This is a genomic window from Curvibacter lanceolatus ATCC 14669, assembly GCF_000381265.1.
Lineage (GTDB): Bacteria > Pseudomonadota > Gammaproteobacteria > Burkholderiales > Burkholderiaceae_C > Curvibacter > Curvibacter lanceolatus.
In genome coordinates, this window is record NZ_KB906266.1 from 56581 (window position 1) to 112273 (window position 55693).

At 65.8% G+C, this 55693-nt stretch carries 53 protein-coding genes and 1 riboswitch (1 of these 54 cut by a window edge); of the genes, 18 read left to right on the forward strand and 35 right to left on the reverse strand.

Features of this window, described 5'->3' with window-relative positions:
• From F624_RS32710 to F624_RS35915, 5 genes are all read left to right on the forward strand, one after another.
• Window positions 1–129: the 3' portion of a sugar kinase gene (locus F624_RS32710; protein ID WP_019576438.1), read on the forward strand. Its footprint begins 726 nt before the window's first position; only the last 129 of its 855 coding nucleotides appear in the window; its start codon lies beyond the left edge, outside the window; the stop codon is at window positions 127–129.
• Window positions 130–232: 103 nt separating this feature from the next.
• A riboswitch (S-adenosyl-L-homocysteine riboswitch) is annotated at window positions 233–311 on the forward strand.
• 64 nt (window positions 312–375) lie between these two features.
• Window positions 376–1809 (forward strand): adenosylhomocysteinase, encoded by a 1434-nt coding sequence (gene ahcY / locus F624_RS0121590; RefSeq protein ID WP_031255800.1) that lies wholly within the window; start codon window positions 376–378, stop codon window positions 1807–1809.
• Window positions 1810–1951: 142 nt separating this feature from the next.
• Window positions 1952–2740, forward strand: coding sequence for a TlyA family RNA methyltransferase (locus F624_RS0121595; RefSeq protein ID WP_031255802.1), 789 nt, complete (start codon window positions 1952–1954; stop codon window positions 2738–2740).
• Window positions 2737–3624: a methylenetetrahydrofolate reductase [NAD(P)H] gene (metF, locus tag F624_RS0121600; RefSeq protein ID WP_019576441.1), complete on the forward strand. Its 888-nt coding sequence runs from the start codon at window positions 2737–2739 to the stop codon at window positions 3622–3624. The genes F624_RS0121595 and metF overlap by 4 nt, the downstream gene beginning before the upstream one ends.
• Window positions 3602–4150, forward strand: coding sequence for a septal ring lytic transglycosylase RlpA family protein (locus tag F624_RS35915; protein WP_019576442.1), 549 nt, complete (start codon window positions 3602–3604; stop codon window positions 4148–4150). The genes metF and F624_RS35915 overlap by 23 nt, the downstream gene beginning before the upstream one ends.
• Before the next feature lie 34 nt (window positions 4151–4184).
• Here the strand turns inward: F624_RS35915 and F624_RS0121610 are convergent, their stop codons facing one another.
• Window positions 4185–5111 (reverse strand): 23S rRNA (adenine(2030)-N(6))-methyltransferase RlmJ, encoded by a 927-nt coding sequence (locus F624_RS0121610; protein WP_019576443.1) that lies wholly within the window; start codon window positions 5109–5111, stop codon window positions 4185–4187.
• Between the two features lie 242 nt (window positions 5112–5353).
• Here F624_RS0121610 and F624_RS0121615 point away from each other — a divergent pair, with 242 nt between their 5' ends.
• Window positions 5354–7156 carry a serine/threonine protein kinase gene (locus tag F624_RS0121615; protein ID WP_019576444.1) on the forward strand — a complete coding sequence of 601 codons (1803 nt, stop codon included), beginning with the start codon at window positions 5354–5356 and terminating at the stop codon, window positions 7154–7156.
• A 346-nt stretch (window positions 7157–7502) separates the two neighbouring features.
• Window positions 7503–8531, forward strand: coding sequence for a porin (locus tag F624_RS0121625; protein WP_031255807.1), 1029 nt, complete (start codon window positions 7503–7505; stop codon window positions 8529–8531).
• A gap of 56 nt (window positions 8532–8587) precedes the next feature.
• Here the strand turns inward: F624_RS0121625 and F624_RS0121630 are convergent, their stop codons facing one another.
• The 16 genes from F624_RS0121630 to gspG all read right to left on the reverse strand — a co-directional run bounded on the left by F624_RS0121630 (window position 8588) and on the right by gspG (window position 23203).
• Complete coding sequence (locus F624_RS0121630) at window positions 8588–10372, reverse strand: ABC transporter ATP-binding protein/permease (protein WP_019576447.1); 1785 nt, start codon at window positions 10370–10372, stop codon at window positions 8588–8590.
• A 48-nt stretch (window positions 10373–10420) separates the two neighbouring features.
• Window positions 10421–10810 carry an EF-hand domain-containing protein gene (locus F624_RS0121635; protein ID WP_245573695.1) on the reverse strand — a complete coding sequence of 130 codons (390 nt, stop codon included), beginning with the start codon at window positions 10808–10810 and terminating at the stop codon, window positions 10421–10423.
• Between the two features lie 132 nt (window positions 10811–10942).
• Window positions 10943–11851 carry a 5'-nucleotidase gene (locus F624_RS0121640; protein WP_031255809.1) on the reverse strand — a complete coding sequence of 303 codons (909 nt, stop codon included), beginning with the start codon at window positions 11849–11851 and terminating at the stop codon, window positions 10943–10945.
• 9 nt (window positions 11852–11860) lie between these two features.
• Entirely contained in the window at window positions 11861–13087 is a 1227-nt protein-coding gene (gene gspF, locus F624_RS0121645; protein WP_019576450.1) for a type II secretion system inner membrane protein GspF, read from the reverse strand.
• 21 nt (window positions 13088–13108) lie between these two features.
• Window positions 13109–13510 carry a type II toxin-antitoxin system death-on-curing family toxin gene (locus tag F624_RS0121650; RefSeq protein WP_019576451.1) on the reverse strand — a complete coding sequence of 134 codons (402 nt, stop codon included), beginning with the start codon at window positions 13508–13510 and terminating at the stop codon, window positions 13109–13111.
• Window positions 13507–13731 carry an AbrB/MazE/SpoVT family DNA-binding domain-containing protein gene (locus F624_RS0121655; protein ID WP_031255811.1) on the reverse strand — a complete coding sequence of 75 codons (225 nt, stop codon included), beginning with the start codon at window positions 13729–13731 and terminating at the stop codon, window positions 13507–13509. The genes F624_RS0121650 and F624_RS0121655 overlap by 4 nt, the downstream gene beginning before the upstream one ends.
• 55 nt (window positions 13732–13786) lie before the next feature.
• Window positions 13787–15175 carry a GspE/PulE family protein gene (locus tag F624_RS0121660; protein WP_019576453.1) on the reverse strand — a complete coding sequence of 463 codons (1389 nt, stop codon included), beginning with the start codon at window positions 15173–15175 and terminating at the stop codon, window positions 13787–13789.
• Between the two features lie 8 nt (window positions 15176–15183).
• The gene (gene gspD, locus F624_RS0121665) at window positions 15184–17418 is read right to left on the reverse strand and encodes a type II secretion system secretin GspD (RefSeq protein WP_157443556.1); all 2235 of its coding nucleotides are present in this window, start codon (window positions 17416–17418) and stop codon (window positions 15184–15186) included.
• Between the two features lies 1 nt (window position 17419).
• Window positions 17420–18259, reverse strand: coding sequence for a type II secretion system protein N (gene gspN, locus F624_RS0121670; protein WP_019576454.1), 840 nt, complete (start codon window positions 18257–18259; stop codon window positions 17420–17422).
• 21 nt (window positions 18260–18280) lie between these two features.
• Window positions 18281–18844 (reverse strand): type II secretion system protein GspM, encoded by a 564-nt coding sequence (gene gspM, locus F624_RS0121675; protein ID WP_019576455.1) that lies wholly within the window; start codon window positions 18842–18844, stop codon window positions 18281–18283.
• The gene (gene gspL, locus F624_RS0121680; RefSeq protein WP_019576456.1) at window positions 18841–20088 is read right to left on the reverse strand and encodes a type II secretion system protein GspL; all 1248 of its coding nucleotides are present in this window, start codon (window positions 20086–20088) and stop codon (window positions 18841–18843) included. Before gspL ends, gspM begins: the two co-directional genes overlap by 4 nt.
• 75 nt (window positions 20089–20163) lie before the next feature.
• The gene (gene gspK, locus F624_RS0121685; protein WP_019576457.1) at window positions 20164–21156 is read right to left on the reverse strand and encodes a type II secretion system minor pseudopilin GspK; all 993 of its coding nucleotides are present in this window, start codon (window positions 21154–21156) and stop codon (window positions 20164–20166) included.
• Entirely contained in the window at window positions 21153–21896 is a 744-nt protein-coding gene (locus F624_RS0121690; RefSeq protein WP_019576458.1) for a PulJ/GspJ family protein, read from the reverse strand. Before F624_RS0121690 ends, gspK begins: the two co-directional genes overlap by 4 nt.
• Before the next feature lies 1 nt (window position 21897).
• Window positions 21898–22275: a type II secretion system minor pseudopilin GspI gene (gspI, locus tag F624_RS0121695; RefSeq protein WP_019576459.1), complete on the reverse strand. Its 378-nt coding sequence runs from the start codon at window positions 22273–22275 to the stop codon at window positions 21898–21900.
• On the reverse strand, window positions 22272–22718 hold the full coding sequence (locus F624_RS0121700) for a prepilin-type N-terminal cleavage/methylation domain-containing protein (protein ID WP_019576460.1): 447 nt from the start codon (window positions 22716–22718) through the stop codon (window positions 22272–22274). Before F624_RS0121700 ends, gspI begins: the two co-directional genes overlap by 4 nt.
• Window positions 22719–22762: 44 nt before the next feature.
• Window positions 22763–23203: a type II secretion system major pseudopilin GspG gene (gene gspG, locus F624_RS0121705; RefSeq protein WP_019576461.1), complete on the reverse strand. Its 441-nt coding sequence runs from the start codon at window positions 23201–23203 to the stop codon at window positions 22763–22765.
• A gap of 81 nt (window positions 23204–23284) precedes the next feature.
• Between gspG and F624_RS0121710 the strand changes: the two genes are divergently transcribed.
• On the forward strand, window positions 23285–23749 hold the full coding sequence (locus F624_RS0121710; RefSeq protein WP_019576462.1) for a type II secretion system protein N: 465 nt from the start codon (window positions 23285–23287) through the stop codon (window positions 23747–23749).
• Here F624_RS0121710 and F624_RS0121715 read toward each other — a convergent pair.
• From F624_RS0121715 to ilvA, 3 genes are read right to left on the reverse strand one after another with little or no spacing between them, the layout of a single operon-like run.
• Window positions 23736–24335 (reverse strand): histidine phosphatase family protein, encoded by a 600-nt coding sequence (locus F624_RS0121715; protein WP_019576463.1) that lies wholly within the window; start codon window positions 24333–24335, stop codon window positions 23736–23738. The two genes, F624_RS0121710 and F624_RS0121715, sit on opposite strands and share 14 nt — an antisense overlap.
• A complete protein-coding gene (locus F624_RS0121720; RefSeq protein WP_019576464.1) occupies window positions 24332–25147 on the reverse strand; it encodes an adenosylcobinamide-GDP ribazoletransferase in 816 nt (271 codons plus the stop codon). Before F624_RS0121720 ends, F624_RS0121715 begins: the two co-directional genes overlap by 4 nt.
• A gap of 22 nt (window positions 25148–25169) precedes the next feature.
• Window positions 25170–26729 (reverse strand): threonine ammonia-lyase, biosynthetic, encoded by a 1560-nt coding sequence (gene ilvA / locus F624_RS0121725; RefSeq protein ID WP_019576465.1) that lies wholly within the window; start codon window positions 26727–26729, stop codon window positions 25170–25172.
• Between the two features lie 306 nt (window positions 26730–27035).
• Here ilvA and F624_RS0121730 point away from each other — a divergent pair, with 306 nt between their 5' ends.
• Window positions 27036–27485, forward strand: coding sequence for an OsmC family protein (locus F624_RS0121730; RefSeq protein WP_019576466.1), 450 nt, complete (start codon window positions 27036–27038; stop codon window positions 27483–27485).
• A gap of 19 nt (window positions 27486–27504) precedes the next feature.
• Here the strand turns inward: F624_RS0121730 and coq7 are convergent, their stop codons facing one another.
• The gene (coq7, locus tag F624_RS0121735; protein ID WP_019576467.1) at window positions 27505–28122 is read right to left on the reverse strand and encodes a 2-polyprenyl-3-methyl-6-methoxy-1,4-benzoquinone monooxygenase; all 618 of its coding nucleotides are present in this window, start codon (window positions 28120–28122) and stop codon (window positions 27505–27507) included.
• A gap of 315 nt (window positions 28123–28437) precedes the next feature.
• Here coq7 and F624_RS0121740 point away from each other — a divergent pair, with 315 nt between their 5' ends.
• Entirely contained in the window at window positions 28438–29589 is a 1152-nt protein-coding gene (locus F624_RS0121740; protein ID WP_019576468.1) for a porin, read from the forward strand.
• 289 nt (window positions 29590–29878) lie between these two features.
• Here the strand turns inward: F624_RS0121740 and F624_RS0121745 are convergent, their stop codons facing one another.
• From F624_RS0121745 to zwf, 9 genes are all read right to left on the reverse strand, one after another.
• On the reverse strand, window positions 29879–30907 hold the full coding sequence (locus F624_RS0121745) for an ABC transporter ATP-binding protein (RefSeq protein WP_019576469.1): 1029 nt from the start codon (window positions 30905–30907) through the stop codon (window positions 29879–29881).
• The gene (locus F624_RS0121750) at window positions 30904–31887 is read right to left on the reverse strand and encodes an ABC transporter ATP-binding protein (protein WP_031255821.1); all 984 of its coding nucleotides are present in this window, start codon (window positions 31885–31887) and stop codon (window positions 30904–30906) included. Before F624_RS0121750 ends, F624_RS0121745 begins: the two co-directional genes overlap by 4 nt.
• A 22-nt stretch (window positions 31888–31909) precedes the next feature.
• Window positions 31910–32821, reverse strand: a complete 912-nt coding sequence (locus tag F624_RS0121755; protein WP_019576471.1) for an ABC transporter permease — start codon at window positions 32819–32821, stop codon at window positions 31910–31912.
• 69 nt (window positions 32822–32890) lie between these two features.
• Window positions 32891–34471 (reverse strand): ABC transporter substrate-binding protein, encoded by a 1581-nt coding sequence (locus tag F624_RS0121760; protein WP_019576472.1) that lies wholly within the window; start codon window positions 34469–34471, stop codon window positions 32891–32893.
• 64 nt (window positions 34472–34535) lie between these two features.
• Window positions 34536–35768 (reverse strand): M20 aminoacylase family protein, encoded by a 1233-nt coding sequence (locus F624_RS0121765; protein WP_019576473.1) that lies wholly within the window; start codon window positions 35766–35768, stop codon window positions 34536–34538.
• On the reverse strand, window positions 35768–36748 hold the full coding sequence (locus F624_RS0121770; protein WP_019576474.1) for an ABC transporter permease: 981 nt from the start codon (window positions 36746–36748) through the stop codon (window positions 35768–35770). Before F624_RS0121770 ends, F624_RS0121765 begins: the two co-directional genes overlap by 1 nt.
• Window positions 36749–36914: 166 nt before the next feature.
• On the reverse strand, window positions 36915–37682 hold the full coding sequence (locus tag F624_RS0121775; RefSeq protein ID WP_245573696.1) for a DUF3047 domain-containing protein: 768 nt from the start codon (window positions 37680–37682) through the stop codon (window positions 36915–36917).
• Window positions 37683–37863: 181 nt separating this feature from the next.
• Window positions 37864–38709, reverse strand: coding sequence for a MurR/RpiR family transcriptional regulator (locus F624_RS0121780; protein WP_019576476.1), 846 nt, complete (start codon window positions 38707–38709; stop codon window positions 37864–37866).
• Window positions 38710–38840: 131 nt separating this feature from the next.
• Window positions 38841–40346, reverse strand: coding sequence for a glucose-6-phosphate dehydrogenase (gene zwf / locus F624_RS0121785; RefSeq protein WP_019576477.1), 1506 nt, complete (start codon window positions 40344–40346; stop codon window positions 38841–38843).
• 158 nt (window positions 40347–40504) lie between these two features.
• On the opposite strand from zwf, the gene tal reads away from it, so the two are divergent.
• Window positions 40505–41452: a transaldolase gene (tal, locus tag F624_RS0121790; protein WP_019576478.1), complete on the forward strand. Its 948-nt coding sequence runs from the start codon at window positions 40505–40507 to the stop codon at window positions 41450–41452.
• Between the two features lie 83 nt (window positions 41453–41535).
• On the forward strand, window positions 41536–43122 hold the full coding sequence (gene pgi, locus F624_RS0121795) for a glucose-6-phosphate isomerase (protein ID WP_019576479.1): 1587 nt from the start codon (window positions 41536–41538) through the stop codon (window positions 43120–43122).
• Window positions 43123–43125: 3 nt separating this feature from the next.
• On the opposite strand, the gene F624_RS0121800 is transcribed toward pgi, so the two are convergent.
• Together F624_RS0121800 and F624_RS0121805 are read right to left on the reverse strand one after the other, a co-directional pair.
• A complete protein-coding gene (locus tag F624_RS0121800) occupies window positions 43126–44553 on the reverse strand; it encodes a sensor histidine kinase (RefSeq protein ID WP_031255823.1) in 1428 nt (475 codons plus the stop codon).
• A gap of 13 nt (window positions 44554–44566) precedes the next feature.
• Window positions 44567–45289, reverse strand: a complete 723-nt coding sequence (locus tag F624_RS0121805) for a response regulator transcription factor (RefSeq protein WP_019576481.1) — start codon at window positions 45287–45289, stop codon at window positions 44567–44569.
• Between the two features lie 212 nt (window positions 45290–45501).
• Between F624_RS0121805 and F624_RS0121810 the strand changes: the two genes are divergently transcribed.
• The 6 genes from F624_RS0121810 (at window position 45502) to gloA2 (ending at window position 51565) form a co-directional block, all read left to right on the forward strand.
• Window positions 45502–46752: an ABC transporter substrate-binding protein gene (locus F624_RS0121810; protein WP_019576482.1), complete on the forward strand. Its 1251-nt coding sequence runs from the start codon at window positions 45502–45504 to the stop codon at window positions 46750–46752.
• Window positions 46753–46891: 139 nt separating this feature from the next.
• On the forward strand, window positions 46892–48172 hold the full coding sequence (locus F624_RS0121815) for a carbohydrate porin (protein WP_019576483.1): 1281 nt from the start codon (window positions 46892–46894) through the stop codon (window positions 48170–48172).
• A 148-nt stretch (window positions 48173–48320) separates the two neighbouring features.
• On the forward strand, window positions 48321–49199 hold the full coding sequence (locus F624_RS0121820; protein ID WP_019576484.1) for a carbohydrate ABC transporter permease: 879 nt from the start codon (window positions 48321–48323) through the stop codon (window positions 49197–49199).
• Entirely contained in the window at window positions 49189–50046 is an 858-nt protein-coding gene (locus F624_RS0121825; protein WP_019576485.1) for a carbohydrate ABC transporter permease, read from the forward strand. The genes F624_RS0121820 and F624_RS0121825 overlap by 11 nt, the downstream gene beginning before the upstream one ends.
• Before the next feature lie 12 nt (window positions 50047–50058).
• Window positions 50059–51132: an ABC transporter ATP-binding protein gene (locus F624_RS0121830; protein WP_019576486.1), complete on the forward strand. Its 1074-nt coding sequence runs from the start codon at window positions 50059–50061 to the stop codon at window positions 51130–51132.
• A 1-nt stretch (window position 51133) separates the two neighbouring features.
• On the forward strand, window positions 51134–51565 hold the full coding sequence (gene gloA2, locus F624_RS0121835) for an SMU1112c/YaeR family gloxylase I-like metalloprotein (protein WP_019576487.1): 432 nt from the start codon (window positions 51134–51136) through the stop codon (window positions 51563–51565).
• A 118-nt stretch (window positions 51566–51683) separates the two neighbouring features.
• Here the strand turns inward: gloA2 and groL are convergent, their stop codons facing one another.
• From groL to F624_RS0121850, 3 genes are all read right to left on the reverse strand, one after another.
• Complete coding sequence (gene groL, locus F624_RS0121840) at window positions 51684–53324, reverse strand: chaperonin GroEL (RefSeq protein WP_019576488.1); 1641 nt, start codon at window positions 53322–53324, stop codon at window positions 51684–51686.
• A 48-nt stretch (window positions 53325–53372) separates the two neighbouring features.
• Window positions 53373–53663, reverse strand: a complete 291-nt coding sequence (locus tag F624_RS0121845; protein WP_019576489.1) for a co-chaperone GroES — start codon at window positions 53661–53663, stop codon at window positions 53373–53375.
• Between the two features lie 563 nt (window positions 53664–54226).
• Window positions 54227–55207, reverse strand: a complete 981-nt coding sequence (locus F624_RS0121850) for a hypothetical protein (RefSeq protein ID WP_157443557.1) — start codon at window positions 55205–55207, stop codon at window positions 54227–54229.
• Window positions 55208–55693: the final 486 nt, after the last annotated feature.

The following is a 55693-nucleotide window of genomic DNA, read 5'->3' on the forward strand; positions in this document are numbered from 1 at the left end:
GGTTATCTGGCGGGGCGCTTGCGCGGGGCTTCGATCCCGGAGGCTGCGGCCCTGGCGCACCGGGTCTCGGGCGCGGTGATCGGCTGGCCCGGGGCCATCATCCCGCGAGAGGCCATGCCGGCGCTGTAGTCGGGACGGGGCGGGATGGCTCCGATGGGCATCCGATAGGCGTCTGGTTGAGGCCGATTCGGGGGCATTGGGTGACAAACGGCGTTTTGCAACTAAAATGCCGCCATCCGAGGAGCGTTGCAGCGCCCCCAGCACAGCGGGGCGTGAGGCTCGGACCATCTACGCAACGACGCTCATCCACTTCCCGTGCGATGAGTCTTTTTCGCCCCGGCAAGTGGTTTTTTCAAACATGTTTTGGAGCAAACCATGAACGCACGCAGCACCCCCGCACTCAACGCCGATTGCGCGATCACCGACATCGGCCTGGCCGATTGGGGCCGCAAGGAAATCAAGATCGCCGAGACCGAAATGCCCGGTCTGATGGCCATCCGTGACGAGTTCAAGGCCCAGCAGCCGCTCAAGGGCGCCCGCATCACCGGCTCGCTGCACATGACGATCCAGACCGCGGTGCTGATCGAAACCCTGCAGTCCCTGGGCGCCACCGTGCGTTGGGCGTCGTGCAACATCTTCTCGACGCAGGACCACGCTGCCGCCGCCATCGCCGCCTCGGGCACCCCGGTGTTCGCCATCAAGGGTGAAAGCCTGACCGACTACTGGGATTACACCCACCGCATCTTCGATTTCGGCGCTGCCGGCACCGAAGGCGAAGGCCCCAACATGATCCTGGACGACGGGGGTGACGCCACGCTGCTGATGCACCTGGGCAAGCGTGCCGAGACCGATCCGTCCCTGCTGGCCAACCCGACCAGCGAAGAAGAAACCTGCCTGTTCGCCGCCATCAAGGCCAAGCTGGCCCAAGACCCGACCTGGTACAGCCGCAAAAGCGCCCACATCATCGGCGTGACCGAAGAAACCACCACCGGCGTGCACCGCCTGAAGGAAATGTCGGCCAAGGGCAGCCTGATGTTCCGTGCCATCAATGTGAACGACTCGGTGACCAAGAGCAAGTTCGACAACCTGTACGGCTGCCGCGAGTCGCTGGTGGACGGCATCAAGCGCGCCACCGACGTGATGATCGCCGGCAAGGTCGCCTGCGTGGCCGGCTACGGCGATGTGGGCAAGGGCAGTGCCCAGGCCCTGCGCGCCCTGTCGGCCCAGGTGTGGGTCACTGAAATCGACCCCATCAACGCGCTGCAGGCCGCGATGGAAGGCTACAAGGTCGTGACCATGGACTACGCCGCCGACAAGTGCGACATCTTCGTCACCTGCACCGGCAACAAGCACGTCATCACGCACGACCACATGGCCAAGATGAAGGACCAGGCCATCGTCTGCAACATCGGCCACTTCGACAACGAGATCGACATCGCCTCGGTCGAGAAGTACGAATGGGAAGAGATCAAGCCCCAGGTCGATCACATCATCTTCCCGGACGGCAAGAAGATCATCATGCTGGCCAAGGGCCGCCTGGTGAACCTGGGCTGCGCCACCGGTCACCCCAGCTTCGTGATGAGCTCCAGCTTTGCCAACCAGACCATCGCCCAGATCGAACTGTTCACGCACAGCGATTTCTACGAAAGCGGCAAGGTCTATGTGCTGCCCAAGCACCTCGACGAAAAGGTGGCCCGCCTGCACCTGAAGAAGGTCGGCGCCATGCTGTCCGAGCTGACCGACGAGCAGGCCGCCTACATCGGCGTGCCCAAGCAAGGCCCTTACAAGCCCGATACCTACCGCTATTGATCGGTCCGTGATCGATCTGTGATCGGAGGATGCCGCCAGCCCCGGCTCGGGGCCGTGGCATTCTTGCGATGGGGCCTGCCCGGCTTTTTGGGCGGGCAGGGCGGGCGGCCCTGGCCCACGGTGTTTCATTTTTAAGGATTTCATGCGAGCTGATCAGTTGTTGGTGGAGCGCGGCCTGGCCGTTTCCCGGTCGCAGGCCTCGCGCCTCATCGCGGCGGGCGTCCAATGGCGCCCCAGCGAGGCCTCGCCCTGGGTGGCGGTGCTGAAGAACGGCCAGGAGCTGCCCGACAGCGCCCTGATCGAGCTGGTCGACACCGCCGAGGCGCGTTACGTGTCGCGCGGCGGTCTGAAGCTGGAAGGCGCCCTGCAAGCCACCGGCCTGTCGGTGGCTGGCAAGCTGTGCCTGGACGTGGGCCAATCCACCGGTGGCTTCACCGACTGCCTGCTGCAGGCCGGCGCCGCCCATGTGGTGGGCGTCGATGTGGGCCAAGGGCAGTTGTACGAGCGCCTGCGCTTCGACGAGCGCGTCACCTGCATCGAGCAGGTCAATGCCCGCCACCTGACCACGCTGGAGCTGATGGAGCACTGCGAGGGGCTGGAAAGCCCGCGCGGCCCGTTTGATGGCCAGTTCGACTTCATCACGGGTGACCTGTCCTTCATCTCGCTGACCCTGGTGCTGCCGGCGCTGATGCCCATGCTGGGCGTGGGTGGCGAGCTGCTCATGCTGGTCAAGCCGCAGTTTGAACTGCAACCCGGCCAGGTGGGCAAAGGCGGCATCGTGCGCGACCCGGCGCTGTTCGCCGTGGTCGAGAAGCGCCTGCGCGACGCGTGTCAGGAACTGGGGCTGCAGGTGCTGGCCTGGTTGGACAGCCCGATCAGCGGCGGCGATGGCAACCGCGAATTCTTCATTCACTCAAGGAGGGCGGCATGAGCGCGTCCACATCCAGTGCAGCGGGCTCGGCCCTGCTGCCGGTCAGTTTCGAGTTCTTTCCCCCCAAGACGCCCGAAGGGGCGGCCAAGCTGCGCACCGTGCGTCAGGCGCTCTACAGCCGCCGGCCTGAGTTCTGCTCGGTCACCTACGGGGCGGGTGGTTCCACGCAAGAAGGCACTTTTGCCACCGTGCGCGAGATCCTGTCTGAGGGCTGCAGCGCGGCCTCCCATTTCTCGTGCATCGGCGCCACACGGGCCTCGGTGCGCGAACAACTGGCCACTCTGAAGGCCATGGGCGTGAAGCGCCTGGTGGCGCTGCGGGGCGACCTGCCCAGCGGCTACGGTGCGGGTGGCGAATTCCAATATGCCAGCGATCTGGTGGCCTTCATCCGCGCCGAGACGGGACACGACTTCCACATCGAAGTGGCGGCCTACCCCGAGGTGCACCCCCAGGCCCGTTCGCCCGAGGCCGACCTGCAGGCCTATGCGGCCAAGGTGCGTGCCGGTGCGGATGCGGCCATCACCCAGTACTTCTACAACGCCGATGCCTACTTCCGCTTTGTCGACGAAAGCCGCAAGCTGGGCCTGCAGGTGCCGGTGGTGCCGGGCATCATGCCCATCACCAGTTCGACCCAGCTGATGCGTTTCTCGGACGCCTGTGGCGCCGAGATCCCGCGCTGGATCCGCCTGCGTCTGCAAGGGTTTGGCGACGATGTGGAGTCGATCAAGGCTTTCGGTCTGGATGTCGTGACCCGACTGTGCGAGCAACTGCGCCAGGGCGGAGCCCCGGCGCTGCACTTCTACACCATGAACCAGAGCGTCAGCACCCTGGCCTTGCTGGATCGGCTGGGCCTGGTGGCCGATGCGGCGCCTGCAGCGCGCTGAACCCATGGGGGTGCCGGGCTGGCTGCGCGGGCTGACGTTGGTGGTGGCGCTGGTCGCTCACCCGTTGTCGGCCTGGGCGGCCCAGCCTGGTTTTGCCGGGGTGGAGCTGCCGCTGGCCACTCGGCTGGAGGCTGCAGGCAGCTCATCGGAGGAGGAGCCGGACGAGCCGCCCGGCGACCCTTTGAGCACCTTGATGGCACCCGATGAGGTGTATTTCGAGCGCGGTGGCGCATCGTGGTACGGCATCGAGCTGCACCGCCGTCGCACCGCCAGCGGTGAGCGTTTCAACATGAACGCCATGACCGCCGCGCACCGCACCCTGCCCTTTGGCAGCCGGGTGTGCGTGCGCAACCTCAACAACGGCAAAGAGGTGCTGGTGCGCATCAACGACCGCGGGCCCCACACCATGGGGCGCATCATCGACGTGAGCCGTGCGGCGGCCATCGCCCTCGATCTGATGGGCGTGGGCATCAAGGAAGTGGCGCTGTCGCTGCCGGTGGTGACCGGTCTGCCCTGCGGCAACTGAGGCCCCGCAGGGCCTTCGGTGGGGCGAGGAGGGCTCAGCCCCCGCTGTCCAGCGTGAAGCCCGCACCCCGGTCCTGGCCCATCAGCTCCACCATCTGCGGCAGGGAATCCTTGAGAATGGCCTTGAGCGTGAAGGGCGGGTTGATCAGGAACATGCCGCTGGCCGGCAGCCCGGAGCCGGCCTTGCCCGATTTCACCGTCAGCGTGGCGTGCAGCCAGGCCTTGCCGGCCTTGTTGGCCATGGTCTTCAGGCGCTTGGGCAGGTCGTGCGCCTCGGGGCGCGGGATGATCGGGTACCAGACCGCATAGGTGCCGGTGGCAAAGCGCTTCAGGCAATCGGCGATCAGGTCCTGCACCCGCAGGTAGTCGGTCTTGATCTCGTAGCTGGGGTCGCACAGCAGCAGGGCGCGCCGTGCCGGCGGCGGCAGAAACTTCTTCACGCCCTCAAACCCGTCTTCACGCAGCACCGCCACCTGGCGGCCGGCTTCCAACTGGGCGATGTTGCCGTCCAGCGAACGGGCATCGGTGGGGTGCAACTCGAACACCTTCAGGCGGTCGTGGCTGCGCAGCAGGCGCTGGATGATGAAGGGCGAGCCCGGGTACACCTTGAGCGAGTTGCCGCTGTTGAAGGAGCGGATCTGGTCCAGGTAGCTTTGCAGCGCCGGGGTGAGGGGTTTGGCGGCGGCTTCGGGCGCTGGTTTGGCTGCAGCCTGCTTGACGGCCAGGGCCGTGTTCTGGGCCGAGAAGGGGCCGTCGACGAGGCAGCGGATGCCGGTGTCGGCTTCACCGCTGGTGCTGGCGTAATCACCGTCCAGTCTGTAAAGACCCGCGCCCCCATGGGTGTCGATCACGGTCAGGGCCGCGTCTTTCTCGGTCATGTATTGGAGCGCGGACACCAGCACGGTGTGCTTGAGCACATCGGCGTGGTTGCCCGCATGGAAGGCGTGGCGGTAACTGAACATGGCGCCAATGGTAACGGCCCAGGCCCGGAACCGGGGCTTGAACGGCGGCCTCGCACCGGGTATCTGAAGAAATCCCACCCCAAAATTTCGACGATCGGCGCGAAATTTGCCCGTTTTGGCCGTTCGTCGGACAAATTAAGGACAATTGGCGGTGCGAGCATGTCCATGCCTGCCGCAGACCGCGCAGGGGAGTCCTTCCCCACCGTCGCGGCAGCGCAGCCCCGCCCAGACCCATTTCCGCCATGTCTTCACCCGTTCCGCCCGAACGCTCCGCTCAGGGGCCCAGCCATGCCGACGCCCTGCCGGCGGGCACGCGGCTGGCCGAGTTCGACATCGAGGGCCTGCTCGGCGTCGGCGGATTCGGGCTGGTCTACAAGGCTTTTGATCGCTCTCTCCAGCGCTCGGTGGCGATCAAGGAGTACCTGCCGGGTGCCCTGGTCGGTCGGGGGCAGGGGCTGTCGGTGGCGCTGCGCTCGCCCCATGAGGCGCCGGCTTTCCAGCGCGGGCTGCAAGGCTTTCTGAACGAGGCGCGCTTGCTGGCCTCGTTCGACCACCCCTCCCTGGTCAAGGTGTTCCGTTTCTGGGAGACCCATGGCACCGCCTACATGGTGATGCCGCTCTACCAGGGCATGACCTTGCAACAGGCGCGCTCCCAGATGCGTGGGCCGCCGCCCGAGGCCTGGTTGCGCAAGGTGATCGGGGGGCTGCTGGGGGCTTTGCAGTGCCTGCACGAGCACCAGACCTTGCACCGGGATGTGTCGCCCGACAACATCTTTTTGCAGGACATCGGCCCACCGGTGCTGCTCGACCTGGGCGCGGCACGCCGGGCCCTGGCCGGCCAGGGGCACCAGCACACGGCCATCCTCAAGGTGCATTACGCGCCGATCGAGCAGTATGCCGACACCGAAGACATGCAGCCCGGGCCCTGGTCCGACCTGTACTCGCTGGCCGCCGTGGTGTACGACTGCCTGTGCGGCCAGGCGCCGACCCCGGCCACCTTCCGCATCATCAAGGACCGCATGCAGCCCTTCCACGAGGTGGCCCGCGTGTTGACGACCGAGTTCGGCCTGCGCTATTCGGCTCCTTTTCTGGACGGTTTGAGTCAGGCGCTGGAGATCCGGCCCGAAATGCGGCCCGCCAGCACACGGGCCCTGGCTGAGTGCATGCAACTGAACCCCGATGACGAGAACCTGGGCCGCTTCGACTGGCGCAAGGAGCTCGGGGACCTCTGGTTGCCAGCGGCCCGTGCCGACGGTGTGTTGGCGCGGACCGAGCCCGAGGCCGTCACTCAGCGCTTGCCGGAACGGGGGCTGCCGGGCGAGGTGACCGTGGACATGGCCAACGAGGCGCCTGCCCATGGGGCCGCCTCCGTGCCCGCCGTCCCTGATGCAGGCGGGCCTGCGCCGACGCTGGATCTGTCGATCGACCCGGTGCGCCAGGCCCCCGTTCGCCAACCCGTGGTCTGGTCACGGCGGCTTGGATGGGGCGGGGCGGCCCTGGCCCTGGTGTTGACCGGCGGTGTTGGCTGGTGGGGCTGGCGGTCGCACGAGGCGGAGCCTGTGGCCCCTGTGGTGGAGAGGGCCCCGGGCCAGGGGTTTGAAGAGGTCTTGCCGTCGCCGCCAGCGGCCCCCATGGCCCCTGTCGTGTCTGGTGCACAGGGGCGCCCGGCCGGCTCAGCCACTTCCGCCACATCTGCCAGTACCGCTGGTTCGACCTCGCCGCCTGCCGCGCAGGCTCCGGCCAGCCACCCGGGGAGGGCTGCCGCGGCACCAACACCTTCAGCAACGGCGCGCCTGAAGCGCAACGAGCCCGTCCCCAAAACCGCTGAAACGGGCTCTGCGACAGAGGCCGCCCCCCGTGGCGCCGCCCCCTTGGCAGATAAAAATCACCAAAACGGTGCGCTTTTGTGTGGCGATGTTGGCATCCTGCTGCGCACACTGTGCATGCACCGCGAATGTGCCAAGCCCAACAACACCGATACCCAGGCCTGCGTGGACTACCGGCGCGGCATGCAGGAGCGCGCGCGGCGCCCGGACACCCTGTGATGTCGCCTGCCGGCTGTCGCCCAGGGCTGGGCGGCGGCCTGAGCTTGGATACATTTCCTAGCTGAAAGCCGTTCAAGTGGGTGTAACGGTTTTCATATGGTCACTATTTGACCTTCAGGATGGCCCGCCAATTGCTTGTCACTAAATTGAAACGGTCTGTTTCATTCGTGTGCTGACAACAGAATGTCAACAGACCCCACCCCTGAGTTTGCGATCGTCAGGTGGCCCATGCAGGCCACCGAGCGGGGGAGCATGGAGCCGCTGCGATGGCACAGGGATGCCCAGGTAGTCACCGGGTCTGATTGATTTTCATGGCGTGCTGTTTTTTAAACCTCTGGAGAAAAACTTGAAAAAATCTCTTCTGTCGATGTTGGCGCTGGCGGCTGTGGCCGGTGGCGCGCAGGCGCAAAGCTCGGTTCAGGTCATGGGCCTGATGGACGGCTTTGCGGGTTCCATTCGCATGGCTGGTGACTCTGGCGCCACCAAGCAAGTGGGCAGCGGTGGCATGACCACCTCGTGGGTCGGCTTCAAGGGCACCGAAGACCTGGGCGGCGGCCTCAAGGCCAACTTTGCGCTGACTTCGTTCATGCGCATCAACTCGGGCACCCCGGGCCGTTTCACGGGCGACAACTTCTTCTCGCGTGACGCCAACCTGGGCCTGTCGGGCGATTTCGGTGCCGTCACCATCGGCCGCGGTCTGGCACCCAACTTCCTGCCCACCGTCATCTTCAACCCCTTCGGTGACTCCTTCACCTTCTCGCCCCTGGTGCTGCACGCCAACGTGGGCCTGTTCAACGGCACGGGCTGGACGGCCACCACGCCGTCGGACACCGGTTGGTCCAACGAAATCATCTACAGCACGCCCAAGTTCGGCGGCCTGTCGGGCAACGTGCACTACCAGTTCAGCAACCTGGCTGACACGGGTGGCAACTCGGGCAAGAAGAACGTCGGCGCCAACGCCCTCTACTTCAACGGCCCCTTGGCACTGACTGCGTTCTACGAACGTGACCAGTTGAACAACCCCACCGTCACCACCTTCAGCCCGCTCAACACCAAGACCGACTGGATGCTGGGTGGCTCGTACGACTTCTCGGTGGCCAAGGCTTTCCTGACCTACGGCCAGGCCAACAACGACCTGACCCCCAAGGCCAAGACCACCTCCATCGGCGCTTCCGCTCCGGTGGGGGCCGGCAAGTTCCTGGCCGCCTATGCCCAGACCAAGATCGACGGTGGCGCCTCGCGCAAGACCGCCAGCTTGGGTTACGACTACTTCCTGTCCAAGCGCACCGATGTCTATGCGGTGTACATGAATGACAAGATCACCGCCAAGTCGACTGGCAACAGCTTCGGCGTCGGTATCCGCCATTCTTTCTGATGGTTTGAGCGAGCGAGTTTCTCCCCAATTCAACGCAGCCTTCGGGCTGCGTTTTTTTATGGGGTGCTCTGAGCGGCCTCGGCGGCTGCGCTGACCAGCCGGAACTCCCGGCCTGGCCCGGGCAGTGGCTCCAGTTGCCAACGGTGGTCATGGAAGGCGGCCAGCGCCGGTCGGTGGGCAATCGACACCAGGCCTCCGCCACGGCGTTGGGTGAGTGCCAGCAGTCGCTGGTAGATCAGTTGTTCGCTGGCTTCGTCCAGGGCGCTGGTGGCTTCGTCGGCCATCACCCAGGCGGGCTGTTTCAGGAACACCCGGGCCAGGGCCAGTCTTTGCTGCTCGCCGCCGGAGAGTTTCTGGCTCCAGGCGTCTTCCTGGTCCAGTGCGTCACCCAGGTGGGGCAGCAAGGCCTGCGCCAGGGCCTCGCGCAACTGAGCGTCGTCATAGCGGCTGGCCACCTCGGGGTAGGCCAGGGCATCGCGCAGGCGGCCGTTGGGAAGGTAGGGCTTCTGGGGGATGAACATCACATCGGCCGGCTGGGTGATCGAGCCCTGGGCATAGGGCCACAAGCCCGCCAGCGCACGGAACAGCGACGATTTGCCGCTGCCCGAGGGGCCTTGCAGCAGCACCCGAGCCCCCGTCGCGACCTGGGCGGAACTGGCGGCCAGCAGAGGGGCACCGTCGGGCAGCGTCAGGCTCAGCCTGTCGACGCGCAGGCCTTCCCCGGTCTGCGTTGTGAGGCCCTGGGTTGGTGCCTCCTGGGCATTCAGGTTTTCTTCAAAGCTGGCCAGCCGCTCGGTGGTGGCCCGCCAGCCGGCCAGGGAGTCGTAGTTGTCTACCAGCCAGCTCAGCGAACCCTGCACCCGGTCAAAGGCCGAGGCAATCTGCATCAGCTCACCCAACTGGATGGCGCCGCTGAAGAAACGGGGCGCCGCGACGATGAAGGGGAACACCACGGCCGCCTGGCCGAAGAAGGTGGTGAACCAGATCAGCCGCTTCTGGGCCCGCATCAGGTCCAGGGTGTTGCGCATGACGTGTGAGAAACGCAGGTCCAGTTGCTGGTTCTCCACCGCAGCGCCGCGGTCCAGCGCGATGGATTCGCTGTACTCGCGCACCCGTCCCATGTGGCTGCGGAAGTCGGCCTCCAGCTTCTGCTGCCCGAAGTTCAAGGCGATCAGGGGCCGGCCGATGTAGTGCGTGGCCACGCTGCCCGCCACGCAATACAGCACCGCCATCCAGACCATGAAGCCCGGTATGCTGTAGTCGCTGCCCTGCCACGAGAACCCGAAGCTGCCCGACAGCCCCCACAGAATGCCCACGAAACTGGCCAGCGTGACCGCGGCATTGAGCAGGCCCATGCTGAGCGAGATCGAGGCCGAGGTGAACAGGTTCACGTCTTCCTGGATGCGCTGATCGGGGTTGTCGGGCGAGGTTGCGCCTTGGGCATGCGCGCGGGCAAAGCGGCTCAGCTCCAGCCGGTAGAACAGGTGCTGGCCCAGCCAGCGCTGCAGGTAGTGCCGGGTCATCCAACGCCGCCACTGCAACTCCAGCCATTGGGTGAGGTAGAACTTGTAGACCGCGATCACGATGTAGACCGCCGCCAGCACGGCGAAGCGCCCCAGCTGCTGCCAGAACACGTCGGCCTGCTTGTTCTGCAGTGCATCGTAGAAGACCCGGTTCCACTCATTGATCTGCACCAGCATGAACACCGCAGCCAGGTTCAGGCCCACGATGGCGGCCAGCAGGCCACGCGCCTTCCAGCGCTCCTCGGACTTGAAATAGGGCAGGGACAAGGCCCAGACGCGGGCGGTGACGGCGCTGAAGGATTTCAGTTGCTGGAGCATGGGCGCTGGGCTTGGCGGGATGGGGCTGTGATCTGAGCGCAGCAGGGATCAGGGCTTGGCAGCGCCCGTGTCGGCCTTGCTGCTGGCTTCGGCCTTCTCTTTCTGGGCGCGCACTTCGCGTGCGTAGGCGCGGATTTCCTCGAAACTCACCTTGCCGTCGTGGTTGGCATCGGCGGCGTCAAAGGCCTTGGCCAGCTTGGGGAACAAGGCCACCTCGCCGCGCGACAGGTAGCCGTCGCCGTTGAAATCGAGCATGCGGAACTGGCGGGCCGCCAGGGCTTCGCCCTCGCTGGGTTGCTCGTCCGAGGGTTGGGCGGTGGTTGTGGTTTCGGCGCTGGCGCCCAGCGGGCCCAGGCACAACATCAAGCCCAGGCAAGCGGGGGCCCAGGTGGATTTCAAAGCTGCGGCCAGAGCGCGCAAACGGTCAGTAGAACTCATGCTGATCCTTTCGTCGGGGACAGATGGTGGCACAGGGCACGGACTTCAACGCCTGAAGCCTCGCCATGGCGGCCGGTTTTTCGCAGTGTTACGCGGCCTTTACAGAGGCTTCACCCCGCGGGGCGCCGGCGTTCAGGCGGCGGGCGGTGGGTTGGACACACCGCTGTTGACATGCCCGGCGGGCACATGGCGCGCCGCCGAATTGACGTGGCCTGTCTGGTCGTCAAAGAAGAAGTCGGGCTCGAACTCGCGCAGAAACCCGCCTTTTTCGAGCCCGCCGAGAAACATGGCCTCGTCCACCGCGATGTTCCAGTCCATCAGCGTGCGGATGGCGCGCTCGTGCGCCGGGGCGCTGCGGGCCGTGACCAGGGCGGTGCGGATGCGCATGTGCGCCGTGCCCGCTTGCTGCAGGTGGTGCAGCGCGGCCAGCAGGGGTTTGAACGGGCCGTCGGGCAGCGGGTGGCTGGCCTTGCTGCGCTCGTGCTGCTGAAAGGCATCCAGCCCGTGGCTCTGAAAGACACGCTCGGCCTCGTCCGAGAACAGCACCGCGTCACCGTCAAAGGCGATGCGCACCTCGGTCGGGTGGCTGTTGCTGGCCTGCACCGACTCGGTCAGCACCCGGGCCGCCGGAAACCCCATGGCCAGCGCCTGGCGCACGTCGCTCTCGTTGGCCGACAGGAACAGGTGCGCCCCCAGCGGCCGCAGGTAGCAAAACGGATCACGCCCTTGCGTGAACACGCCGCGCTGCATCGGAATGCCGCCAGCCTGCGCCGAGCGGAAGATCCGCATCCCGCTGACCGGGTCATTGCGCGACAGCATCACCACCTCGACCAACTGGCGCCCCGGCTGGTTGAAGGCCAGCAGCTTCTGCACCAGCGAAAACGCCACCCCCGGCCGCGCGGGCTGATCCAGCCGCTCCAGCTGCAGCCGCATGTAGGCCTGGTCATCGCCCTGCTCGAAAATCCGGTTCTCTTCCTCGAAGTCGAACAGCGCCCGCGAAGAAATCGCCACCACCAATTGCCCCTCCAACGAAACCGGCATACCGAATCCTTACTTGACGAACTGGTTGAGCTGGATGATGGGCATCAGCACGGCCAGCACGATCAACATCACCATCAGGCCCATGCCCACGATCAGCAAGGGCTCAAGGATGGTGGCCAGTTGCATGGCGCGGCGCTGCACCTCGGTCGAGAGCTGCACCGCGGCGCGTTGCAGCATCACCGGCAACTGGCCCGTCTGCTCGCCCAGGCGGGCAAACATGGCCACCAGGCCCGGAAAGCGCTTTTTCTGCGCCAGGGCCGAGCCCAAGGGGGCCCCTTCGCGCACCAGCACCAGGGCGTCCAGGGCGTCGGCCCGCATGGCACGGTTGGACACGGTCTCGGCGGCGGCCTGCAGCGCGCGCAGGATGGGCACGCCGGCCGCGGCCAGCATGGCCAGGGTGCTGGCAAAGCGTGCCGCGTTGTAGCCGCGGCTGAGTTTACCCACCAGGGGCAGGCCGAGCCAGGCCGCGTCAAAGCGCAGGCGCCAGGCCTCGATCGTGAGCAGGTAGCGGCTCAGCCCGCCCAGCAGCACCAGCATCAGGCCGATCAGCCAGCCCCAGTGGCGCACCAGCTCGCTCACGCCCAGCATGATCTGGGTCAGCAAGGGCAGGGCGCGCTTGGTGCCGGCAAACACATTGGCCACCTGGGGCACCACGTAGCCCACCAAAAACAGCACGATGACCACCGCCACGCAGGTCACGATGGCCGGGTACAAGGCCGCGCCGATCAGCTTGCTGCGCAGGGCCTGGCGCTCTTCCAGGTCATCGGCCAGGCGCTCCAGCACCATGCCCAGGTGGCCGCTTTGCTCGCCGGCGGCGATCACGGCGGTGAAAATGTCCGAGAACTCGCCTGGGTGCTGCGCCAGGGCCCGGGCGAACGAGGCGCCGGCATTGACCTCGGCACGCAGGCTGGCCACCAGGTGGTGTTGCGACTCGCTGTCGGCCTCGTCGGCCATCGCGGTCAGGGCCCGCTCCAGCGGCAGGCCCGAGCTGACCAGGCCGGCCAGCTGGCGCGTCCAGATCGCCAGCGTGGTGGAACTGAACACGCGCTTGCCGAACAGGCCGCGCCGGTGCACCCCATCGGCATCGGCCTGGCTGCCCTTGACGGGCTCAACCGACAGCGGCACCAGGGATTGGGCCCGCAGCTGGCTGCGGGCGGCACGGGCCGTGTCGGCCTCGATCACGCCTTTGCGGGGCTGGCCTTGGGGGTCGACGGCTTCGAAGGAGTAGGCGGGCATGAAAATGGGCGCTCTGGAGGGTCAGGGCTGTCGCGCCTGGATGTGCAGTCGAAGCCAGGCAGCAAATTGGTCTTCGGTCAGGTCACCCCCAGCCAAGGCAAGCATGGCTGCGGTGGCTTCGGCCTGGGTGGCCGTGAGTTTGTAGCGGTTCAGGTAGAGAAACATACCGACGGCCAGGAAGGCGGCCCGCTTGTTGCCGTCCACAAAGGGATGGTTCTTGGCCAGGCCGGTTCCGTAGCTCGCCGCCAGGGCGGCCACATCGGGTTCACCATAGTGGGCCAGGTTGGGGGCCCGGGCCAGAGCCGAGTCCAGCAGGCCCTCGTCTCTCAAGCCACTGCCTCCGCCATGTTCCACGAGGCTTTCGTCGTGCAGAAGGATCAGGGCTTGCTTGCTGATCCAACGCCAGGTCGGGGCGGCGCTCACTTGGCCAACTGGTGAAAGGTGTCTCGGAATTCATGCATGAATTCCCGTCCGGCCTGAATCTCGTCTTCCAGTGTCGGGTCATAGGGCGTCAGGGTGTAGCCCGCCGGGGTTTCCGTCAGGAACACGCTTTCTCCCTTGCCCAATTTCAGACGGGCAAGCGCCTCCTTGGGCAGGATGACGCCCACGGAGTTTCCGATCTGGGTGAGTTTGAGCATGTGCATGGCAGTCCTTCGTTATAACGTTGGTTATATTAGTTGGCGACCCGTACTTGTCAACTCAATCCCGTGTCACCCGCAACACCTCTTCACGCGAGGTGATGCCGGCGGCGATCAGGCGTTCGCCGTCGTCGCGCATCAGCGTCATGCCCGAGGCCAGGGCGGCGTGGCGGATGTCGGCTTCGGCGGCCTGGCCGTGGATCTGGGCGCGGATGGCTTCGTCGGTCACCAGCAGTTCGAACACGCCGGTGCGGCCGGCGTAACCCGTGTGGCCGCAGTGTTCGCAACCGGCGCCGTGGCAATGGCTGCAGTATTTGCGCACCAGGCGCTGGGCCAGCACGCCCAGCAGCGAGGACGACAGCAGGAAGGGCTCGACCCCCATGTCGGTCAGGCGGGTGATGGCGCTGGCGGCATCGTTGGTGTGCAGGGTGGCCAGCACCAGGTGGCCGGTGAGCGAGGCCTGGATGGCGATCTGGGCGGTCTCGAAGTCGCGGATTTCGCCGATCATGATCACGTCCGGGTCTTGCCGCAGGATGGCGCGCAAGGCCTTGGCAAAGGTCAGGTCGATCTTGGCATTGACCTGGGTCTGGCCCACGCCGGCCAGCTCGTATTCGATGGGGTCTTCCACCGTCATGATGTTGCTCTGCGTGGCGTCCAGCCGTTGCAGGCCGGCGTACAGCGTGGTGGTCTTGCCCGAGCCGGTGGGCCCGGTCACCAGGATGATGCCGTGCGGCTGGCCGATCAGCTTCTCGAAGCGGGCCAGCACCTCGCCCTGCATGCCCACCGATTCGAGGCTGAGCTTGCTTTCGCTCTTGTCGAGCAGGCGCAGCACCGCGCGCTCGCCATGCGCGCTGGGCAGGGTGGACACGCGCACATCGATGGCGCGGGTGCCCAGGCGCAGGCTGATGCGGCCATCTTGCGGCAGGCGTTTTTCGGAGATGTCGAGGTCGGCCATGATCTTCAGGCGTGAGATCAGGGCCGCGTGCAGCGCCCGGTTGGGCGTGACCACCTCACGCAAGGTGCCGTCCACCCGGAAGCGCACGCTGGAGTGGCGTTCGTAGGGCTCGATGTGGATGTCGCTGGCGCCGTCGCGCGCGGCCTGGGTCAGCAAGGCATTGAGCATGCGGATGATGGGCGCATCGTCCGAGGTCTCCAGCAGGTCTTCCACCGCGGGCAGCTCTTGCATGATGCGCGACAGGTCGGCATCGGATTCGACCTCGCTGACCACGCTGGCGGCACTCGATTCGCCCTGGGCGTAGGCCGCCGAGATGCGCTGGGCCAGTGCCTGCGGCTCCAGCCTTTGCAAGGCGTGCACGGCATGGCGTCGCATCACCTCGGTGCAGGCTGCCTCGTCGGAGTTGCCGGAGCGCACCAGGGTGCAACGTTGGCCGTCGTCCTCCAGCAGCAGCTGGAAGGTGCGCGCAAAAGCGTAGGGCAAGGGGTAGCGCATGGCGGGGGTCAGGGCTTCTTGTCGGTGACGGGCAGGGTGTCGGTGGTGAGGTTGTTGGCCGGGGCCTGGGCGCCCTCTTTGGCGCTGTCCCTGGCGGTTCCCTTGGCTGTTTCCTTGCCGGTCAGGGCTGGCAGCACCGGCGCGCCGGTCACGCTGGGCAGCATGGCGTTGGGCGTGGGTTGCACGGTCTGCTGCACGCCGCGCAGGCTGTCGTAGCGGCCGGCCGTGATGGCGTCGGCATCGGCCGCGTCACGCACCACCACCGGGCGCAGGAAGACCATCAGGTTGGTCTTTTTGCGCGTGCGGTTTTCGCTCTTGAACAGGTTGCCCACCACGGGCAGGTCGCCCATCAGGGGCACCTTGTCGGCCGAGCCGGAGTATTCGTCCTGCATCAGGCCGCCCAGCACCACGATGGAGCCGTCGTCGACCAGCACGTTCGATTCGATGGAGCGCTTGTTGGTGGTGGGGCCGTTGGTGTCCTTTTTGGTCGACGCGTCGATGCTCGACACCTCCTGGTAGATGGCCATCTTGACGGTGCCGTTTTCGCTGATCTGCGGCTTCACCCGCAGCGTCAAGCCCACGTCCTTGCGCTCCACGGTCTGGAACGGGTTGACGGTGCTGGTGCTGTTGTTGGTGCTGGTGTAAGTGCCGGTCACGAAGGGCACGTTCTGGCCGATCACGATCTTGGCTTCTTCGTTGTCCAGGGTCAGCAGGTTGGGGGTGGAGAGCACGTTGCCGTCGCCGTTGTTCTCGAGGAACTGGGCCAGGAAGCCCAGCACATACTGCCCGTTGATCTTGCTGCCGATGCCGAAGTTGAAGCCGTTGCCCGGCAGTACCGAGCCCAGGGCGCTGGTGGACAGGCTCAGCAGGTTGGCGCCCGCGGCGCTGGAGTTGGTGCCCAGCAGGCCCACGGTGCCGCCGGCACTGCCCAGCAGGCCTTGCCACTGCACGCCGAACTGGGCGACCTTGTTGGCGTTGACCTCGACGATCAGGCTTTCCACCAGCACCTGGGCACGGCGGCCGTCGAGCCGGTCGATGACCTCGCGCAGCTGCCGGTACTGCGGCTCGGGGGCCGAGATGATCAGCGAGTTGGTGGCCGGGTCGGCCTGGATCTGACCGCCGGTGGAGGGTTGGGCGCTGTTGCCGAAGCTGCTGGAAACACCGCCGCCCAGGCCGCTGGTGCTGCCCGTGGTCGTGCTGCCTGTGGTGCTGCCCGGTGTGCCCAGGTTGCTGCTGGACAGGTTGGTGCCCGTGCTGCCGGTCAGCGAGCCGGTGTTGCCGGCACCGCCGCTGGCGGCCACCAGGGCGGCGCGCAAGGTGGTGGCCAGCTTGGTGGCGTCGGCGTTCTTCAGGTAGACCACATGGATGTTGCCGGAGGCGCCACCGCTGGCGTTGGGCTGGTCCAGCTTGGCCACCAGCGAGCGCACCAGCGCGGCCCGGGCCGGGTTGGCGGCGCGCAGGATCAGGCTGTTGCTGCGCGGTTCGGCCAGCAGCGTGGTCTTGAACGAGGTGTCGGCCTGGCCCTGCGCGGCTGCACCGGCGGCACCGCTGCCCGGGTCGATCAGGCGGTTGACCAGCACCACCAGGTCGCTGGCCAGGGCGTGGCGCAGCGGGATCACGTCGACATCGCTGGCGTTGGGCACATCCATCGAGGCGATGATGCGTGCCAGCCGCTGCAGGTTGTCGGCGTAGTCGGTGATGATGATCGAGTTGTTGCCGGGGTTGACGTTGATGGTGTTGTTCGGGCTGATCAGGGGGCGCAGCACGGGCACCAGGTTGTTGGCGGTCTCGTAGTTGAGCCGGAAGATCTGGGTCACGATCTGGCTGCCTGCGGGGCTGCGCTTGTCGGTCTCGCTGCTGGAGATGGTCACGGGGCCGCCCTGCAGCTTGGCCTCGGCCTCGGGCACCACCTTGTACAGGCCGCTGGCCTCGACCACGGTGAAGCCCTGCAGGCGCAGCGTGGCCAGGAACTGCTCCCAGGCCACGGCGGGCGAGACCGGCTTTTCGCTGGTCAGGGTGAGGGTGCCCTTGACCCGGGGGTCGATCACCAGGTTGCGCCCGGTGATCACGCCCAGGGTGCGGGCCACGCCTTCGATCTCGGCGTTGGTGAAGTTCAGGGTCACGGGCTCGCCGGGTTTGGGCGAGGCTGTGTTTTGCGCCACGGCGGGCACGGCGCCCAGCAGGATGCTGGTGGCCAGCGAGAGGCAGGCCAGTCGAACGACGGTGCGGGTCGGGTGTGTCATGTCAAGAGCCCAAGGTGATGATGGAGCGCGCGCCGCGGCGCCGCCCGATGATGTTCAGCAGATTGTCCAGTGCCGCTTCGTGCTCGGGGGCCGCCTGGGCCGCGCCTTCGAAGCGCAGGCGCGAACCCACCCACTGGCCCTGGCCTTCGAGCAGCAGGCTGCCCTCCAGGGTGTTCAACTGCAGGGTGGGGCTGTCGCCGCCTTGCAGGGTGACGTGGTAGCTGCCCATTGGCTTGAGGGTGGACAGGCGCGAGGAGACGTCGCGGGCCTCGATCTGCAGCTGACCGTCGAGGTGGGCGCGCCCTGCGATCCATTGCAGCTGCAGGCCCTGGCTGGCCAGCTCAAGCCGGCCCTGCACCTGCAAGGTGTTGAAGGGCGTGCCCAGGCCGTTGAGCAGTGCGGCCGGCCAGTGGGAGTGGTGGTCTTGCACCTGCACCGTGGCGCCTCCCCAGTTCGGGCTGAGCCGGATCTGCAGGGTGGGCTCGGTGCAACAGGGCAGGCTGAGCGACAGGCCCAGCCCCTGCAGCGAGGGCTGAAGCTGCCATTGCAGGCGCCCGGGCAGGGTGCTGCGGTCCTGGCTGCCGCTGCCGCCGGTCAGCACCAGCTGCGCCGAGCCGTTCCAGACCGTGCCACGGGGCAGCAGCAGTTGCACCTGGTCATGGCTGAGCTGTTGCACGGCGTCGGCCAGCCAGCGCGCCGGCGCGCCCAGCACGGCACTGAGCAGGGCGCCGCACAGGGCACCGGCCCAGGCCCAGCGCCGGCCGGGGGAGGGGGTGCGCGCCGGGGCCCCGGCCCGGCGGGGGCGGGCAGTGGTGGGCGTCAGTGGTGGGCGAAGGCGCATGGGAACTGAAGCAGCAGGCGCTCAGGCCGGGGGCAGGGCGAGTACCAGGCTGCCGTCCCAGGCGGGTTCGGCCACGGTGGGGGCTGGTTTGCCGGCGGGTGCGCCGTTGTTGTTGGCGTTGGCGGGGGCGTTGGTGGCCCCATTGCTGCGGCTCAGGCGCACCTCGGCGGGCAGCACGCGGGCATTGGCCCGGGCCTGGCTCAACCACTGCGCCAAGGCGGTGGCGGGCACGGCCTTGAGCACCAGGGTGGCGCGTTCGCCCTGCACCGTGAGCTGGCCGCCCGTGCCCAGGCGCTGGCGCACGCTGGACTCCAGCGCCTGCAGGGCCTCCTGGCGCGACAGCCGGGTCTGCTGCTGCAGTTCGCGGGCCTGGCTTTGCAGGCTCTGCATCTGCTGCCATTGGGCGTCCAGCCCCTGCTGGCGGGCTTCGGTGCTGCGCAGGGTGCGCAGGGCCGGGGCCAGACCCACCCACCAGAACAGGGCCCCTGCCAGCACCAGGGCGGCGGCGATCAGGGCCTGGCGTTCGCGCGGGGCCAGGGTCTGCCAGCGTTGCTGCAGGGCTTTTTTCAGGGTTTGGGGGGTCATGGGCGGGCCTCCTGGCGGACGATCCATTGCTCGCCTTCAGGCTGGCCGCCATAGCCGCGCTGGCGCAGGCGTTCGCGGGTCTGCTCGGTTTCTTCGGCGCCCAGGTTGAGGCCGCGCAGGCGCAGTTCGCCGTTGGCATAGTCGATGTGGCTGGCCTGGCGCCCGGGGGGCAGGGCCAGGGCCAGGGCGGCGATCAGGGTTTCAAAGTCGTTGCCGGCGGCCTGGCCGGCGGCCTGGCGCAGGGCGCTGACCTCGCGGGCCATCTGCACCGGGGCATCGACCACCACGGTGACCGAGGGAAAGGTGCGGGTCAGGGTCTGGCGGATGTCGGCTTCGCGCTGGCGCAGGTTCTGGCTTTCCTTCCAGGCCCAGGCATTCAAGCCGGCCAACTGGGCCAGCAGCAGGGCCGCCACCCCCCAGCGCAGCGGGCGCCAGGCGGGGGCTTGCCAGACGGCCTGCAGGGCGCGCACGCCCTGGCGGGTGATGCGGTTGCGCTGGCTGCTGGCAAAGCTTTGCTGGGCCAGCTCCCAGGGGCCGGCCGCGGCCTCGAGCCAACGCGTGGCCGGTGGCTCCAAGGTGACGGCCTGGCCCAGCACGGCTTCGGCTTGCTGGGCCAGGGCCGGTTCGGCGCACAGCCGGGTGCCTTCGGGCAGGGGAGGCAAGACGGGTTGCGGGCTGTCGACGAGCCCCAGCAGGGGCCAGCTGATGACGGGGCTGCTGGCGTCCAGCCCGGTCAGCACCCAGCGTGGGCCATGTTCGTCGGGGTTGGCCGCCTGCACGGCGCGCAGCACCGGGGTGGCCTCGGCGTGGGCGGCGGGCCAGAGTTCGGGGACGATGCGGGTCACACTGCGGCCCGCGGCTTCGAGGGCCTGCAGGGCCGCGCCCAGCCAGGCCCGGTTGCACACGGCCACCCATTGCGGGCGGCCAGCCTCGGGCGCCGGGCCCAGCGCCAGGTGCAATTGCTGGGGTTCATCCAGCAAGCGTTCTTCAAGCAAACCCTCCAGCACCGCCTGCAGGCGCGCACTGCCCGGGCCGGTGCCGCGCGGCAGCTCGACGGGCTGCCACGAGAGCTGATGCAGTGGCACCACGGCCACCACCTCGACCGGCCGCGTGGGTTGAGGCAGCAGGGCGGCCGTGGCCGTGCCCTGCTGCAGCACGGTGCGGCCATCGGGCGTGAGGAGGTAGGCCCATTCGGTGCTGGCGCCAGGTGCGCCATCGGGCAGGTAGACGATCAGGGTGCTCATGGGAGATTGTGGCGGCCCATTGTAGAGAGGAGATGTGAAGGTTCGGCGGCAGCCGCTCGGGCCGTGCCGGTGGGTTCAGGGTGGCGTCGGGTTGGACGCCACGGTATCGAATTGACCGCGTTCGCGCCACAGGGTTTGAACCTCCATGTTGGTGCGGCGCACCAGAGAGCGCTCCTGCACCCGGGTGTCGCCCAGGCGCAGGCGGCCCAGCACCTCGAAATAGCGGCTGCTGATGCTGTGCTCGGCCTCGCTGAGCTGGCTGACGGCATCGCCCATCAGGGCGCCGGCATCGCTGATGGCCTTGAAGGGGGTGCGGGTGCGTTGCGTGACCACGCGTTGTGCGGTGGCCATGTCCAGGGTGCGCACGCTGGCGTAGATCACCTCGGCGGGCGCGGTGTTGAGGTTGACCGGGGTGCGCTCGGGCAGCAGGGTCACATAGGGGCGCAGCCGGGCCAGGGTGCTGGCGCTGAGGCCGTAGGTGAGCAACTGGTCGAGCCGCTGGGCGGGCAGGGGGGCGCTGGTTTCCTGGGCTTTCTGGGCCAGCAGCAGGTTCTGCTCCAGGGTGGTGAGCTGGGCTTCGGGCAGGCCCAGCAGGTCAAACAGCTTGCTGGTGGCGCGGTGCGCCGATTCGCTGAGCTGCTTGTTGTTGATCAGGTTCTGCAGGTTGAGGCGGCCTTGCTGGTCGGTGATGGCGCCCGACAGAAAAGCCTCGGTGAGGTCCTTGTCGTCGCTGGCCGTGTTGCTCTGGTCGGCGGCCAGGAAGCTGGACAGCCGCGCTTCTTGCAGCGGGATGGCCCAGGGCTCGGACAAGGTGTCGGGGCCGCCGCTGCGGGCATCTTCGCGCAGGATCAGGCGCGACCAGTCGAGCGCCCCGGTCAGGATCCAGCTGGATTGCACGCGGGCGCGCTCGGCACTTTCCACCTCGACGGCGCGCCATTGCTGCCACAAGGCGCCCGCGGCCAGGGTGGCGACCAGGGTGACGGTGAGCATGGCGGCCAGCAGGGCAGCGCCGCGCTGCCGTGCCGCCAAGTTGTGGAGGGGGCTGGGGGGCTGGTGGCGCAGGCTCATGACTTGTCTCCGCCCAGGATGGGGCGCACCCAGTCGCGCGTGATGCGCCCCGACACGGCCTGGCCCGGGGCCAGCGTGATGACCAGGCGCACGCCCTGGGGCAGTTTGCTGTCGCCTCGGCCATCCGCCGCCTTGCCATCCGGGGTGGGTGGGGTGCCTGTGTTGCCGCCTGGGTTGGTGCTGGCATCGCTGGACATGGGGTTGGTCCAGGCGTCCTGCCGGTAATAGAAGATCTGCCAGTCGTTGGCGGGGGTGATGAGCACCTCGCGCTGGCGTTGGGTCTGGTCGGGGTTCTGCCCCCACAGGGCGGCCATCTGCCAGGCGTTCTGCCAGTCGCCCCGGGTGCTGAGCGGGGGCGACTGCCAGCGCAGCCATTGGCCACCAGCGCCCGGGTTGCGCAGGGTCCAGCCCACCACCAGGGTGGCTTCGGGCTGGCTGGGTGGGCCCTGGCGGGTGAGGCGCAGCACCCGGCCGTCCCAGTCGATGGCGGTGATGTCGGGCAGGTCGACCAGGGATTCCAGGTCGGCCTGCCACTGGCCCAGGCCCGATTGCAGGGCCAGGGTCTGCTCGCTGTGCTGGTCGGTCTGGCGCAGGGTGCGCATCATGCCGTCCAGGCCCTGCCAGCTCAGCAAGGCCATGATGGCCATCACCGACAGGGCGATGAGCAGCTCGACCAGGGTGAAGCCCCGGGGGCGGTGTCTGCTCCCAGGAGGGGAAAGACGATGCAGGGGGTATTTCATGTCAATAGCGCCCCACCACGGTGGAGAGTCGGACCACGGGCTGGCCGTCCTCATTGAAGGTCTGCACATCGACCCGGCGAAAGCTGGGGTTGGGGGTGGCGCGCACGGTCACATGCACCGGCAGGACACGGCCGCCCTGTTCGCAGCTCAGGTCGCTGTCGCCCACGCTGGGCATCTGGCGCGACAGGCGTGTTTTCACCAGTTCGTTTTCGGCGCACAGGTGGCCCAGCAGGGTGTCGACTTGGCGGCTGGCGTTGCGTGTCAGGGCGGAGCTGGCCTGGGCACCCGCCAGCAGGGCGATGGCCACGATGCTCAGGGCCACCATCACTTCGATCAGGGTGAAGCCCTGGGCCCGGCCGGGGCGCTGGATGGGTTTCATGGCTCGCTGCTGACGGTGAAGGGGCGCAGGCCATCGGTGGCCAGGCGCAGGCTGCGTCCGGGGGCTTCGCTGTTGACCAGGGTGACTTGCTGGGGGCCGATCACGGGCTCGGGGCCCAGGTTCAGGCGGCCCTGCGCGGGCAGGGCCTGGGTGCCGGGCGACAGCCATTGCTGCGGCATCGAGCCCTCGGGCAGGCCGGTGAAGGTGAAGCCTTGCGGGGTGGGCATCCATTGCACGGCCACGCCGCTGGCACGCGAGCGCGCCCGGGCCGTGTCCAGCAGGGCGGCCAGGCGCTGGGCCTCACGCTCCAGCTGGGTCTGGCTGTTGTCGCGCAGGGCCATCGAGACGCCGGCACTGGCCAGGGCCATGATGCTGATGACGATCAGCAACTCGATCAGCGTGAAGCCTCGTGGCGGGCGCCCTGCGGTCGCCAGGGTGTTCATGGGGGCGGTCGGCAAGGGTGCTGCGGCAGGCACCCCGGCGGTGTTCACTGCCAGCTGCCGATGTCGGCGTCTTTGCCCTCGCCACCGGATTGGCCATCGGCACCGAAGGACATCACGTCGATCTCACCTTTGATACCCGGGTTCAGGTACTGGTAAGGACGGCCCCAGGGGTCGTTGGGCAGCTTTTCGAGGTAGGGCTTCCAGTTGGGTGGCACCGGGGCCGTGGTGGGGCGGGCGATTAACGCACGCAGGCCTTGTTCGGCCGTGGGGTAGCGCTGGTTGTCGAGGCGGTACAGCTTGAGGGCCTGGACCAGGTTGTTCACGTCGGTGCGCGCCGCGGTGGCGCGGGCGTCGTCGGCCCGGTCCAGCACGTTGGGCACGATCAGCGCGGCCAGCACGCCGATGATGACCAGCACCACCATCAGTTCAATGAGGGTGAAGCCGGCCTGGACGCGACGGCGAAGGTGGTTGAGGGATCGGTTCATGGGCGAAGTGGGCAAAAACACCGGTTGGGCTGGAGGAGCAGAACTTGAGGAACTCGGAATCGCTTGAATCATAATCCGCGCATGATGACATCTTCGACCTTGTCCCCGGCTCAGCGCTGGGTGATCCGCGGCTCGTCCTTTACAGTCTGGGCGCTGGCCGCGGCATCGGCCGTGTTCTGGGGCCTGAGGCTGGCTCAACCGGCGCCGGTGCCCTCGGTCGAGGTGGCAGCAGGCACCACGCTCGAGGCCGACCCGGCCGCGGTGGCCCGTTTTCTGGGCGCCACCCAGGGCCCTGTGGCGGTGCTGCCCGGGGCGCCCGCGCTGGCCAGTCGCCTGAGCCTGATCGGTGTGGTGGCGGATGGTCATCAATGGGGCGCCGCCCTGATCTCGGTGGACGGCAAGCCAGCCCACCCCTACCGGGTGGGGGCCACGCTGGAAGACGGCGTGGTGCTGCTGGCGGTGGATCGCCGCCGTGCCTTGCTGGGCCCCTCGCGCGATGCCGCGCCCACGCTGACGCTGGAGCTGCCGGCGCTCAAGAAGCCTTGACCGGCGCCTGATCCTGACCCGGGCTGGGCGGACCCAGTTCAATGCATTCGATCTGGCCGTAGCCGATGGTGTGGCTGGGCCAATCTCTCGCTTCGTGCAGGGTCTGAACCCCCTGGAGCAGCAGGTGCACGGCCCGGATCACCCCAGCGTGGGTGAGCCATACCGCATGCCCTTCCGCCGAGGTTTCCGCCCGGGTGCGTTGCAGCGCATGGGCCACCCGGCGCATCACCTCGTTCACGCTTTCCCCTCCACCCGGCCGGTGCCGGCCGAAGTCCTGTACCCAGGCATCGAGCGCGGCGGCGCCCAGGGCGTCCCAGCGCTGGCCTTCCCAGGTGCCGAAATCCATTTCGGCCAGATCGGGATCGGTGCGGGCTATCAGATCCGGCCGGGCTTTGCACAATTGTTGCGCGAGCTTTTCGCATCTTTGCCGCGGCGATACGCGCAATCCAGCGCCCTGGGGCAGTTGCCGTGAGAGCGTCGTGGCCAGTTCGGCGGTCTGAGCGGGGTCGACCTCGATCTCCAGCCGGCCGTAGCACAGCGAATCGGCTGCGATGGGTCGGGCGTGCCGCACCAGCCAGAGCTTCATCGGAGGCTCGAGTGCGCCAGGACGCAGGCCAGGGCCAGGTAGCAGGCCAGTTCGCACACCTGTTGGGTGGCCCCCAGGCAGTCGCCTGTGAAGCCTTGCAGGCGACGGGCAAACAGGCGCCACATCCAACCCAGTGCCAGTGCGCTGCCCAGCAGGGCGGCGCCCACGAAGGCCGGGCCGAAAGCCCAGGTGCACAGCGCCAGGGGGGGCAGGCACCACAGCCCGGCCACCATCAGGGCGCCCGTGCTGATCTGGTCGGCCAGCGGCTTGCTTTTCGAGCGGGCCGTGTCGCCCACATGGGGCAGCTGGCGCACCAGGATCAGGGGCCAGAAGCGCGACAGCACATGCCCCAGCAGCAGGGCGGCCAGGGTGTTGTTCAGGCCGCTGTGTCCCAGCCAGGCCAGCAGGGCCACCTTGGCCAGCAGGGCCAGCTGCAGTGCCATGGCGCCAAAGGCGCCGACGCGCGAGTCCTTCATGATGTCCAGTGCCCGTTCGCGGTCGTAGCTGCCGCCCAGGCCGTCGGCCACATCGGCCAGGCCATCTTCATGGAAGCCGCCGGTCATCAGGATGGTGGCCAGGGTGGCCCCCACGGCGGCCACCAGGGGCGTGCCGGCCTGGGGGCCCAGGGCGGCACTCAGCGCCCACCAGGTGGCCGCGGCCAAGCCCGCGGCCAGCCAGCCGATGGAGGGGAAATGGGCCGCGCTGGCGCGCAGCATGGCCGGGCTGTAGCCCACCCAGTCCGCCAGCCGCCCCGTGACCGGAATGCGGGTGAAGAACTGGACGGCCAGCAGCCAGTGGCGCAATCCCGTCATGCCTGGTGCCGTGGCAGCCGCTTCATTGCTGCAGGAACATGCGGTAGACCGGGTTCTGGGTTTCCTCGATGCAGGGGTAGCCCAGGCTGGCCAGGAAGCGGTCGAAGGCCTTGTGATCGGCCGCAGGCACCTGCAGGCCGACGAGGATGCGGCCGTAGTCGGCGCCCTGGTTGCGGTAGTGGAACAGGCTGATGTTCCAGTTGGGCTTCATCAGGCTCAGGAACGTCAGCAGGGCCCCTGGGCGCTCGGGGAAGACAAAGCGCAGCAGGCGCTCGTCCTGGGCCAGGGCCGAGTGGCCGCCCACCATGTGGCGGATGTGCTCCTTGGCCAGCTCGTCGTGCGTCAGGTCCAGGGCTTCAAAGCCCTGTTTCTTGAAGTTCTTGGCGATCTTGGTCGATTCGCCGGGGCCGGTGGTGGTCAACCCCACAAACACGTGGGCACGGGCCGAGTCGCTGATGCGGTAGTTGAATTCCGTCACATTGCGCGGGCCACCGGGCAGGTTGCCCACGGTTTCGCAGAAGCGGCGGAAGCTGCCACGCTCTTCGGGGATGGTGACGGCAAACAGGGCCTCGCGTTCCTCGCCCACCTCGGCACGCTCGGCCACGAAGCGCAGGCGGTCGAAGTTCATGTTGGCGCCGCACAGGATGGCGGCGTAGGTCTCGCCCTTGGTCTTGTGGGTGGCCACGTACTGCTTGATGGCGGCCACGGCCAGGGCGCCGGCCGGCTCGACGATGCTGCGCGTGTCGACAAAGATGTCCTTGATGGCGGCGCACACGGCATCGGTGTCGACGGCGATGTAGTCGTCCACCAGATTCTTGGCCACACGGTAGGTTTCTTCGCCCACCAGCTTGACGGCGGTGCCGTCCGAGAACAGGCCCACGTCAGGCAGCGTGACGCGCTTCTTGGCGGTCACCGACTGCATCATGGCGTCCGAATCGTTCATCTGAACGCCGATCACCTTGATCTCGGGGCGAACCGCCTTGATGTAGTTGGCCACGCCCGAGATCAGGCCGCCGCCGCCGATGGCCACGAACACCGCATCGAGGCGCCGCGAACCCAGGCCTTGCAGCTGGCGCAGGATTTCCATTGCGATGGTGCCCTGGCCGGCAATCACGTCGGGATCGTCAAAGGGGTGAACAAAGGTCAGGCCCTGCTTTTTTTCGAGTTCGACGGAGTGGCCGTAGGCGTCGGAGTAGCTGTCGCCGTGCAGCACCACCTCGCCGCCCAGGCCGCGCACCGCGTCGATCTTGAGTTGGGGGGTGGTGGTGGGCATCACAATCACGGCCCGGGTGCCCAGTTTGCGGGCGCTCATCGCCACGCCTTGGGCATGGTTGCCGGCGGAGGCGCAAATCACACCGCGCTTGAGTTGCTCGGGCGTGAGGTGGGCCATCTTGTTGTAGGCCCCGCGCAGCTTGAAGCTGAAGACCGGTTGCTGGTCTTCGCGCTTGAGCAGCACGGTGTTGTGCAAACGCTTGCTGAGGTTGCGCGCGGGCTCCAGCGCGGACTCGACGGCGACGTCATAGACGCGAGCAGTGAGGATTTTTTTGAGGTAATCGGCCGGTTTGAGTGCTTTGACGGTCATGGCGCTTGAGAGTGTAGATCGCGCGGGGCCTCAGACTGGCCGCATCTGACGTCAGGAAAGCCCCCGGGCGGGCCCAGATCATAGGGCACCAAGAAAAAAGCCCCGAGTCGTGAGACTCGGGGCTAAATCCACCAAAGGAGGAGGTGGAGGAGACAATCGGTGCGTGAAGAACAGAGTTCGTTACGCGATGTAGGAAGTGTAGCGATAATTTGTTGCGATGCAACAAGGAATTTGTATCAACTTGCTGCGGGCACAGAACTAGTAGCGAGATTGATCCTGTATTAGCTGATTTGATGAGGTGATCGGATGGAATGCACAGTGAGTTGGACCGGCGCGGCAGGCACGCGCTCAGGCATGGGCTTTGTGGCGGAAACCGGCAGCGGCCACGCCGTGGTCATGGATGGCGCGCCGGATGCGGCCAAGCCCGAGAACGGTGGCCAGAACCTGGCCCCACGCCCCATGGAAATGGTGCTGGCGGGCACCGGTGGGTGCACGGCTTATGACGTGGTGCTGATCCTCAAGCGCGGTCGCCACGATGTACGCGGTTGCTCGGTCAAGCTCAGCAGCGAGCGCGCCGACACCGATCCCAAGGTGTTCACCAAGATCCACATGCAGTTCACGGTGACCGGTCGGGGCATTCCTGCTGCGGCGGTCGAGCGGGCCATCGCCATGAGCCACGACAAATACTGCTCGGCCAGCATCATGCTGGGCAAGACCGCCGAAATCACCACCGGGTTCGACCTCGTCGAGGTCTGAGCCCCGCTGCAGCGCCCGCTCAGATGTAGTGGGCGGTGCGGGTCATCACCTTGGCGGCCAGGCGCATCAGTGCCTTGGCCGGCGGCGGTAGTTCCGCAGCGCCCGCCATCTGGGCTTCGTGGGCATGGCGTTCTTCGTCCACCTTCATCTGGGCCACGATGGCACGCGATGCCTCGTCGTCGGCGGGCAGGCGGTCCAGATGGCTTTGCAGGTGTTCGGCCACCTGTTTCTCGGTTTCAACCACGAACCCCAGGCTCACCGCATCGCTGATGCGCCCCGCCACCAGTCCCAGGGTGAATGCGCCGGCGTACCAGAGCGGGTTCAGGATGCTCACGCGGTCGCCCAACTCGTCCAGGCGCTGTTTTGTCCAGGCCAGGTGGTCGGTCTCTTCATGAGCCGCGCGTTCGAAATGGGCCTTCAGCGCCGGGTTGCGCGTGGAGGCCGCCTGTGCGGTGTAAAGGGCCTGGGCGCAGACTTCTCCGACGTGGTTCACCCGCATCAAGGCTGCAGACAGGGCCTTGTCTTCCGGGCGTTCGGGGCTGCGGTCCTCTGCACGGGCCGGGTGGGGGGTGGCGCTGTGATGCTTGGCATACAGCGTGCGCAATACCGCGTCTGCGGTGCTGAGGAAACGATCCATGGATAGTGTCGGCCTGAGGTATCAGGACGTCCCAGTGTTGTCGGCAATTCGGGCCTGAAGTTTAGTCTTTCGAGGGGTCCCGGTGTTTGATCCTGAGCAGGAATGGGCTTCGCAGTTTTGTTGCACAGGTGCAACGAAATCGCCAGACTGGGCCGGTTTGGGGGTTATTTCCTTTGCGTGGATGCCGCACGTCTGTTGCAATAGCGAGAACTTCCATCAAGGAGGTTGGCCCGGGGAACCGGCGGATCGCAGTTGTGGCAGCACCCTGCGGTTCTTCGAACCGGCGCCCTATGTTTAACCTTGGAGAAACTCGCAATGAAAAAATCCCTGATTGCACTGGCAGTGCTGGCTGCTTCCGGCGCCGCTATGGCTCAATCTTCTGTGACCCTGTTCGGCGTTCTGGACCTGGGCTACGAAAACGTCAAGACCCAAGCTGGCCGCATCTCCGGCATCTCCCCCTCGGCTAACAGCTCCAGCCGTCTGGGCTTCAAGGGCACCGAAGACCTCGGTGGCGGTCTGGCTGCTTCCTTCCACCTGGAAGCCGCTCTGAACCCCGCTTCGGGCATCGGTTCTTCTGGCACCACCGCCAACAACCAATCCACCACCACCGCCGCCGGTGGCCTGACCTTCAACCGTCGTTCGACCGTCAGCCTGTCGGGCAACTTCGGTGAACTGCGCGTTGGCCGTGACTACGTGCCTTCGTTCTGGAACACCGCTGTGTTTGACCCGTTCGGTGCTAACAGCGTCGGCGCTACCCTGGCCAACTACACTCTGAGCTCGGGCACTGGCGTTCGTGCTTCGAACGGCATCGGCTACTTCCTGCCGGGCAACCTGGGCGGCTTCTACGGCCAAGGCACCTACGCCTTCGGCAACCGTGCTAACACCGAAACCGCTACCGGCTACGCTGGCACCGTCAACACCCAAGACAACGGTCGTTACGTCGGCTTCCGCGTTGGTTACGCTCAAGGCCCGCTGGACGTTGCTGGCGCTTACGGCAAGACCAACTTCGCTGCTGGCACCCAAACCACCACCCTGGCTGGCTTTGCTGCCACCCACGGCGATTACACCGACACCAACCTGGGCGCTTCGTACGACTTCGGCGTGGCCAAGGTCATGGGCACGATCACCAACCAAAAGTACAACGACCTGGGCGCTCTGGGCAACAACAAGTCCGTCAAGGGCTGGTCGCTGGGTGTGAACGCTCCTCTGGGCGCTGGCAACGTGCTGGCTCAGTACAGCGCCATCAAGCTGGACTCCGCCAAGTCTGACAAGTGGTCCTTCGGCTACACCTACAACCTGAGCAAGCGCACTGCCGTGTACGGTATCTTCGCTCGCGTGGGCAACTCGGGTGGCGCTGCTTCCACCGCTGCTTCGTTCAGCTCCGGCTCGATCGGCGCTGTGGCTGGCGCTTCGAACGTCAACCAATCGTCGACCGGCTTCAGCGTTGGTCTGCGTACCTCCTTCTAATTGGTGGCTGGCGTAAGCCAGCTTCTGATCAGAGATCAACCCCGCTGCGGCAACGCAGCGGGGTTTTTTTATTGCTTGAGCGCGATATCGGGCGCAAGGATCGAGGCGTATGCCTTCACCTGAAGGGGGTTGGATGCTTGTTCTCATGGACTCGGCCAACTGACGCCATTCCAGCTGCGCCAGCTGGGGGAGCATGGAGCCGTTGCCCCACCTCCCAATGCCGTGAGGACATGAGGACGTGCGGTGCACCGATGCCGATCTGATCGGCTGCAGTTCTCAAACTTGGTTTTTAGAGCCGGTTTTCAGCCACGGCATGGCATGCCACCCAGTGGCCTTCGCCCTGGGTTTGCAATGCCGGCCTTTCGCTCTTGCAGCGATCGTTGGCATGCGGGCAGCGGGGGTGAAAAGTGCAGCCACCCGGTGGGTTGAGCGGGTTGGGGACCTCACCCTGCACAGGGGTGCGGGCGCGCCCGGTTTGCCGCATCTCTGGAATGGCATCGAGCAGCATGCGGGTGTAGGGGTGGCGCGGCGTAGCAAACAAGGTGTGCTTGTCGGCCCGCTCCACCAGGCGTCCCAGGTACATGACCCCCACTTCATCGCTGACATGGCGCACCACGGCCAGGTTGTGGGAGATGAACAGGTAGGTCAGCCCGCGCTCACGCTGCAGGTCTTTCATGATGTTCAGCACCTGGGCCTGCACGCTCACGTCGAGGGCTGATGTCGGCTCATCGCACACCAGGAACTCGGGCTCGGTGGCCAGGGCGCGGGCGATCGAGATCCGTTGACGTTGCCCGCCGGAGAACTGGTGTGGGTATTTGGGCATGTCCAGGGCGCTGAGTCCGACCGACTTCAGCAAGCCGCCCACGCGCTCTCGCAGTTCGGCGGCATCGGTGACCAGGCCGTGTTCCCGCAGGGGCTCCCCAATGATGGCCTCGACCGTCCAGCGCGGGTTGAGGCTGGCGTACGGGTCCTGGAAAATCATCTGGATGCGCCGGCGCAGCGTGCGCCCCGAGGGCTTCTTGAACTCGGCATGGGCATCCTGCCCGTCGAAAGTCATGTGGCCGCGGGTGGGCTCGTACAGCCCCACCAACAGGCGGGCCACGGTGCTCTTGCCGCAGCCTGATTCACCGACCAGGGCCAAGGTACGACCGCGTTCGATGTCAAAGCTCACGCCGTCGACTGCGTTCAACAATTGCCTGGGCTTGCCTTCCAGCACCCGATTCAGCCAGGGCGGAGACACATCAAAAGTCTTGGCGAGGTCATGGGCCTGCACCAGCGGTGCTGAGGTGCTTGGCGTTTGGGGGCGAAGGCTGCTCATGCCGGATCTCCGTGGGGCGCTTGCGGTGCATGCAGCCAGCAGGCGGCCTGGGTGCCTGCGGTGGACATCAGTTCGGGGCGTTCAGTGCGGCAGCGGGCCATCACCTGAGGGCAGCGCGGGTTGTAGGCGCAGCCGGTGGGAATGGCATTCAACCGGGGCATCGCCCCGTCGATCTGGTTAAGACGCTCGCGATCCACGGCCATGTCCGGGATCGAGGCCATCAGGCCCGCGGTGTAGGGGTGGTTCGGGTGGTTGATGACCTGGTGCACGGGGCCAGTCTCGACAATGCGGCCGGCATACATCACGGCCACCCGATCGCAGGTTTCTGCGATCACGCCCATGTCATGGGTGATCAGCATCACGGCGGCGCCGCGGTCATGGCAGATGTTCTTGAGCAGGGTGATGATCTGGGCCTGGATCGACACATCCAGCGCGGTGGTGGGCTCGTCGGCCACGATCAGCTGGGGTTGCGCCGCCAAGGCCAGGGCGATCACCACGCGTTGCCGCATGCCACCGCTGAACTGATGGGGGTAGTGTTCGATGCGCTGTTCGGCCGCCGGAATGCCTGTGTCCTTGAGCAGATCGATGGCTCGCTTGCGGGCTTCTGAATGGCTGACCGGCAGGTGGGCCTGGATGGTCTCCATCAGCTGGTGCCCTACGGTGTAGAGCGGGTTCAGCGAGGTCAGCGGGTCCTGGAAGATGGCCCCAATGCGCCGCCCCCGGATGCTGCGCATCTGGTCAAAATTGAGGTTGTCGATGCGTTCGCCCTGCAGGATGATCTGGCCCGATGCAATGCGCCCCGGCGGCTCCAGCAACCCGATGATGGAGGCGCCGGTCAATGACTTGCCGGCCCCTGATTCGCCCACCACGCCCAGAATTTCGCCGGGGGCGATCTCGAAAGACACGTGGTCCAGTGCGCGCAAGGTGCCGCGCCGCCCGGGGAATTCCACCACCAGGTCTTTGACTTGTAGAAGACTCATGTTTGCCTCGGCCTTGGCCAGCTCATCGCAGGCGCGGGTTCAGCGCGTCGCGCAACCAGTCGCCCAGCAGGTTCACGCTCAGTGCAATCAGCACCAGCATCAGACCGGGAAAGACGGTGATCCACCATTCGCCAGAGAAAAGATAGTCGTTGCCGACACGGATCAAGGTGCCCAGCGAGGGCGAGGTGGGCGGGGCACCCACCCCGAGAAACGACAGCGTGGCTTCCGTGATGATGGCGGTGGCCACCTGGATGGTGGCCAGCACCAGCACCGGGCCCAGCACGTTGGGCAGCACATGGCGCACCATGATGCGCCAGGGTGCCACACCCGTCACACGGGCGGCCTGCACGTACTCTTTGTTGCGCTCGACCAGGGTCGAGCCGCGCACCGTGCGGGCGTACTGCACCCAGCCTGTGAGCGAGATCGACAGAATCAGCACCCCGAAAGCCAGCGACTCGTGGGCGTTGGGGAACAGTGCCCGGCCCACACCGGCGATCAGCAGGGCCACGAGGATGGGTGGAAACGACAGCATCACGTCGCACAGCCGCATCAGCAAGGCGTCGATCCAGCCGCCGCGAAAGCCCGACAACAGGCCCAGGGCCACGCCCAGCGCCATTGACAGCATCACCGAGGCGATGCCCACCACCAACGAGATCCGGGCGCCATAGATGACGGCCGACAAAATGTCCCGCCCCTGGTCGTCGGTGCCCAGCAGGTACTTGGAGACCCCATCGGGGCGCCAGCTCGGCGGGAGCCGGGCATCGCTGAGCTCCAGCGCGCTCAGATCAAAGGGGTTGTGGGGCGACACCCAGCCGGCAAACGCGGCACAAAAGACGCAGACAAAGGCGATCAGCGCCGCCACCATGGCCACCGGAGAACTCCGGAAGCTGTGGCCGACGTCGCTGTCAAGCCAGCGTGCCAGGGGATTTTTCATGTTCTAACGCTCTGAGCCCCAGCCCGTGCAAGGGGCTGGGGTGGTGCTGAAGACCGGTGGCTGACCTGATTACTTGGAAATGCTCATCCACTTGAAGGGCATGAAGTTGTCGGCCAGTTGCACCAGCTGCACCTTCTTGCTCACGCCCCAGGCCAGTGATTGCTGGTGCAGCGGGATGTGGCCCACATCGGCGTTGTGGATCTCAAAGGCCTCGCGGATCATCGCGTTGCGCTTGGTCTTGTCGGTCTCGGCCTGGATCTTCTTGGTCAGCTCATCGACCTTGGGGTTGCAATAGGCCCCCAGGTTGAATTGGCCCGCGCCCTTGTCGTCCACACAGGCCACCAGCGCATTGAGCGCGTTGTGCGAGTCGTAGGTGGAGGGCGTCCAGCCCAGCATGTAGAACGAGGTGTCGCGGCGCAGAATCTTCGGGAAGTAGGTGCCCTTGGTCTCGGCCTGCAGATTGATCTTCACGTTGATGCGGGCCAGGTTGGCCGCCACGGCCTGGCAGATGCGGGCGTCGTTCACATACCGGTCATTGGGGCAGTTCATCGACACTTCAAAACCGCTCGCGTAGCCGGCCTCGGCCATCAGCTTCTTGGCGGCTTCCACGTCGTAGGGCAGGCGCTTCATGTCGGGCTGGAAACCATTGATGCCGGGGCCCACCAGCAAGGCCGAGGGGTTGGAGGCACCGCGCATCACCGTCTTCTTGATGCCGTCGATGTCGATGGCCTGGTAGAAGGCCTGGCGCACACGCTTGTCCTTGAAGGGGTTCTTGCCCTTCACGTTGGAGTACAGCAGCTCGTCGCGCTTCTGGTCCATGCCCAGGAAGATGGTGCGCAGTTCGGGGCCGGTGATGGCGCGGGTGTTGGGGCTGCTGTTCACGCGCTCGATGTCTTGCACCGGCACGGGTTCCATGACATCGACCTCGCCCGACAGCAGGGCCGCCACGCGCGTGGCATCGTTGCCGATGGGGGTGTAGATGATGTCGGTGGCGTTGCTCTCGTTCTTGCCCCAATAGCTGCCATTGCGCGAGAAGGTGGTGCGCACATTGGGTTGACGCTCGCGCAGGCGCCACGGGCCCGTGCCGTTGGCGCGGAACGAGGCCGCGTTCTCGATGCCCTTGCGGCGGTCCACCGGGCCCACGGCCTGGTTGGCCTCACACCACTTCTTGCTCATGATGTAGACCAGCGACACCACGTCGGGCAGGATGGGGAAGGGCGTCTTGGTCTCGATCTCGACCACATGGTCGTTGATCTTGCGCACCTCCTTGAAGTCGTTGGTGTAGCTCTTCATGTCCGAGCCCTCCATCTGGGTGCGCTTGAACGAGAACAGCACGTCGTCCGCCGTGAAGGGCGAGCCATCATGAAACTGCACGCCCTGGCGCAGTTCAAAGCGCCACACGGTGGGCGAGGTCTGCTTCCAGGCCGTGGCCAGCATCGGCGCCAGGCTCAGGTCCTTGTTGCGGCCCACCAGGGGCTCGTAGACGTTGCCGGTCACGCTCAACTGCAGCGACTCGTTGAGCGAGTGCGGGTCCATCGACAGCGAATCCCCCTGGTTGGCGACACGGATGGTCACGCTCTGGGCAGCCACGGAACTGGCCCCCAGGGCCAGGGCGGCGGCCAGCGACAGGACTTGAAGATTGAATTTCATCGGGAGCTCCTCGGATAGAGAGTCTTGGAACGCAGTTGCGGGGGGTGAAATCAGGGGGCAGGCGTCAATCGGCAGCCGCCAGCGGCATGCCCTGTTCGATCAGGCCGGCATGCAGGGCCGAGCCCAGCGGCAGGATCTCGTCATTGAAGTCGTAGCGGTTGTTATGCAGGTAGCCGCTGCTGTGCGAGGTGCCCTGCCCGATGCGAAAGTAGGCACCAGGCTTGACCTGCAGCATGAAGGAGAAGTCTTCGGCCCCCATGCTCGGCTCCAGGTCGCGCACCACATGGTCCTTGCCGACCAGGTGCTGGGCCACGTCACCGGCAAAGCGGGCCTCGGCCTCGCTGTTGATGGTGGCGGGGTAGATGCGTTCGTAGTTCACGCTGGCCGTGGCGCCAAAGCCCATGGCAATGCCGCTGCACAGCTCGTTCAGGCGGCGCTCCACCAGGTCCTGCACCTCGGGCGAGAAGGTGCGCACCGTGCCCACCAAAGTGGCTTTGGAGGGGATCACGCTCATCGCGCCCAGGTCGCCGGCCTGCAGCGCGCACAGGCTGATCACCGCGCTGTCGATGCCGCGCACATTGCGCGACACGATGCTTTGAACCGAGGTGATGATGTGGCCGGCCACCAGCACCGGGTCGATCGTCTGGTAGGCGTGCGCCCCGTGGCCGCCCCGGCCGTTGACCTCGATGGTGATGCGGTCAGCCGCCGCCATCATGGGGCCGGGGTTGATGCCGATGGTGCCTGCCGCCATGCCGGGCCAGTTGTGCATGCCGTACACCGACTCGACCGGAAAACGTTCGAACAGGCCGTCATCGATCATGGCCTTGGCGCCCGCGTAGCCCTCTTCGCCGGGCTGGAAGATCAGCACGGCCGTGCCATTGAAGCGCCGGGTCTCGGCCAGGTAGCGGGCCGCGCCGATCAGCATGGCCGTGTGGCCATCGTGCCCGCAGCCGTGCATCAGGCCGTTTTTGGTGGAGCGCCAGGCAAAGTCGTTGTGTTCGGCCATGGGCAGCGCGTCCATGTCGGCGCGCAAGCCCATCAAGCGGCCGCTGTCGCGGCGCTGGCCATGGATCACGGCCACCACGCCGGTCTTGCCCAGGCCTTCATGGATCTCGTCAACGCCGCACAGCTTCAGGGCCTCGCGCACGCGGGCGCTGGTGTAGACCTCTTCAAAGCCCAGTTCGGGGTGGGCGTGCAGGTCGCGGCGGAAAGCCGTCAGCTCAGGGTGGAAGCGGGCAATGTGCTCAAACGCACGGCCGGTGGCACGCAGGCGCGGTACGCCGGTGTCGGTTTTCATCAATGACCTCCGGAGCGGCCGGTCCGCAGGCGCGGATCAACCAGAAAGTACAACAGGTCCACCACCAGGTTGATCACCACAAAGATCAGGGCGATCAGGCACAGGTAGGCGGCCATCACCGGGATGTCGGCAAACGTCACGGCCTGGATGAACAGCAGGCCCATGCCGGGCCACTGGAACACCGTCTCGGTGATGATGGAAAAAGCGATCAGCGAGCCCAGTTGCAGGCCCGTGATGGTGATCACCGGCACCAGGGTGTTTTTCAGCGCGTGGCCGAAGTGGATGGTGCGGTTGGACAGGCCGCGGGCGCGCGCAAACTTGATGTAGTCGGTGCGCAGCACCTCCAGCATCTCGGCCCGCACCAGGCGCATGATCAGGGTCAGCTGAAAGATCGCCAAGGTGATCGAAGGCAGCACCAGGTGGTGCCAGCCATCGGCCGTCAGCAGGCCGGTGCTCCACCAGCCCAGGCTCACGGTCTCGCCGCGCCCGAAACTCGGAAACCAGCCCAGCCCCACCGAAAACCCCAGGATCAGCAGGATGCCGATCAGGAAGGTGGGCAGTGACACCCCCAGCAGCGACACCGTCATCAGCAACTGGCTGCCGAAGCTGCCACGGCGCAGGGCTGCATAGACGCCCATCGGCACCCCCACCGCCACCGCCAGCACCGCGGCGACCATCGCCAGCTCCAGGGTGGCCGGAAAGCGTTCTCCGATCAGGCGCGATACCTTGGCGCCCTGGCGCAGGCTCAGGCCGAACTCGCCCTGGGCCGCGTTGAGCAGAAAGCGCCAGAACTGCACCACAAAGGACTGGTCCAGCCCCAGAGATGTGCGCAACTCCCGAATCTGGTCAGGCGTGGCGTCCTGCCCCAGCAGGAACACCACCGGATCCCCGACGAACTGGAACAGCATGAAGGCGATCAGGGCCACGGTGATCATCACCAGTACGGCCTGGGCCAGTCGACGCAGAATGAAGGCGAACATCAGAAATTGGTAACAACCAGCGTGTATTGAATGAACATGCTAGCAGAGCAATTCCTGTGCCGATACAGGGAATCCCATCACGCAAGGCGGCCCCTGTTGCGCTTTATGATGCCGCCCCCTGAGCCATGGAGCGCTCACTGAACGAAATGTTCAGTACCGGGTGTTTTCAGGGTTTGGCGGCGGGCTTCAGCTGCAGGTGCACCGGCCCATACCAGGCCTGGCTGTGCGAGCGGGTGTTGTCGGTGTCGGTCATGAGGGCCACCCCGATCAAGGGGCCCGGGGCCTCGCCGAAGCAGCGCAGGTAATCGGCCCGGATATCCCGCTCGTAGTCCAGCCATTGGCCCAGGTGCTCCGGGCCGGATTCGAGCACGATCTTGCGGATGCGGTCTGAGCGCGGGCTGTGCAGGGTGCTGTCCTGCGGCAGCTTGTTGCTCCACACATAGATCAGGGTGGCATAGGGCAGGTCTTCGCCCGTCAGGGCGCGTGCCAGCTCGGACATCATCGCGTTGCGCGTGGACAGCTTGCTGCGGTCGCCGTCAAAGGCCAGCATCACGCGCACCGGCGAGTCGTCAGCATCGCGCTGGGTCATGTCGGCGTCGGTGATCAAGGCCGGCACCTTCCAGGAAAACTTCAACGACCCCAAACGCTCAGGCTCCACCCGCAGCACCTGGCGCAGCAGGCTGGCCGAGGCATCGGCCTGGGCTTCCACCGCATCGCGCCCGTCCAGGCGCTGGTACTGGAAATGGGTGATCTGCTTGCCCGGGAAGTGGTGGTTGTGCCAGGGCAGGGGGGGCAGCCCATCAGGCTGCGAGGCCTTGGCCCAGGGCGATTGGGTCACGGCTTCGGCCGGGTAATCGTGCTCATGGCCGTGCTGAGTCGGTGCCAGGCTGCAGCCAGTCAGTGCACTGATCAGTGCGCTCGTGAGTGCGGCCACCCCCCACACCCGGATCGACTTCTGTCTGAACCCCAGGGTTGATCCTGACCCGATGCACCGAAGAAAATTGTTGTCCACGCCACACACTCCGTTGAGCCGGAAGACCTTCCAGCGGCTCCAGTTTATGACGGCTGCTTGAAGACCGTGTGACGGCCTCAGACCGCTTTCCGTGAATCGGCGCTCAGGCGTAACGCTTGTTGCGCAGATTGTTCTTCATCTCCTTGAGCAGGGGCTGCAAGGGGCTGCCGATGCGCAGCGCCACGCAGGTGGCCACCACGTCGATGATCATCAGGTGCAGCAGGCGCGACACCATGGGGCTGTAGCGGTCATAGCCCTCGGGGTGGTCGGCGGCCAGGTGGATGTGCCCGGCCGAGGCCAGTGGCGAGCCGCTGGCCGTGATCACGATGGTGGTGGCGCCGTTCTTGCGCGCAATGTCGGCCGCATCCATCAGGTCACGGGTGCGGCCCGAGTTGGAGATGATCACCACACAGTCGCCCGGGCCCAGCAGCGAGGCGCTCATCACCTGCATGTGGCCGTCGCTGTAGGCAATCGAGGTGATGCCCAGGCGGAAGAACTTGTGCTGTGCGTCCTGCGCCACGATGCCCGAGTTGCCCACGCCGAAGAACTCGATGCGGCGCCCCGTCTTGTAGGTGCCGGCAATGGCCTCGGCGGCGCGCTCCAGGGCCGTGGTGCTGGCGTCGTTGCGGTACTTCAGAAAGGCCGCCACGGTGTTGTCGATCACCTTCACCAGCACGTCGCTGGTCTTGTCGTCGGCGTCCACGCTGCGGTGGATGAAGGGCACGCCCTCGCTCACGCTGCCCGCCAGCTTGAGCTTGAAATCCGACAGCCCGTCGTAGCCCATGCTGCGGCAAAAGCGCACCACCGTCGGTTTGCTGACGTGGGCGCGGTACGACAACTCACTGACCGGCAGGTTGGCGAAGGCCCGTGGGTCGCTCAGAACCAATTGCGCCACCCGCTGCTCTGCCGGCGCCAGAGAGGACATGGAGGCTTTGATGCGGTCTAGCATGGCGGTGGACTTTCAAGGAGCAAAAAAATAGCAGATTCATGCCGTCAACCGTTCAGGGTACAACAAGAATCCGCCTTCCATCCCTGCGTGGGCCGGCTTTTGCGCTGGATCATGGGCGCTCAGAACCGTTGTCAGGCCTCTTCGCTCCAGCAATGCCCGTCACGCGCGATCATGGCGCTGGCGGCACTCGGGCCCCAGGTGCCGGCGGCATAGGGGCGCGGCGGCATCTGGCCGGCCTGCCAGTGTTCCAGGATCGGTTGCACCCATTGCCAGGCTTCCTCTTGCTCGTCGCTGCGCACGAACAGGTTCAGTCGGCCATCAATCACGTCAAGCAGCAGGCGTTCGTAGGCCCCCACCCGCTCGTTGCCGAAGCGCTTGTCGAAGTCCAGGTCGAGTTGCACCGGTGCCAGCGTTTGTGTGGCCCCAGTGCTGGAGGCGGTGGCATTGCGTTGGGTGCGCCCCTCGGCCAGCAGGTGCAGTTCCAGCCCGTCACGGGGCTGCAGGTTGATCACCAGCTTGTTGGCCGCACCGATGGGCGCCTTGAAGATCGGGTGCGGCGTGGGTCGGAAGTTGACCGTGATGTGGGCCTCCCGTGCCGCCAGCCGCTTGCCGGTTCGGATGTAGAACGGCACACCGGCCCAGCGCCAGTTCTCGATCTCGGTGCGCAAGGCCACGTAGGTCTCGGTGTCGCTGTCGGCCGGCACGCCCGCTTCGTCCAGGTAGCCCGGAACGGCTTTACCGTGGCGCGAACCGGCGCTGTACTGGCCCCGGATCACGTGCTGCGTCAGGGTCTCGGGCGTCCAGGCCTTGAGCGAGCGCAGCACCTTGAGCTTTTCGTCGCGGATCGCATCGGCGTGGGCATTGATTGGCGGCTCCATGGCGATGGCGCACAGCAGTTGCAAGGCGTGGTTCTGCACCATGTCGCGCAGCGCGCCCGTGCTGTCATAGAACTGACCGCGCTTTTCCACCCCCAGGTCTTCGGCGATGGTGATCTGGATGTTGGCGATGTTCTCGCGGCGCCACAGGGGCTCGAACAAGGCGTTGCCAAAGCGCAGCGCAAACAGGTTTTGCACCGCGGGCTTGCCCAGGTAGTGGTCGATGCGGAAGATCTGCCGCTCGCCAAAGGCTCGCCCCACGGCGGCGTTGATGGCGCGGTTGGAGGCCAGGTCGTGACCCAAGGGCTTTTCGAGCACCACCCGGGTGCGCGGGGTGTTCAGGCCGGCTGCGGCCAGTTGCTCGACCACGGTGGTGAACAGGGCCGGGGCTGTGGCCACGTACATCACCACGGTGGCCGCATCGCGCTCGGCCAGTGTGCTCGCCAGCGTCTGGTAGTCCTCGGGTTGGGACGGGTCCATGCGCACGTAGTGCAGCATGGCTGCAAACCGCGCGAACTCGTCGGCGTTGGGCTGCTTGGGGCCGTCAACTTCGCGAAAGCGTGTCTCGATCAGACTGCGATATTGTTCGTCTGTGAGCTTGTCACGCGCCACGCCGATGATCCGTCCGCCCTCTGGCAGCGAGCCATGCCGGAACGCCTGGAACAGGGCGGGCATCAGCTTGCGCCAGGCCAGGTCGCCGGTGCCGCCAAACAGGATCAGGTCGAAGCTCGCAGGCTTCACAATGTCAGGGGTGCTTTGCATGGCTCGGTAATGTAATTTGGTTTCGTAACTGAGTTTCTTGTTTTTTCCGGAAAACACCAGGAAATTTTCAGTTCTTGTATTTTGTATTGAGATGTCGATGTAATCAAGTTACCATTTCGGCTTTGCGGGCATGAACAAGATCATTTTTTCAGGATGCCATGAACCAACTCGACGCACTTCGCCAGTTCACCACGGTGGTGGCCGATACCGGCGACTTCAAGCAACTGGGCGCTTTCCGCCCGCAGGATGCCACGACCAACCCTTCGCTGATCCTCAAGGCGGTGCAAAAGCCCGAGTATCAGCCGCTGCTGGCCCAGACGGTGCAGCATTTCCGTGACCGCCCCCTGGACGAAATCATGGACCGCCTGCTGGTGGCCTTCGGCCGCGAGATCCTGGCCTTGATCCCTGGGCGGGTCTCCACCGAAGTCGATGCCCGCCTGAGTTTTGACACGGCGGCCACGGTGGCCCGCGCCGAACGCATCATTGAGCTCTACCAGGCCGCCGGCCTGCCCACCGACCGCGTGCTGATCAAGATTGCCGCCACGTGGGAAGGCATCCAGGCCGCCGCCCAACTGGAGCGCAAGGGCATCCACACCAACCTCACCCTGCTGTTCTCGTTCTGCCAGGCCGTGGCCTGCGGCCAGGCCCGGGTGCAACTGATCTCCCCCTTCGTGGGCCGCATCTACGACTGGTACAAGAAGTCGGCCGGCGCCCAATGGGACGAAGCCGCTTCTTCGGGTGCCAACGACCCGGGCGTGCAGTCGGTGCGCAAGATTTACGAGTACTACAAGCATTTCGGCATCGCCACCGAGGTGATGGGGGCCAGCTTCCGCAACCTGGGCCAGATCACCGCGCTGGCTGGCTGTGATCTGCTCACCATCGCCCCGGATCTGCTGGCCCAGTTGGCCGCCAGCGATGCGCCGCTCGTCCGCGCGCTGGATGCCGAAGCCGCCAAATCGCTGCCGCTGAGCCCGATTCAGTACGACGAAGCCAGTTTCCGCTTTGCCCTCAATGAAGATGCCATGGCCACCGAAAAGCTGGCCGAAGGCATCCGGGCCTTTGCCGCTGACGCCGTCAAACTTGAAAAGTTGATGCTGGCGGTCTAGACGGCCGCGAGAGATGGCACGCCCCCGCAGCGTGGCCTGGCGCCGCGTTGCCTGATGTTCGACCCGACCCACTCAAGGACTGTATGAAACAGCGACTTCGCTGCGACGAGACCCCTGCCTGGACCCAACTGCTGTCGCACTTCGATCAGCACGGGCGCCACTTCGATGTCCGAGCCGATTTCGAGCGCGATCCTGATCGCTTCTCGCGCTTCAGCCAGAGCGCGCCGCATGTGTTCGCCGATCTCTCGAAGAACCGCATTGATGCCCAGGCCGAGGCCTTGCTGATGCAACTGGCGCGCGAGACTGGGCTGGAGGCACACCGCGATGCGATGCTGGCCGGTGAGGCCATCAACAGCACCGAGGGCCGGGCGGTCATGCACCACCTGCTGCGCAACCAGGCCTGCCGCGATGGCCACGGGGGCTCCCTGCCTGTGTTCCATGGGGCGGTGGCCGATGCCGCCATGCCCGACGTCAATGCCACGCTGCGCGACATGCTGGCCTTTGCCGAGAGCGTGCGCGCCGACGCGCAGATCACCGACATCGTCAACATCGGCATCGGTGGCTCTGACCTGGGGCCGCAGATGGCCGTGGTGGCCCTGCAGGCGCATGCACTGCCGGGCAAGCGTTTCCATTTTGTCTCCAATGTCGATGGCGATGAATTGGGCGAGGTGCTGGAGCAGATCGACCCCGCCCACACCCTGTTCCTGGTGGCCTCCAAGACCTTCACCACCCGCGAGACCATGACCAACGCGCACAGCGCGCGGCGCTGGTTCCTCGAGCAGGGCGGGGTCGACCTGGCGCGCCATTTCGTGGCCCTCACCACCCACCTGGAGGCCGCCCAGGCCTTCGGTATCCGTACCACCTTCGGTTTTCGCGATTGGGTGGGCGGGCGCTATTCGATGTGGTCGGCCATTGGCCTGCCGCTGGCCATCGCCATCGGGGCCGAGGGCTTCCGGGCCCTGCTGGGCGGCGCCCACGCCATGGACCTGCACTTTGCGCACACCCCGCTCGAGCGCAACCTGCCGGTGCGCCTGGGCCTGCTCGATGTCTGGTACCGCAACTTCCACGGCTTTGCCAGCCGCAGCGTGGCGCCTTACCACCATGGCCTGCGCCGCCTGCCGGCCTACCTGCAGCAGCTCGAGATGGAGAGCAATGGCAAGCGGGTCGACCTGCAAGGCCGCAGCCTGGGCTACAGCACTTCGCCCGTGGTGTGGGGCGAGCCCGGCACCAATGGCCAGCATGCCTTCTTCCAGATGATCCACCAGGGCACCGACATCGTGCCCGTTGAGTTCATTGCCGTGCGCGAGCCCGCGCACGACCTGCCGGGCCATCACGCCCAACTGGTGGCCAATGCCCTGGCCCAGGCCCAGGCCCTGTTGCAGGGGCGCAGCGATGCGGGCGGGCACCGGCACTTTCCGGGCAACCGGCCCAGCACCTTCTTTGTGCTGGAGCGCATGGACCCGACCACCCTGGGCGCGTTGGTGGCCTTGTACGAGCACCGTGTCTTTGTCAGCGGCTCGGTCTGGGGCATCAACAGCTTTGACCAATGGGGTGTCGAGCTGGGCAAGCAGCTGGCGCAAGACATCCAGCCCCGGCTGGCCACGGGCGATGTGCGTGGGCTGGATGCCTCCACCGCCGGCCTGCTGCGCCAGTTCAGGCCGCGCTTCTGAACCTCAAGGGCCTGTTGACAGGCCCTGGTCCAGCGGCAGGCGCAAACCCACCTGCAGCCCGTGCGGCTGCAGCGCCTGGGCAAAGGCCTGGCCGCGGTGGCGCTGGGCAATCTCTTCGACGATGGCCAGCCCCAGGCCGCAACCGCCGGCCTTCTCGCTGCCGCGCCAGAAGCGCTGGAGCAGATGGGGGAGTTGTTCTTCCGGCACACCGGGCCCGTTGTCCTCGACCGACAGTTCGACCTGGGTGGTGGTCAGTGGCCGCACCCGCACCGTCACCATGCTGCCCGGCCCGGCGTAATGCAGGGCGTTGTCCAGCAGGTTGCTCAAGGCCTCGCGCAGCAGCAAGGCGTTGCCCTGCAGCTTCAAATGCTCCTCGCCCTCGTAACCCAGGTCCACACCGGCGGCCAGGGCCCGGGCGGTCCAGTCACGCGCCACCTCGCGGGCCAGGCCGGGCAGGTCCAGCGGCTGCAGTTCCACTGTGGTCTCCGAACGGGCCAGTTGCAGCAGTTGGTGCACCAGGTGCGCACTGCGCTGGGCGGCGGCACGCACTTTGATCAGGCGCTCGCGGGCGGGCGAGTCCTGCATCTCGTGCAGGGCCAGATCGGTCTGCCCGATCAGGCCGGCCAGGGGCGTGCGCAGCTGGTGGGCGGCGTCGTTGAGAAACTGCTTCTCCTTGACCTGGCCCTTGGCCACCGCCGCCAGCAGGCGGTTGATGGTGCTGGCCAGCGAATGCACCTCCTGGGGGGCGGTGCTCAGGGCCCCGCTGGGCAGGGGCGCATGGCCGGGTTGCGGGCTGGCGCCGATCAGTTCGATCTCTGCCTCCAGCCGCTTCAGCGGTCGCAGGCCGCGCAGCACGCCGGCATACACCAAGGCACTCAGCACCAGCCCCATCAGGCCCATGGGCAGCAGGATCTTCTCCAGCAACTCGTGGGCGATGCGTTCGCGCACCGTCAGGCTTTGGGCCACCTGCACGCGCAGGCGCTGCTTGCTGCCCGGTGAGCCGTAGTCCACCTCCAGCGACACCACGCGCACCGGGCGCTCGTCCACCACCCCGGCGTAGAGCACGGCTTCGCCGGGCTCGGCCTGGGCCTTGTCGGCCGGGGGCGGCGGCAGCTGGGCATTGCCCAGCAGAAAGCGGCCCGGGGGCGAGGACACCATGTAGCTGATGCGGTCGGCCGGGTCCTGCTCCAGGATGTCCTGGGCTGCCTTCGGAAAGTCCACCAGCAGGCCGTCGCCGATCGGCTTGATCTGGCGCGCCAGGGCCTTGACCGACTGGGTCAGGCTTTGATCGATGCCGCGTTCGCCGTTCTCCAGGGCCACGCGCCAGGCCAGCACGCCCCCGGTCAGCCACAGCACCAGCTGAGGCAGCAGCAGCCACAGCAGCAATTGGCGTTTGAGGGAAACCCCGGGCAGGGGCGGTGGTCGTGCCATGGGGGACTGCGGTTCAGGCCGCGGGCTTTTCCAGCATGTAGCCCAGGCCCCGGATGTTGCGGATGTTCAGGTTGGATGGGTCCAGCTTTTTGCGCAGCCGGTGCACATACACCTCGAGCGCATTCGAGTTCAAGGGCGCCGCGGCCTGACCCGGCTCGGGCGGCACGGCGCGCCAGGCGGCCAGCACATCGTCACGGGTCACCACCTCGCCGCAGCGGTTGACTAGCAGCTCCAGCAGCTCCCACTCGCGCTGGGTCAGCTCCAGGGCTTCGTCGGCCAGGGTGGCCTCGCGGGTCTGCGGGTCGATGCGCAGCGGCCCCACGGTGCTCCAGTGGCCCGTGGCGCCGGCCGTGGCTTGCGAGAAGGCCGGCAGCCGGGCCCGGCGCAGCATGGCTTGCAGCCGGGCCTGCAACTCGACCATGTTGAAGGGCTTGGTCATGTAGTCGTCGGCCCCGGCGTTCAGCCCCTGCACGCGGTCGTCCAGGCCGTCACGCGCGGTCAGGATCAGCACCGGCAGGCCGCTCAGCTTCTTGCGCGCCCAGGGCAGCAGGGTCAAGCCGTCTTGTCCGGGCAGGCCCAGATCGAGAATCATGCCGTCAATGCCCTCGCGCCCGAGCACGGCCTGGGCTTCTGCCACGCTGCCCGCGCTGCGCACCGCATAGCCCAATTGCAGGAGTTGCCCCGTCAGGGCATCGAGCAGGAGTTCGTCGTCTTCAACGATCAGGATCGTGATCATCGTTTGAGCATAACAAAGGCGCCGCCTGGAGGCGGGCGCTTGCCTGGCCTGTCGCTCGCCCCCAGAGGATGCTTTGATGCCAGTGCGACGCTGTTTAGGGGTAAGTCCTGATGGGGGCATTCATTATTTTAATTAAATTAATGAACGCGATGCGGCGAGTGACACGCCCACGTGTGAGCGATGATTCAACACTACAAGTAGGAGATGAGGGCATGTTCAAGTTGTCAAAACTGGCCGCGCTGGCAGTGGCTGCCGGCGCCGCACTGACGGCACAGGCCGGTGAGGTGGAAGTCCTGCATTACTGGACCTCCGGTGGCGAGGCCAAGTCGGCCGCCGAACTCAAGAAAATGATGCAGGCCAAGGGCCACACCTGGCGCGACTTTGCCGTGGCCGGTGGCGGCGGCGACAGCGCCATGACCGTGCTCAAGAGCCGCGTCGTGTCGGGCAACCCGCCCTCGGCGGCCCAGGTCAAGGGCCCGGCCATCCAGGAATGGGCCGCAGAAGGCGTGCTGGCCAACATGGACAGCGTGGCCAAGGCCGAGAAGTGGGACGAATCCCTGCCCAAGGTCGTGGCCGACGTGATGAAGTACAAGGGCAGCTACGTGGCCGCGCCGGTCAACGTGCACCGTGTGAACTGGCTGTGGGCCAGCTCTGACGCCCTCAAGAAGGCCGGCGTGGCCGCCATGCCCAAGACCTGGGACGAGTTCTTTGCCGCGGCCGACAAGCTCAAGGCGGCCGGCCTGATCCCGGTGGCCCACGGCGGCCAGAACTGGCAGGACTTCACCACCTTCGAATCGGTGGTGCTGGGCGTGGGCGGTGCCAAGTTCTACCAGGATGCCCTGGTCAAGCTCGATGACAAAGCCCTGGGCAGCGACACCATGAAGAAGTCGCTCGAAACCTTCCGCCGCGTCAAGTCGTACACCGACCCGGGCTCGCCGGGGCGCGACTGGAACCTGGCCACCGCCCTGCTGATCCAGGGCAAGGCCGGCTTCCAGCTGATGGGCGACTGGGCCAAGGGCGAGTTCGTGGCCGCAGGCAAGGTGCCCGGCAAAGACTTCATGTGCGCCGCCGCCCCGGGCACGGCCAGCAGCTTCACCTTCAACGTCGACTCGTTCATCCTGTTCAAGCTCAAGGACGCCAGTGCCCAGAAGGCCCAGAGCGATCTGGCCGCGGCCATCATGAGCCCCGAGTTCCAGGAGGTGTTCAACCTCAACAAGGGCTCGATCCCGGTGCGCCTGGGCATGAAGATGGACAAGTTTGACGACTGCGCCAGGCTGTCGTCGAAAGACTTTGTCGAATCGGCCAAGACCGGCGGCCTGGTGCCCAGCATCGCGCACGGCATGGCGGTGGCTCCGGCTGCCGAAGGCGCCATCAAGGACGTGGTCAGCCAATTCTGGAATGACGACAAGATCAGCGTGGCCGATGCGATGAAGAAGATCGCCCAGGCCGCCAAGACGCGATAAGCGCCCGGGGCGCCTCTCGCCCCATCTACTTTCCCCCTTTGTTGCCCGACAGACCCGGCGGCCTTTGCCAAGGCCAGCCGGTCGGGCGAAGCCATGCCCGGGCATGGCCAGAACACCTCTTGAAATCGGAGACCTAGACATGAGCAAGCATTCCTCTTCCCTGCATTCCGCCCGCCTGTGGCAACTGGCCCCCGCGGCCTTGCTGGCCTGCAGCGTGAGCGCCCAGGCGGCCGACCCGGCCCCGCTGTCGGAAGCCACCACCCAGCAGATCGAGGCCGTGGTCAAGAAGACCCTGGACGACAACGGCGTGCAGCTGTTCGGCTACGGCCGCGGCGGCTTCTACTCGGCCTCGGGCAACCAGCAAAAAGGCCAGTACCAGCTCGGTGGCGACCTGCAGCATTACCGCCTGGGCAACGAAGGCGACAACTACATCGAGTTCGGCATCGGCAAGAAGTGGGACCTGGGCGGCGGCCTGAAGTGGGGCACCTACTACATGCCCAAGGTCTACAACGGCAACACCGGCACGGCCCAGGTCTATGCCGACATCACCGGGCTGGAGTTCGCCCCCGACCTGACCCTGTGGGCCGGCCAGCGCTACCACCGTATCCAGGACATCCACATCCTGGACAACTGGCTGATGCAGGACGGCGACAACTACGGCGCCGGTGTCGATGGCATCCGCATCGGCTCCAAGGCCCGCCTCAACCTGGCCGTCTACACCCAGGGTTCGTCGGACAACAGCAACGCCAGCAGCAACAACGCCCGCCGGGCCAACTTCCAGCTGCGTGATCTGCCGGTCAACCCCGGTGGGCGCCTGACCCTCACCGGCGCCACCATCAACGGGCGCTTCGGCATTGGCCAGAACGGCAACGCCCTGGGCCTGCTGCACAACCAGGCCGACTTTCTGCTGCCAGGCATGAACAACTCGCTGTTCGTGCAGACCTCCACGGGCCACGCTGGCCTGGATGGCAAGTTCTACGGCCTGGACAACGCCGGCGTGGCCCAGGCCGGCGCCAAGCAGACCCGCATTGCCGAGGTGATCGACTGGCAACTGGGCGCCTTCGGCGGCCAGGCCCTGGCCAGCTACCAGACGGTCGAGCCCGACAACGCCGCCAAGTACAAGGACACCTCGATCGGTGGCCGCATGTCCTACGGCGTGGCGCGCAACGTGAAAGTGCTGCTCGATGTGGGCATCACCTCGCGCGCCATCGACGGCCAAGCCACCCAGCACCTGAACAAGGGCACCCTGGCCGTGGCCTTCTCGCCCGACAACAAGTTCTGGACCCGTCCTGAGTTCCGCGTCTACCTGAGCCGCTTCAACTGGAACACGGCCGCCGGTGCCGCCAATGCCGCCACCTTCGGTGCCGGTGGCCGCAGCAGTGCCACCACGGTGGGGGCGCAGGTCGAGTACTGGTGGTAAGTGGGTCCGCCGGGGGGGCGCTGCGTGGCGGCCCCCCGGCCTGCGGGTTGGTTCTCCAAGGCGTGATCCGCCTTTTTGATGCGGGAGCGCCTGGTGCTCCCGCCTTTTTTGCTTGAAGGGCCTTTGGCATGTCGATGCCCCGTGAGTCATGAAAAATTCCTTTGAAAACTGGCTGCCCCGTCTGGTGGTGGCCCCCGCCTTCGTGCTGGGCTTTGCCTTCATCTACGGCCTGATGGTCTGGAACGGCCTGCTCAGCCTGTCGGCGTCACGCATGCTGCCCAACTACGAGTGGGTGGGCCTGATGCAGTACGACAAGCTCTGGGCCATGGACCGCTGGTGGCTGGCGCTGCAGAACCTGGCCATCTTCGGCGGCGGCTACGTGCTGGGCTCGCTGGCCATCGGCGTGCTGCTGGCCGTGCTGCTGGACCAGAAGATCCGCGCCGAAGGCGCCTTGCGCACCATCTACCTCTACCCCATGGCGCTGTCCTTCATCGTCACGGGCACGGCCTGGAAGTGGCTGCTCAACCCCGAGCAGGGCCTGCAGCAGCTGGTGCGCGGCTGGGGCTTCGAGCATTTCACCTTCGACTGGCTGGTCAGCACCGACCGGGCCATCTACTGCGTGGTGATCGCCGGCATCTGGCAGAGCGCGGGCTTTGCCATGGCCTTGTTCCTGGCCGGCCTGCGAGGCGTGGACGACAGCATCATCAAGGCCGCCCAGGTGGACGGTGCCTCGCTGCCCCGCATCTACTGGCGCATCGTGCTGCCGGCGCTGCGCCCGGTGTTCTTCAGCACCCTGATGGTGTTGTCGCATCTGGCCATCAAGAGCTTCGATCTGGTGATGGCTCTGACCGCTGGCGGGCCCGGCTACGCCAGCGATGTGCCGGCCACCTTTATGTACACCATGTCCTTCTCGCGCGGCCAGATCGGCCTGGGCGCCGCCAGTGCCACCATGATGCTGGCCACCGTGGCCGCCCTGGTGGTTCCCTACCTCTACAGCGAATTGCGGAGCAAACCCCATGAGCGCTAAACCCCTGCTGGGGCGGCTGCTGGTCTACCTGACCCTGTTGGCCGCCGCCGTGTTCTTTCTGTTGCCGCTGTATGCCATGCTGGTGACCTCGCTCAAGACGGCCGAGGAGATCCGGGCCGGCGACCTGCTGGCCTGGCCCCAGGCGCTGAACTGGGACGCCTGGTCCGTGGCCTGGTCGCAGGCCTGCACCGGGGTCGACTGCAATGGCTTGCGGCCTTTCTTCTGGAACTCGGTCAGCATGGCCGTGCCCGCCGTGATGATCTCCACCGTGTGGGGCGCCCTGAACGGCTATGTGCTGAGCCTGTGGAAGTTCCGCGGCAGCGACACCTTGTTCGGCCTCTTGCTGTTCGGTGTGTTCATGCCCTTCCAGGTGGTGCTGCTGCCCATGAGCCAGGTGCTGGGCTGGTTGGGCATCTCCAGCTCGATCGGGGGCCTGATCCTGGTGCACTGCCTGGCCGGGTTGGCCGGCACCACGCTGTTCTTCCGCAACTACTACAGCGCCATCCCGGCCGAGCTGGTCAACGCGGCGCGCATCGATGGGGCCAGCTTCTGGCAGATCTTCTGGCGCATCGTGCTGCCGCTGTCCACCCCCATCGTGATGGTCACGCTGATCTGGCAGTTCACCAACATCTGGAACGATTTTCTGTTCGGCGTCACGTTCTCGGGCACCGATTCCAAGCCCATCACGGTGGGCCTGAACAACCTGGCCAACACGTCCAGCAGCGTCAAGGCCTACAACGTGGACATGGCGGCCGCCATCATCGCAGGCCTGCCGACCATGGCCATCTACGTGCTGGCAGGCAAGTTTTTTGTGCGCGGGCTCACGGCCGGCGCGGTCAAGGGTTGAGAGGTAAGGCAAATGGCTTCATCGTTGCAAATTTCGGGCATCAACAAACGCTACGGCCGGGGCGACAACAGTGTCGAGGTGCTCAAGCGCATCGACATCCACGTCGAGCCCGGTGAGTTCCTGATCCTGGTGGGCCCCTCGGGCTGTGGCAAATCCACCCTGCTCAACATCATTGCCGGGCTGGACGACCCCAGCGAAGGCGAGATCCGCATCGGCGATCGCAACGTGGTGGGCATGCCGCCACGCGACCGCGACATCGCCATGGTGTTCCAGAGCTACGCGCTCTACCCCACGCTCAGCGTGGCCGACAACATCGGCTTTGCCCTGGAGATGCGCAAGATCCCCAAGGCCGAGCGCCAGGCCCGCATCGCCCAGGTGGCAGCCATGCTGCAGATCGAGCACCTGCTGGACCGCCGGCCCAGCCAGCTCTCGGGCGGGCAGCGCCAGCGCGTGGCCATGGGCCGGGCCCTGGCCCGGCAGCCGCAGCTGTTTCTGTTTGACGAACCCCTGTCCAACCTGGACGCCAAGCTGCGTGTGGAAATGCGCGCCGAGATCAAGCGCCTGCACCAGACCAGCGGCATCACCAGCGTGTACGTCACCCACGATCAGGTCGAGGCCATGACCCTGGGCTCGCGCATCGCCGTGATGAAGGGCGGCGTGGTGCAGCAGCTGGGCACGCCCGACGAGATCTACAACCACCCCGCCAACACCTATGTGGCCACCTTCATCGGCTCACCGACCATGAACCTGGTGCGCGGCCGGCACCACGGCGCAAGCTTCGAGATGCTGGGCATTGCGGTGCCCCTGGCGGGCCCGGTCGATGCCCCTCAGCCAGGGCAGGAGCTGCTGCTGGGCGTGCGGCCCGAGCACCTGCTGCTGGACGACGCCTCCCCCTGGCGCGGCGAGGTCAGCGTGGTCGAACCCACCGGCCCCGATACCTATGTGGTGGTCGACACCTCTTCAGGCACGCTGACCCTGCGCACCGGCGCCCAGACCCCGGTGCGCCCGGGCGACCGCGTTGGCATCTCGGTCGCGCCCGGCCATGCCCACTGGTTCGATGGTGCCAGCGAGATGCGTCGGGCCTGACATGCCGACCGTCCCGCCCGCATCGACCGCCCCGAGCGCACCGCCTCTGCTGGGCCTGCACCACGTCGCGCTGATCTGCCGCGACGTGCTGCGCTCGCGCGACTTCTACACCCGCGTGCTCGGCCTGCCCGTGCTGCATGAGCAGTACCGGGCCGAGCGCCAGTCGCACAAGATCGATCTGGCCCTGCCCGATGGCAGCCAGCTGGAGTTGTTTTCGTTCCCGTCTCCACCTGCGCGGCCTTCTCGGCCCGAAGCCTGCGGCCTGCGTCACCTGGCCTTGCGCGTGGCCGACCTGCCGGCCTGGGTGGCGCACCTGCTGGCGCAGGGCGTGGCGGTGGAGCCGCTGCGAACCGATGAGGTGACCGGCGCCACCTTCACCTTTTTTGCCGATCCCGACGGCCTGCCGATCGAGCTGGTGCAGTCGGGCGCGTAGCTGGGGCGGGGCCGATGGCGCAGCCCGATCGGTGGAGCAACCCTGATCGATCAGGCATGAAAAAAGGGCCGCATCACTGCGGCCCTTTTTGTTTGGAGCTGGAAGGCTCAGGCAGGCATTACATGCCCATGTCGCCCATGCCACCCATGCCGCCCGGCATGGCCGGAGCGCCGGACTCGTCCTTCGGAGCTTCGGCCACCATGCACTCGGTGGTCAACAGCAGCGAAGCCACCGATGCGGCGTTTTGCAGCGCGGTGCGGGTCACCTTGGTCGGGTCCAGGATACCCATTTCGATCATGTCGCCATAGGTGTCGTTGGCAGCGTTGAAGCCGTAGTTGCCCTTGCCATTCAGCACGGCGTTCACGACCACGCTCGGCTCGCCGCCGGCGTTGTACACGATTTCGCGCAGGGGGGCTTCGATGGCCTTCAGGATCAGCTTGATGCCGGCGTCTTGATCGGCGTTGTCGCCCTTGATCTCGCCAGCAGCTTGCTTGGCGCGCAGCAGAGCCACGCCACCACCGGCCACGATGCCTTCTTCCACAGCAGCGCGGGTGGCGTGCAGGGCGTCTTCAACGCGGGCCTTCTTTTCCTTCATTTCGACTTCGGTGGCAGCACCCACCTTGATCACGGCCACACCGCCGGCCAGCTTGGCCACGCGTTCTTGCAGCTTTTCGCGATCGTAGTCGCTGGTGGCTTCTTCGATCTGCACGCGGATTTGCTTCACGCGGGCTTCGATGTCAGCAGCAGCGCCGGCGCCGTCGATGATGGTGGTGTTTTCCTTGCCCACTTCGATGCGCTTGGCTTGGCCCAGGTCAGCCAGGGTCACCTTTTCGAGCGACAGGCCGACTTCTTCAGCGATGACCTTGCCACCGGTCAGGATGGCGATGTCTTCCAGCATGGCCTTGCGACGGTCGCCGAAGCCAGGAGCCTTCACAGCCACAACCTTCAGGATGCCGCGGATGGTGTTCACCACCAGGGTGGCCAGGGCTTCGCCATCGACTTCTTCAGCGATGATCAGCAGCGGACGGCCCGACTTGGCCACTTGCTCCAGGGTCGGCAGCAGGTCGCGGATGTTGCTGATCTTCTTGTCGAACAGCAGCACGAAGGGGTTGTCCAGCAAAGCGGCTTGCTTTTCCGGGTTGTTGATGAAGTAGGGCGACAGGTAGCCGCGGTCGAACTGCATGCCTTCAACGACGTCGAGTTCGTTGTTCAGCGACTTGCCGTCTTCCACGGTGATCACGCCTTCCTTGCCGACCTTGTCCATCGCGTCAGCGATGATCTGGCCGATGGAAGCATCGCTGTTGGCCGAGATCGAGCCGACTTGAGCGATTTCCTTGGAGGTGGTGGTGGCCTTGGTGGCCTTCTTCAGCTCTTCGACCAGGGCTGCAACAGCCTTGTCGATACCGCGCTTCAGGTCCATCGGGTTCAGGCCGGCGGCCACGTACTTGGAGCCTTCGCGAACGATGGCTTGGGCCAGCACGGTGGCGGTGGTGGTGCCGTCACCAGCGTTGTCGCTGGTCTTGGAGGCCACTTCCTTCACGAGCTGGGCGCCCATGTTCTGCAGCTTGTCCTTGAGTTCGATTTCCTTGGCCACGGACACACCGTCCTTGGTCACGGTCGGGGCGCCGAACGAGCGTTCCAGCACCACGTTGCGGCCCTTGGGGCCCAGGGTCACTTTGACTGCGTTGGCCAGGATGTTCACACCCTCGACCATGCGAGCGCGGGCTTCACCGCCGAAGACGACGTCTTTTGCTGCCATGTTGATTTCTCCGAATTCAGTAAATAAATTGAGCGGGGGTGAGGCGAATTACTTTTCGACGACGGCGAAAAGGTCTTCTTCCTTCATGACCAGCAGCTCATCGCCGCCGACCTTGACGGTCTGGCCGCTGTACTTGCCGAACAAGACGCGGTCGCCAACCTTGACGGCCATGGCGCCCAGTTCACCCTTGTCGTTCTTCTTGCCGGGGCCGACGGCCAGCACTTCGCCTTGATCAGGCTTTTCAGCGGCGTTGTCGGGAATCACGATGCCGGAGGCAGTCTTGGTTTCGTTTTCCAGGCGCTTGACGATCACGCGATCGTGCAGAGGACGAAGGTTCATTGCATCTCCTGAGAGCAAAAAGGGGTTTCACAATCGACAGGTGCACCGCCCACGACGGGCACCATCAACTCAGCGAGCGGCCGGTGCTGTCAACACTCAGCTGTTAGCACTCAACCGCTTCGAGTGCTAATCATAAGGGCTTTTGGGTGGGTTTCAAGAGGGGGGGATGCGGGATGAGGCCGCAACGGGTTCGCAGCTGGCAGTCACTGTCGAGATTCGGCTAACTGTCGAGATTCGGCTAACTCTGAACTTTTCTCATTCAGTTCTGAATTCATCAACTGATCCGCAGGTCAGCCTCTCCCTATGACCTCAGGCGGTTGGCGTACGAATCAATGGAGTCACCGCAGTGGTTGGGTTTGGTGCGTATGGGTTGGTTGTTGTGTGTGTACGACAGGTGGGTATTAATGAAAGTTAGTGCCTACACTTTTCTGATCGATCTGTCCGCTGTGCAGCGGGAGCCGGCACTCGCCGTTTCCAGGCCAACGACTGCTGTGGATGCGTTCAGGGTCGTTCGTGTGTTCGGTGCTCACAGTTCTCCGTCAGGCCGGCGCATACGTTCGGCTCTATATCCAGATTGCTAGATCCTTGGGCCGATAGTCGGCTGCGTGCTGAAGTTCTGGAGCATCCCAGTCCACGGCTCGCAATGCGCGCCGGATTTCCTGCGGTACCAGGTCCGGGTCTCCGTTGGAAATGAAGACATTGGGCAGCGCATGCTCATCACCAAAGTCCAAGGCATGCGCTCTCTCCTCAAGTGCGTGGTCTCCGGTCGCCCTATACAGATAGTTGAGATGCCGTAGCAGCACGACGGCATCGATGTGCGGGTAACTAACCGCCATGCCCGCTTCATCCTTCCAGTACGAGTTGGGCGTAAGCAGACCACATTGCTCATGCTTCAATACCGTGATTGGCTCGTAGATGAAGTCGTCCCACACGATAATCAACACGGAGGTTTCGTCCTGAACCGCCTTAAATTGTGCGAATTTCTTTTCCGCATCGAGCAAGAAATCTTTGACCGGGTTGTCTCTGGGTAGCGTCAACCCCGCATCGCCCACGAGCATCGCGAGTTGGTGTTGTGGCAACACGCGTCCTGCCGCTTGAAACGGGTTAGTCTTTCGATTCTCAATGTGGGCCAGCAGCGCGGGCGTCTTCACCTCGAAAAGGAAGCTTCTCTCCGGTGTCGTAACCCGAAGCTCGGGCCTCTTCCCCTTAACAGCCACAGCAGGCTCATGCTGAAACGTCGTATTCTCGGGCCAGGAAATGGTCAGCAGTTGCCGGAGTACCAGTAGCTCCCCCAGCTTCTGAATCAACTGCTCAAAATCAGGCAGGCACCTCTCCCGACCTGAGATCGCAGCCAGATCCTTTAAGAACTGGGACCCAAGGCTTGGCAACTTGGCCTCGCAATCCGCGCACGCGTCAATGATGCTTTTGGCCAGCGGATGTGGTGGCAGTCTAGAGAAGTGGTACGCGAACCAATGCCAGGCAGCAGCGTTGCCAATCGTCGTCATACCCTGCTTCAGGAGAGCAACCCAGGTCGATGGATTCATTGGCGAACTCTACATCGAACTCGGCGTGCGCGACGGTCCCGGCTAACTGTAGGCAGCGATCAATATCCAGTCAGCGCGATGGCCGGCGAATGACCGGCAGTGATCGCAGCGGTCACGCTGACTGCCGGTCGCGAATGATTCAGCCCAGACTGAAGCCGTCCGACAACAGTCGGCCGGCAGCTATTCAGCGATTGCTGCCTGCTGGGGCTCCAACTTGCTCGGCAGGTTTCTAATACTAAGCCGTCGTCCACATGAACTTCACACCCAACGAACGCTTCTCTAGGTGTCTGCCGGGGCTGGCCCACGACACAAACACAACGGCCATACATCAACCGGGCGCGATATTTGCGTAGATTCACTGTCCCCTAGGACGGCAATTGCGCGGTGGTAGCAGAGGTACGCGGCACAAATTCAAAGGGAGGCGATCGGCAAAGAAGTTACCGGCGAACACCGGCAATTAGCTCTCTTTGGGCAGAAATTCCAATC

Bases quoted from the DNA above. Each gene is read 5' to 3' on its own strand.
- F624_RS0121700 (WP_019576460.1), bottom strand. From the start codon at position 22,718: ATGAACACCCTGGCGACCGCAGGGCGCCCGCCACGAGGCTTCACGCTG.
- gspG (WP_019576461.1), bottom strand. From the start codon at position 23,203: ATGAACCGATCCCTCAACCACCTTCGCCGTCGCGTCCAGGCCGGCTTC.
- pgi (WP_019576479.1), top strand. From the start codon at position 41,536: ATGAAACAGCGACTTCGCTGCGACGAGACCCCTGCCTGGACCCAACTG.
- groL (WP_019576488.1), bottom strand. From the start codon at position 53,324: ATGGCAGCAAAAGACGTCGTCTTCGGCGGTGAAGCCCGCGCTCGCATG.
- gloA2 (WP_019576487.1), top strand. From the start codon at position 51,134: ATGCCGACCGTCCCGCCCGCATCGACCGCCCCGAGCGCACCGCCTCTG.
- F624_RS0121690 (WP_019576458.1), bottom strand. From the start codon at position 21,896: ATGAAATACCCCCTGCATCGTCTTTCCCCTCCTGGGAGCAGACACCGC.
- F624_RS0121780 (WP_019576476.1), bottom strand. From the start codon at position 38,709: ATGCTAGACCGCATCAAAGCCTCCATGTCCTCTCTGGCGCCGGCAGAG.
- F624_RS0121755 (WP_019576471.1), bottom strand. From the start codon at position 32,821: ATGAAAAATCCCCTGGCACGCTGGCTTGACAGCGACGTCGGCCACAGC.
- F624_RS0121815 (WP_019576483.1), top strand. From the start codon at position 46,892: ATGAGCAAGCATTCCTCTTCCCTGCATTCCGCCCGCCTGTGGCAACTG.
- gspM (WP_019576455.1), bottom strand. From the start codon at position 18,844: ATGACCCCCCAAACCCTGAAAAAAGCCCTGCAGCAACGCTGGCAGACC.
- F624_RS0121610 (WP_019576443.1), bottom strand. From the start codon at position 5,111: ATGTTCAGTTACCGCCACGCCTTCCATGCGGGCAACCACGCCGATGTG.
- F624_RS0121745 (WP_019576469.1), bottom strand. From the start codon at position 30,907: ATGAGCAGCCTTCGCCCCCAAACGCCAAGCACCTCAGCACCGCTGGTG.
- F624_RS0121615 (WP_019576444.1), top strand. From the start codon at position 5,354: ATGTCTTCACCCGTTCCGCCCGAACGCTCCGCTCAGGGGCCCAGCCAT.
- metF (WP_019576441.1), top strand. From the start codon at position 2,737: ATGAGCGCGTCCACATCCAGTGCAGCGGGCTCGGCCCTGCTGCCGGTC.
- ahcY (WP_031255800.1), top strand. From the start codon at position 376: ATGAACGCACGCAGCACCCCCGCACTCAACGCCGATTGCGCGATCACC.
- F624_RS0121715 (WP_019576463.1), bottom strand. From the start codon at position 24,335: ATGAAGCTCTGGCTGGTGCGGCACGCCCGACCCATCGCAGCCGATTCG.
- gspI (WP_019576459.1), bottom strand. From the start codon at position 22,275: ATGAAACCCATCCAGCGCCCCGGCCGGGCCCAGGGCTTCACCCTGATC.
- F624_RS0121655 (WP_031255811.1), bottom strand. From the start codon at position 13,731: ATGCACATGCTCAAACTCACCCAGATCGGAAACTCCGTGGGCGTCATC.
- F624_RS0121800 (WP_031255823.1), bottom strand. From the start codon at position 44,553: ATGGCACGACCACCGCCCCTGCCCGGGGTTTCCCTCAAACGCCAATTG.
- F624_RS0121845 (WP_019576489.1), bottom strand. From the start codon at position 53,663: ATGAACCTTCGTCCTCTGCACGATCGCGTGATCGTCAAGCGCCTGGAA.
- gspF (WP_019576450.1), bottom strand. From the start codon at position 13,087: ATGCCCGCCTACTCCTTCGAAGCCGTCGACCCCCAAGGCCAGCCCCGC.
- F624_RS0121595 (WP_031255802.1), top strand. From the start codon at position 1,952: ATGCGAGCTGATCAGTTGTTGGTGGAGCGCGGCCTGGCCGTTTCCCGG.
- ilvA (WP_019576465.1), bottom strand. From the start codon at position 26,729: ATGACCGTCAAAGCACTCAAACCGGCCGATTACCTCAAAAAAATCCTC.
- F624_RS0121635 (WP_245573695.1), bottom strand. From the start codon at position 10,810: ATGAGTTCTACTGACCGTTTGCGCGCTCTGGCCGCAGCTTTGAAATCC.
- F624_RS0121830 (WP_019576486.1), top strand. From the start codon at position 50,059: ATGGCTTCATCGTTGCAAATTTCGGGCATCAACAAACGCTACGGCCGG.
- zwf (WP_019576477.1), bottom strand. From the start codon at position 40,346: ATGCAAAGCACCCCTGACATTGTGAAGCCTGCGAGCTTCGACCTGATC.
- gspN (WP_019576454.1), bottom strand. From the start codon at position 18,259: ATGCGCCTTCGCCCACCACTGACGCCCACCACTGCCCGCCCCCGCCGG.
- tal (WP_019576478.1), top strand. From the start codon at position 40,505: ATGAACCAACTCGACGCACTTCGCCAGTTCACCACGGTGGTGGCCGAT.
- F624_RS0121640 (WP_031255809.1), bottom strand. From the start codon at position 11,851: ATGCCGGTTTCGTTGGAGGGGCAATTGGTGGTGGCGATTTCTTCGCGG.
- F624_RS0121760 (WP_019576472.1), bottom strand. From the start codon at position 34,471: ATGAAATTCAATCTTCAAGTCCTGTCGCTGGCCGCCGCCCTGGCCCTG.
- F624_RS0121630 (WP_019576447.1), bottom strand. From the start codon at position 10,372: ATGCTCCAGCAACTGAAATCCTTCAGCGCCGTCACCGCCCGCGTCTGG.
- gspD (WP_157443556.1), bottom strand. From the start codon at position 17,418: ATGACACACCCGACCCGCACCGTCGTTCGACTGGCCTGCCTCTCGCTG.
- gspK (WP_019576457.1), bottom strand. From the start codon at position 21,156: ATGAGCCTGCGCCACCAGCCCCCCAGCCCCCTCCACAACTTGGCGGCA.
- gspL (WP_019576456.1), bottom strand. From the start codon at position 20,088: ATGAGCACCCTGATCGTCTACCTGCCCGATGGCGCACCTGGCGCCAGC.
- F624_RS0121765 (WP_019576473.1), bottom strand. From the start codon at position 35,768: ATGAAAACCGACACCGGCGTACCGCGCCTGCGTGCCACCGGCCGTGCG.
- F624_RS0121850 (WP_157443557.1), bottom strand. From the start codon at position 55,207: ATGAATCCATCGACCTGGGTTGCTCTCCTGAAGCAGGGTATGACGACG.
- coq7 (WP_019576467.1), bottom strand. From the start codon at position 28,122: ATGGATCGTTTCCTCAGCACCGCAGACGCGGTATTGCGCACGCTGTAT.
- F624_RS0121740 (WP_019576468.1), top strand. From the start codon at position 28,438: ATGAAAAAATCCCTGATTGCACTGGCAGTGCTGGCTGCTTCCGGCGCC.
- F624_RS0121710 (WP_019576462.1), top strand. From the start codon at position 23,285: ATGATGACATCTTCGACCTTGTCCCCGGCTCAGCGCTGGGTGATCCGC.
- F624_RS0121720 (WP_019576464.1), bottom strand. From the start codon at position 25,147: ATGACGGGATTGCGCCACTGGCTGCTGGCCGTCCAGTTCTTCACCCGC.
- F624_RS0121770 (WP_019576474.1), bottom strand. From the start codon at position 36,748: ATGTTCGCCTTCATTCTGCGTCGACTGGCCCAGGCCGTACTGGTGATG.
- F624_RS35915 (WP_019576442.1), top strand. From the start codon at position 3,602: ATGCGGCGCCTGCAGCGCGCTGAACCCATGGGGGTGCCGGGCTGGCTG.
- F624_RS0121825 (WP_019576485.1), top strand. From the start codon at position 49,189: ATGAGCGCTAAACCCCTGCTGGGGCGGCTGCTGGTCTACCTGACCCTG.
- F624_RS0121730 (WP_019576466.1), top strand. From the start codon at position 27,036: ATGGAATGCACAGTGAGTTGGACCGGCGCGGCAGGCACGCGCTCAGGC.
- F624_RS0121820 (WP_019576484.1), top strand. From the start codon at position 48,321: ATGAAAAATTCCTTTGAAAACTGGCTGCCCCGTCTGGTGGTGGCCCCC.
- F624_RS0121660 (WP_019576453.1), bottom strand. From the start codon at position 15,175: ATGCGCTACCCCTTGCCCTACGCTTTTGCGCGCACCTTCCAGCTGCTG.
- F624_RS0121810 (WP_019576482.1), top strand. From the start codon at position 45,502: ATGTTCAAGTTGTCAAAACTGGCCGCGCTGGCAGTGGCTGCCGGCGCC.
- F624_RS0121805 (WP_019576481.1), bottom strand. From the start codon at position 45,289: ATGATCACGATCCTGATCGTTGAAGACGACGAACTCCTGCTCGATGCC.
- F624_RS0121750 (WP_031255821.1), bottom strand. From the start codon at position 31,887: ATGAGTCTTCTACAAGTCAAAGACCTGGTGGTGGAATTCCCCGGGCGG.